The organism is Bradyrhizobium sp. MI1.4 (assembly GCF_055811315.1).
In genome coordinates, this window is sequence record NZ_JBVVPP010000001.1 from 207,771 (window position 1) to 258,876 (window position 51,106).

General features: G+C 63.4%; 71 protein-coding genes, 2 tRNA genes and 2 pseudogenes (2 of these 75 only partly in view). 33 read left to right on the forward strand and 42 right to left on the reverse strand.

Annotated features, from left to right (window positions below; translation table 11 throughout):
• Positions 1–709 carry the 3' portion of an AraC family transcriptional regulator gene (locus tag AC0L23_RS00935; protein ID WP_018457764.1) on the forward strand. It extends 320 nt beyond the left edge of the window, so 709 of the gene's 1,029 nt are visible here — the last part of the coding sequence; the start codon falls outside the window, past its left edge; it ends in the stop codon at positions 707–709.
• Positions 710–781: 72 nt separating this feature from the next.
• On the opposite strand, the gene AC0L23_RS00940 is transcribed toward AC0L23_RS00935, so the two are convergent.
• The 3 genes from AC0L23_RS00940 to AC0L23_RS00950 form a co-directional block, all read right to left on the reverse strand.
• Positions 782–1,081 carry a DUF3551 domain-containing protein gene (locus AC0L23_RS00940; RefSeq protein WP_018457763.1) on the reverse strand — a complete coding sequence of 100 codons (300 nt, stop codon included), beginning with the start codon at positions 1,079–1,081 and terminating at the stop codon, positions 782–784.
• 273 nt (positions 1,082–1,354) lie between these two features.
• The gene (locus tag AC0L23_RS00945) at positions 1,355–1,840 is read right to left on the reverse strand and encodes an Lrp/AsnC family transcriptional regulator (protein WP_007591345.1); all 486 of its coding nucleotides are present in this window, start codon (positions 1,838–1,840) and stop codon (positions 1,355–1,357) included.
• A gap of 193 nt (positions 1,841–2,033) precedes the next feature.
• A complete protein-coding gene (locus AC0L23_RS00950; RefSeq protein WP_007591346.1) occupies positions 2,034–2,339 on the reverse strand; it encodes an ETC complex I subunit in 306 nt (101 codons plus the stop codon).
• Between the two features lie 260 nt (positions 2,340–2,599).
• Between AC0L23_RS00950 and AC0L23_RS00955 the strand changes: the two genes are divergently transcribed.
• On the forward strand, positions 2,600–3,769 hold the full coding sequence (locus tag AC0L23_RS00955; protein WP_018457761.1) for an OpgC domain-containing protein: 1,170 nt from the start codon (positions 2,600–2,602) through the stop codon (positions 3,767–3,769).
• 40 nt (positions 3,770–3,809) lie between these two features.
• Here the strand turns inward: AC0L23_RS00955 and AC0L23_RS00960 are convergent, their stop codons facing one another.
• On the reverse strand, positions 3,810–4,004 hold the full coding sequence (locus AC0L23_RS00960) for a hypothetical protein (protein ID WP_018457760.1): 195 nt from the start codon (positions 4,002–4,004) through the stop codon (positions 3,810–3,812).
• A 308-nt stretch (positions 4,005–4,312) separates the two neighbouring features.
• Here AC0L23_RS00960 and AC0L23_RS00965 point away from each other — a divergent pair, with 308 nt between their 5' ends.
• On the forward strand, positions 4,313–4,471 hold the full coding sequence (locus AC0L23_RS00965) for a hypothetical protein (protein WP_018457759.1): 159 nt from the start codon (positions 4,313–4,315) through the stop codon (positions 4,469–4,471).
• Between the two features lie 336 nt (positions 4,472–4,807).
• Here AC0L23_RS00965 and AC0L23_RS00970 read toward each other — a convergent pair.
• The 4 genes from AC0L23_RS00970 to AC0L23_RS00985 all read right to left on the reverse strand — a co-directional run bounded on the left by AC0L23_RS00970 (position 4,808) and on the right by AC0L23_RS00985 (position 7,185).
• A tRNA-Pro gene (locus AC0L23_RS00970) sits at positions 4,808–4,884 on the reverse strand.
• Positions 4,885–4,995: 111 nt separating this feature from the next.
• Positions 4,996–5,481, reverse strand: a complete 486-nt coding sequence (locus AC0L23_RS00975) for a DUF192 domain-containing protein (RefSeq protein ID WP_018457758.1) — start codon at positions 5,479–5,481, stop codon at positions 4,996–4,998.
• 111 nt (positions 5,482–5,592) lie between these two features.
• Complete coding sequence (locus tag AC0L23_RS00980; RefSeq protein WP_018457757.1) at positions 5,593–6,225, reverse strand: cold-shock protein; 633 nt, start codon at positions 6,223–6,225, stop codon at positions 5,593–5,595.
• Between the two features lie 198 nt (positions 6,226–6,423).
• The gene (locus AC0L23_RS00985; protein ID WP_085385269.1) at positions 6,424–7,185 is read right to left on the reverse strand and encodes an SIR2 family NAD-dependent protein deacylase; all 762 of its coding nucleotides are present in this window, start codon (positions 7,183–7,185) and stop codon (positions 6,424–6,426) included.
• Between the two features lie 274 nt (positions 7,186–7,459).
• On the opposite strand from AC0L23_RS00985, the gene AC0L23_RS00990 reads away from it, so the two are divergent.
• Positions 7,460–7,624, forward strand: coding sequence for a hypothetical protein (locus AC0L23_RS00990; RefSeq protein WP_018457755.1), 165 nt, complete (start codon positions 7,460–7,462; stop codon positions 7,622–7,624).
• Between the two features lie 67 nt (positions 7,625–7,691).
• Here AC0L23_RS00990 and AC0L23_RS00995 read toward each other — a convergent pair whose 3' ends face one another.
• Complete coding sequence (locus AC0L23_RS00995) at positions 7,692–7,985, reverse strand: hypothetical protein (protein WP_473356764.1); 294 nt, start codon at positions 7,983–7,985, stop codon at positions 7,692–7,694.
• Between the two features lie 278 nt (positions 7,986–8,263).
• Between AC0L23_RS00995 and AC0L23_RS01000 the strand changes: the two genes are divergently transcribed.
• Positions 8,264–8,494, forward strand: coding sequence for a hypothetical protein (locus tag AC0L23_RS01000; RefSeq protein WP_026233438.1), 231 nt, complete (start codon positions 8,264–8,266; stop codon positions 8,492–8,494).
• A 77-nt stretch (positions 8,495–8,571) separates the two neighbouring features.
• On the forward strand, positions 8,572–8,697 hold the full coding sequence (locus AC0L23_RS01005) for a hypothetical protein (RefSeq protein ID WP_085353452.1): 126 nt from the start codon (positions 8,572–8,574) through the stop codon (positions 8,695–8,697).
• Here the strand turns inward: AC0L23_RS01005 and AC0L23_RS01010 are convergent.
• The 4 genes from AC0L23_RS01010 to AC0L23_RS01025 form a co-directional block, all read right to left on the reverse strand.
• A complete protein-coding gene (locus AC0L23_RS01010; RefSeq protein WP_085353591.1) occupies positions 8,694–8,891 on the reverse strand; it encodes a hypothetical protein in 198 nt (65 codons plus the stop codon). The two genes, AC0L23_RS01005 and AC0L23_RS01010, sit on opposite strands and share 4 nt — an antisense overlap.
• A 215-nt stretch (positions 8,892–9,106) precedes the next feature.
• Positions 9,107–9,466, reverse strand: coding sequence for a hypothetical protein (locus AC0L23_RS01015; protein ID WP_240543215.1), 360 nt, complete (start codon positions 9,464–9,466; stop codon positions 9,107–9,109).
• 207 nt (positions 9,467–9,673) lie between these two features.
• On the reverse strand, positions 9,674–9,796 hold the full coding sequence (locus AC0L23_RS01020; protein ID WP_256468045.1) for a hypothetical protein: 123 nt from the start codon (positions 9,794–9,796) through the stop codon (positions 9,674–9,676).
• Positions 9,797–10,053: 257 nt separating this feature from the next.
• Complete coding sequence (locus tag AC0L23_RS01025; protein WP_018454370.1) at positions 10,054–10,203, reverse strand: hypothetical protein; 150 nt, start codon at positions 10,201–10,203, stop codon at positions 10,054–10,056.
• 287 nt (positions 10,204–10,490) lie between these two features.
• Between AC0L23_RS01025 and AC0L23_RS01030 the strand changes: the two genes are divergently transcribed.
• Positions 10,491–10,718 carry a hypothetical protein gene (locus AC0L23_RS01030; protein WP_018454371.1) on the forward strand — a complete coding sequence of 76 codons (228 nt, stop codon included), beginning with the start codon at positions 10,491–10,493 and terminating at the stop codon, positions 10,716–10,718.
• Positions 10,719–10,970: 252 nt separating this feature from the next.
• Here AC0L23_RS01030 and AC0L23_RS01035 read toward each other — a convergent pair whose 3' ends face one another.
• Together AC0L23_RS01035 and AC0L23_RS01040 are read right to left on the reverse strand one after the other, a co-directional pair.
• Complete coding sequence (locus tag AC0L23_RS01035) at positions 10,971–11,147, reverse strand: DUF2934 domain-containing protein (protein ID WP_018454372.1); 177 nt, start codon at positions 11,145–11,147, stop codon at positions 10,971–10,973.
• 136 nt (positions 11,148–11,283) lie between these two features.
• The gene (locus AC0L23_RS01040; protein ID WP_007591377.1) at positions 11,284–11,580 is read right to left on the reverse strand and encodes an HU family DNA-binding protein; all 297 of its coding nucleotides are present in this window, start codon (positions 11,578–11,580) and stop codon (positions 11,284–11,286) included.
• 422 nt (positions 11,581–12,002) lie between these two features.
• On the opposite strand from AC0L23_RS01040, the gene AC0L23_RS01045 reads away from it, so the two are divergent.
• The 5 genes from AC0L23_RS01045 (at position 12,003) to AC0L23_RS01065 (ending at position 14,245) form a co-directional block, all read left to right on the forward strand.
• Positions 12,003–12,173, forward strand: a complete 171-nt coding sequence (locus tag AC0L23_RS01045) for a hypothetical protein (protein WP_231170940.1) — start codon at positions 12,003–12,005, stop codon at positions 12,171–12,173.
• Positions 12,174–12,418: 245 nt separating this feature from the next.
• The gene (locus tag AC0L23_RS01050) at positions 12,419–12,721 is read left to right on the forward strand and encodes a hypothetical protein (protein WP_085353453.1); all 303 of its coding nucleotides are present in this window, start codon (positions 12,419–12,421) and stop codon (positions 12,719–12,721) included.
• Positions 12,722–12,896: 175 nt separating this feature from the next.
• The gene (locus tag AC0L23_RS01055; protein ID WP_085353454.1) at positions 12,897–13,169 is read left to right on the forward strand and encodes a hypothetical protein; all 273 of its coding nucleotides are present in this window, start codon (positions 12,897–12,899) and stop codon (positions 13,167–13,169) included.
• Between the two features lie 169 nt (positions 13,170–13,338).
• Positions 13,339–13,515, forward strand: a complete 177-nt coding sequence (locus tag AC0L23_RS01060; protein ID WP_007610124.1) for a hypothetical protein — start codon at positions 13,339–13,341, stop codon at positions 13,513–13,515.
• A 220-nt stretch (positions 13,516–13,735) separates the two neighbouring features.
• Positions 13,736–14,245, forward strand: coding sequence for a hypothetical protein (locus AC0L23_RS01065; RefSeq protein WP_085353455.1), 510 nt, complete (start codon positions 13,736–13,738; stop codon positions 14,243–14,245).
• Positions 14,246–14,267: 22 nt separating this feature from the next.
• On the opposite strand, the gene AC0L23_RS01070 is transcribed toward AC0L23_RS01065, so the two are convergent.
• A complete protein-coding gene (locus tag AC0L23_RS01070; protein WP_018454376.1) occupies positions 14,268–14,648 on the reverse strand; it encodes a hypothetical protein in 381 nt (126 codons plus the stop codon).
• A gap of 168 nt (positions 14,649–14,816) precedes the next feature.
• The gene (locus tag AC0L23_RS01075) at positions 14,817–15,032 is read right to left on the reverse strand and encodes a hypothetical protein (protein WP_018454377.1); all 216 of its coding nucleotides are present in this window, start codon (positions 15,030–15,032) and stop codon (positions 14,817–14,819) included.
• Positions 15,033–15,192: 160 nt separating this feature from the next.
• Here AC0L23_RS01075 and AC0L23_RS01080 point away from each other — a divergent pair, with 160 nt between their 5' ends.
• Positions 15,193–15,408, forward strand: coding sequence for a DUF3072 domain-containing protein (locus tag AC0L23_RS01080; RefSeq protein ID WP_026232720.1), 216 nt, complete (start codon positions 15,193–15,195; stop codon positions 15,406–15,408).
• A 628-nt stretch (positions 15,409–16,036) separates the two neighbouring features.
• Here the strand turns inward: AC0L23_RS01080 and AC0L23_RS01085 are convergent.
• A complete protein-coding gene (locus AC0L23_RS01085; protein WP_018454380.1) occupies positions 16,037–16,306 on the reverse strand; it encodes a hypothetical protein in 270 nt (89 codons plus the stop codon).
• 5 nt (positions 16,307–16,311) lie between these two features.
• Positions 16,312–16,512, reverse strand: a complete 201-nt coding sequence (locus AC0L23_RS01090; RefSeq protein WP_018454381.1) for a hypothetical protein — start codon at positions 16,510–16,512, stop codon at positions 16,312–16,314.
• A gap of 288 nt (positions 16,513–16,800) precedes the next feature.
• On the opposite strand from AC0L23_RS01090, the gene AC0L23_RS01095 reads away from it, so the two are divergent.
• Both AC0L23_RS01095 and AC0L23_RS01100 read left to right on the forward strand, forming a co-directional pair.
• A complete protein-coding gene (locus tag AC0L23_RS01095; RefSeq protein ID WP_085353456.1) occupies positions 16,801–17,199 on the forward strand; it encodes a VOC family protein in 399 nt (132 codons plus the stop codon).
• 228 nt (positions 17,200–17,427) lie between these two features.
• On the forward strand, positions 17,428–17,880 hold the full coding sequence (locus AC0L23_RS01100; RefSeq protein ID WP_473356754.1) for a VOC family protein: 453 nt from the start codon (positions 17,428–17,430) through the stop codon (positions 17,878–17,880).
• On the opposite strand, the gene AC0L23_RS01105 is transcribed toward AC0L23_RS01100, so the two are convergent.
• A complete protein-coding gene (locus AC0L23_RS01105) occupies positions 17,871–18,119 on the reverse strand; it encodes a hypothetical protein (RefSeq protein WP_473356755.1) in 249 nt (82 codons plus the stop codon). The two genes, AC0L23_RS01100 and AC0L23_RS01105, sit on opposite strands and share 10 nt — an antisense overlap.
• Positions 18,120–18,203: 84 nt before the next feature.
• Between AC0L23_RS01105 and AC0L23_RS01110 the strand changes: the two are divergent.
• Together AC0L23_RS01110 and AC0L23_RS01115 are read left to right on the forward strand one after the other, a co-directional pair.
• Positions 18,204–18,599 (forward strand): annotated as a pseudogene (locus tag AC0L23_RS01110) (glutathione S-transferase N-terminal domain-containing protein); the annotation flags it as partial.
• 254 nt (positions 18,600–18,853) lie between these two features.
• Positions 18,854–19,492, forward strand: coding sequence for a glutathione S-transferase family protein (locus AC0L23_RS01115; RefSeq protein WP_085353458.1), 639 nt, complete (start codon positions 18,854–18,856; stop codon positions 19,490–19,492).
• A 109-nt stretch (positions 19,493–19,601) separates the two neighbouring features.
• Here the strand turns inward: AC0L23_RS01115 and AC0L23_RS01120 are convergent, their stop codons facing one another.
• The 3 genes from AC0L23_RS01120 to AC0L23_RS01130 are packed head-to-tail and all read right to left on the reverse strand — an operon-like array spanning position 19,602 to position 20,334.
• Positions 19,602–19,754, reverse strand: coding sequence for a hypothetical protein (locus AC0L23_RS01120; RefSeq protein WP_162496334.1), 153 nt, complete (start codon positions 19,752–19,754; stop codon positions 19,602–19,604).
• Between the two features lie 21 nt (positions 19,755–19,775).
• Positions 19,776–20,021: a hypothetical protein gene (locus AC0L23_RS01125; protein ID WP_085353459.1), complete on the reverse strand. Its 246-nt coding sequence runs from the start codon at positions 20,019–20,021 to the stop codon at positions 19,776–19,778.
• A gap of 58 nt (positions 20,022–20,079) precedes the next feature.
• Positions 20,080–20,334 carry a PilZ domain-containing protein gene (locus AC0L23_RS01130; protein ID WP_007591415.1) on the reverse strand — a complete coding sequence of 85 codons (255 nt, stop codon included), beginning with the start codon at positions 20,332–20,334 and terminating at the stop codon, positions 20,080–20,082.
• 224 nt (positions 20,335–20,558) lie between these two features.
• On the opposite strand from AC0L23_RS01130, the gene AC0L23_RS01135 reads away from it, so the two are divergent.
• From AC0L23_RS01135 to AC0L23_RS01165, 7 genes are all read left to right on the forward strand, one after another.
• A tRNA-Glu gene (locus AC0L23_RS01135) sits at positions 20,559–20,633 on the forward strand.
• Between the two features lie 98 nt (positions 20,634–20,731).
• Positions 20,732–21,379, forward strand: a complete 648-nt coding sequence (locus AC0L23_RS01140) for a hypothetical protein (RefSeq protein ID WP_085353460.1) — start codon at positions 20,732–20,734, stop codon at positions 21,377–21,379.
• 165 nt (positions 21,380–21,544) lie between these two features.
• On the forward strand, positions 21,545–22,171 hold the full coding sequence (locus AC0L23_RS01145; RefSeq protein WP_018454388.1) for a pilus assembly protein PilZ: 627 nt from the start codon (positions 21,545–21,547) through the stop codon (positions 22,169–22,171).
• A gap of 104 nt (positions 22,172–22,275) precedes the next feature.
• Positions 22,276–22,548 (forward strand): hypothetical protein, encoded by a 273-nt coding sequence (locus tag AC0L23_RS01150; protein ID WP_018454389.1) that lies wholly within the window; start codon positions 22,276–22,278, stop codon positions 22,546–22,548.
• Positions 22,549–23,118: 570 nt separating this feature from the next.
• Positions 23,119–24,159 carry a PrsW family glutamic-type intramembrane protease gene (locus AC0L23_RS01155; protein ID WP_018454391.1) on the forward strand — a complete coding sequence of 347 codons (1,041 nt, stop codon included), beginning with the start codon at positions 23,119–23,121 and terminating at the stop codon, positions 24,157–24,159.
• A gap of 74 nt (positions 24,160–24,233) precedes the next feature.
• Positions 24,234–24,812 (forward strand): HdeD family acid-resistance protein, encoded by a 579-nt coding sequence (locus AC0L23_RS01160; protein ID WP_026232724.1) that lies wholly within the window; start codon positions 24,234–24,236, stop codon positions 24,810–24,812.
• 234 nt (positions 24,813–25,046) lie between these two features.
• Entirely contained in the window at positions 25,047–26,132 is a 1,086-nt protein-coding gene (locus AC0L23_RS01165; protein WP_085353462.1) for a 3-deoxy-7-phosphoheptulonate synthase, read from the forward strand.
• 54 nt (positions 26,133–26,186) lie between these two features.
• Here AC0L23_RS01165 and AC0L23_RS01170 read toward each other — a convergent pair whose 3' ends face one another.
• The 3 genes from AC0L23_RS01170 to epmA are packed head-to-tail and all read right to left on the reverse strand — an operon-like array spanning position 26,187 to position 28,637.
• Entirely contained in the window at positions 26,187–26,438 is a 252-nt protein-coding gene (locus AC0L23_RS01170; protein ID WP_018454394.1) for a hypothetical protein, read from the reverse strand.
• A gap of 43 nt (positions 26,439–26,481) precedes the next feature.
• Entirely contained in the window at positions 26,482–27,576 is a 1,095-nt protein-coding gene (locus AC0L23_RS01175) for a lysine-2,3-aminomutase-like protein (protein ID WP_085353463.1), read from the reverse strand.
• Positions 27,573–28,637, reverse strand: a complete 1,065-nt coding sequence (epmA, locus tag AC0L23_RS01180; RefSeq protein WP_085353464.1) for an EF-P lysine aminoacylase EpmA — start codon at positions 28,635–28,637, stop codon at positions 27,573–27,575. Before epmA ends, AC0L23_RS01175 begins: the two co-directional genes overlap by 4 nt.
• 162 nt (positions 28,638–28,799) lie before the next feature.
• Between epmA and efp the strand changes: the two genes are divergently transcribed.
• The 3 genes from efp to AC0L23_RS01195 all read left to right on the forward strand — a co-directional run bounded on the left by efp (position 28,800) and on the right by AC0L23_RS01195 (position 32,082).
• Positions 28,800–29,366 (forward strand): elongation factor P, encoded by a 567-nt coding sequence (efp, locus tag AC0L23_RS01185; RefSeq protein ID WP_026232726.1) that lies wholly within the window; start codon positions 28,800–28,802, stop codon positions 29,364–29,366.
• Between the two features lie 23 nt (positions 29,367–29,389).
• Complete coding sequence (locus AC0L23_RS01190; protein ID WP_085353465.1) at positions 29,390–31,012, forward strand: M23 family metallopeptidase; 1,623 nt, start codon at positions 29,390–29,392, stop codon at positions 31,010–31,012.
• 83 nt (positions 31,013–31,095) lie between these two features.
• Positions 31,096–32,082 (forward strand): DUF808 domain-containing protein, encoded by a 987-nt coding sequence (locus tag AC0L23_RS01195; protein WP_018454399.1) that lies wholly within the window; start codon positions 31,096–31,098, stop codon positions 32,080–32,082.
• Positions 32,083–32,112: 30 nt separating this feature from the next.
• Here the strand turns inward: AC0L23_RS01195 and AC0L23_RS01200 are convergent, their stop codons facing one another.
• On the reverse strand, positions 32,113–32,610 hold the full coding sequence (locus tag AC0L23_RS01200) for a cupin domain-containing protein (RefSeq protein WP_085353466.1): 498 nt from the start codon (positions 32,608–32,610) through the stop codon (positions 32,113–32,115).
• 21 nt (positions 32,611–32,631) lie between these two features.
• Complete coding sequence (locus tag AC0L23_RS01205; protein ID WP_018454401.1) at positions 32,632–33,111, reverse strand: carboxymuconolactone decarboxylase family protein; 480 nt, start codon at positions 33,109–33,111, stop codon at positions 32,632–32,634.
• Between the two features lie 54 nt (positions 33,112–33,165).
• Here AC0L23_RS01205 and AC0L23_RS01210 point away from each other — a divergent pair, with 54 nt between their 5' ends.
• Entirely contained in the window at positions 33,166–33,687 is a 522-nt protein-coding gene (locus AC0L23_RS01210) for a MarR family winged helix-turn-helix transcriptional regulator (protein ID WP_018454402.1), read from the forward strand.
• A 27-nt stretch (positions 33,688–33,714) separates the two neighbouring features.
• Here AC0L23_RS01210 and AC0L23_RS01215 read toward each other — a convergent pair whose 3' ends face one another.
• The 3 genes from AC0L23_RS01215 to AC0L23_RS01225 form a co-directional block, all read right to left on the reverse strand.
• A complete protein-coding gene (locus tag AC0L23_RS01215; protein WP_018454403.1) occupies positions 33,715–33,885 on the reverse strand; it encodes a hypothetical protein in 171 nt (56 codons plus the stop codon).
• Positions 33,886–33,970: 85 nt separating this feature from the next.
• Complete coding sequence (locus AC0L23_RS01220; RefSeq protein ID WP_018454404.1) at positions 33,971–34,222, reverse strand: hypothetical protein; 252 nt, start codon at positions 34,220–34,222, stop codon at positions 33,971–33,973.
• A gap of 58 nt (positions 34,223–34,280) precedes the next feature.
• Positions 34,281–34,541 carry a hypothetical protein gene (locus AC0L23_RS01225; protein ID WP_007591459.1) on the reverse strand — a complete coding sequence of 87 codons (261 nt, stop codon included), beginning with the start codon at positions 34,539–34,541 and terminating at the stop codon, positions 34,281–34,283.
• 135 nt (positions 34,542–34,676) lie between these two features.
• Between AC0L23_RS01225 and AC0L23_RS01230 the strand changes: the two genes are divergently transcribed.
• Positions 34,677–35,897, forward strand: a complete 1,221-nt coding sequence (locus AC0L23_RS01230) for a lytic murein transglycosylase (protein WP_018454406.1) — start codon at positions 34,677–34,679, stop codon at positions 35,895–35,897.
• A gap of 6 nt (positions 35,898–35,903) precedes the next feature.
• Here AC0L23_RS01230 and AC0L23_RS01235 read toward each other — a convergent pair whose 3' ends face one another.
• From AC0L23_RS01235 to recJ, 3 genes are all read right to left on the reverse strand, one after another.
• Positions 35,904–36,701 carry an aldolase gene (locus AC0L23_RS01235; protein WP_085385270.1) on the reverse strand — a complete coding sequence of 266 codons (798 nt, stop codon included), beginning with the start codon at positions 36,699–36,701 and terminating at the stop codon, positions 35,904–35,906.
• Positions 36,702–36,810: 109 nt separating this feature from the next.
• Positions 36,811–37,620, reverse strand: coding sequence for an SDR family NAD(P)-dependent oxidoreductase (locus tag AC0L23_RS01240; RefSeq protein WP_026232728.1), 810 nt, complete (start codon positions 37,618–37,620; stop codon positions 36,811–36,813).
• 45 nt (positions 37,621–37,665) lie between these two features.
• Positions 37,666–39,507 (reverse strand): single-stranded-DNA-specific exonuclease RecJ, encoded by a 1,842-nt coding sequence (recJ, locus tag AC0L23_RS01245; RefSeq protein WP_473356756.1) that lies wholly within the window; start codon positions 39,505–39,507, stop codon positions 37,666–37,668.
• 277 nt (positions 39,508–39,784) lie between these two features.
• On the opposite strand from recJ, the gene AC0L23_RS01250 reads away from it, so the two are divergent.
• Positions 39,785–40,861 (forward strand): methyl-accepting chemotaxis protein, encoded by a 1,077-nt coding sequence (locus AC0L23_RS01250; RefSeq protein ID WP_085385271.1) that lies wholly within the window; start codon positions 39,785–39,787, stop codon positions 40,859–40,861.
• A 126-nt stretch (positions 40,862–40,987) separates the two neighbouring features.
• Here the strand turns inward: AC0L23_RS01250 and AC0L23_RS01255 are convergent, their stop codons facing one another.
• Positions 40,988–42,007, reverse strand: a complete 1,020-nt coding sequence (locus AC0L23_RS01255) for a helix-turn-helix domain-containing protein (protein WP_085385272.1) — start codon at positions 42,005–42,007, stop codon at positions 40,988–40,990.
• Between the two features lie 367 nt (positions 42,008–42,374).
• Between AC0L23_RS01255 and AC0L23_RS01260 the strand changes: the two are divergent.
• From AC0L23_RS01260 to AC0L23_RS01270, 3 genes and pseudogenes are all read left to right on the forward strand, one after another.
• A pseudogene (locus AC0L23_RS01260) lies at positions 42,375–43,387 on the forward strand (formylglycine-generating enzyme family protein).
• A 234-nt stretch (positions 43,388–43,621) separates the two neighbouring features.
• Positions 43,622–44,365: an SDR family oxidoreductase gene (locus AC0L23_RS01265; RefSeq protein WP_085353473.1), complete on the forward strand. Its 744-nt coding sequence runs from the start codon at positions 43,622–43,624 to the stop codon at positions 44,363–44,365.
• A gap of 10 nt (positions 44,366–44,375) precedes the next feature.
• Positions 44,376–44,792 carry a cupin domain-containing protein gene (locus AC0L23_RS01270; RefSeq protein WP_085353474.1) on the forward strand — a complete coding sequence of 139 codons (417 nt, stop codon included), beginning with the start codon at positions 44,376–44,378 and terminating at the stop codon, positions 44,790–44,792.
• Positions 44,793–44,834: 42 nt separating this feature from the next.
• Here the strand turns inward: AC0L23_RS01270 and AC0L23_RS01275 are convergent, their stop codons facing one another.
• The 7 genes from AC0L23_RS01275 to AC0L23_RS01305 all read right to left on the reverse strand — a co-directional run.
• Entirely contained in the window at positions 44,835–45,833 is a 999-nt protein-coding gene (locus tag AC0L23_RS01275) for a L,D-transpeptidase family protein (RefSeq protein WP_085353475.1), read from the reverse strand.
• Positions 45,834–45,845: 12 nt separating this feature from the next.
• The gene (locus tag AC0L23_RS01280; RefSeq protein ID WP_085353476.1) at positions 45,846–46,907 is read right to left on the reverse strand and encodes a glycosyltransferase family 4 protein; all 1,062 of its coding nucleotides are present in this window, start codon (positions 46,905–46,907) and stop codon (positions 45,846–45,848) included.
• Between the two features lie 135 nt (positions 46,908–47,042).
• Positions 47,043–47,252: a hypothetical protein gene (locus tag AC0L23_RS01285; protein WP_083926364.1), complete on the reverse strand. Its 210-nt coding sequence runs from the start codon at positions 47,250–47,252 to the stop codon at positions 47,043–47,045.
• A gap of 129 nt (positions 47,253–47,381) precedes the next feature.
• On the reverse strand, positions 47,382–48,386 hold the full coding sequence (locus AC0L23_RS01290; RefSeq protein WP_085385275.1) for a 4-hydroxythreonine-4-phosphate dehydrogenase PdxA: 1,005 nt from the start codon (positions 48,384–48,386) through the stop codon (positions 47,382–47,384).
• The gene (locus AC0L23_RS01295) at positions 48,383–49,969 is read right to left on the reverse strand and encodes a tripartite tricarboxylate transporter permease (RefSeq protein ID WP_085385276.1); all 1,587 of its coding nucleotides are present in this window, start codon (positions 49,967–49,969) and stop codon (positions 48,383–48,385) included. The genes AC0L23_RS01290 and AC0L23_RS01295 overlap by 4 nt, the downstream gene beginning before the upstream one ends.
• Positions 49,970–49,980: 11 nt before the next feature.
• Positions 49,981–50,463: a tripartite tricarboxylate transporter TctB family protein gene (locus AC0L23_RS01300; RefSeq protein WP_085385277.1), complete on the reverse strand. Its 483-nt coding sequence runs from the start codon at positions 50,461–50,463 to the stop codon at positions 49,981–49,983.
• Positions 50,464–50,564: 101 nt separating this feature from the next.
• Positions 50,565–51,106, reverse strand: the 3' portion of a protein-coding gene (locus AC0L23_RS01305; protein WP_026232729.1) for a Bug family tripartite tricarboxylate transporter substrate binding protein. 451 nt of this gene lie beyond the right edge of the window; only the last 542 of its 993 coding nucleotides appear in the window; the start codon falls outside the window, past its right edge; the stop codon is at positions 50,565–50,567.

The following is a 51,106-nucleotide window of genomic DNA, read 5'->3' on the forward strand; positions in this document are numbered from 1 at the left end:
CTGGTGCCGGCACCATCGTCTGCTCACCGAGGACGTGCTGCTCGATCTCGCCGTCGGCGAGGAGACCGCGGTCGTGTCCATCCGCGAACTGGCCGACCTCGGACCTCTACGCGAATTCTGCCTGGTCACCCTGCTCCGCTATGTTCTCGGCTTCTCCTGCTGGGCCGTGGATTCGCAAATCGCGCTCCGCGCCGCGGAATTTCCGTACCCCGAGCCCGGCCACGTCTCGGTCTATCCGACCATCTTTTGCCGAAACATCCGCTTCGGTGCGGACCGCGCTTCCATCACCTTCGACAAGCATTACCTGTCGCTGCCGCTCACCCGGAGCGCGGCGGACCTCGACAACATGCTCAAGGGCGCGCTGCGGCTGACCGTACTGCCCTATCGGCGCGACCGGCTGCTGGTCGAGCGCGTTCGCCGCGTACTCCGCAATGCGCGCGGACGCAGTCTCGGCGCCGAGGATGTCGCAAGCGAGCTGGCACTCTCCACCCGCACCATGCATCGGCGCCTGCGCGATGAAGCGACCTCACTGCGGGATCTCAAGGAAGAGGCAAAATTCGAGCTCGCCAAGCAGGAGTTGATGCGCGGGCGCAGCCCGATCAAGCGGATCGCGGAGATCGCCGGCTTCCGCAACGAGAAGAGCTTTTCTCGCGCCTTCCGCACCTGGGCCGGCGCCTCCCCGCGCGAGTTTCGCGGCAGGTATCGCTGAAGCGCGGGTTGTCATGCTGTTGCGGCCTCCGAGATCCAACTTGGAGGCCGCAACATTTCCAAACGGTCTCGCTCAGTTCGAGTTGGTCTGCCCGCCCGGGCGCAGCTTGGTGCGCGAGTGCGTCTGCTTCGGCTGGAAGGCCAGCGCGTCGGCCGACGTCTTCGCGCCGCCGCTCTGTGAGCACGAGCCGCCGATGCCGCCGGCCGCGGCCCGGCAGGCCTCCATCGTCGGATAGCCGCAGCCATGCGCGGCCTGGGCACCATTGGTGATGCAGTAGTCTTCTGCCTGGGCAGCCGGCGCGGTCATCATGAGAAACGCAGATGCAAACAGCGTCGCAGCGGATGCGACGAACGTCTTCGAGATCGAGGTCATGTTGTCTTTTCCTGCTTCAGGGTCCCACAAAAGAGGCCTCGGCATGCGACGCAGGCTGAGGTTCACACCTCGCATGTAGGCCAGCACCAGGAACCGGCAATCACGCTTCGGCGCATTGCAGAACTTCGCAAATCACATGTCACAGTTAGGTGAGTTACTTATGTTTATATCCGCCTTATCCGAACCTGTATCCCGGTAAGGGAGTCACTCCCGCGCCTTCGGATGTTTGGACGTCGTTACGCGAGCTACGTTTTGGGACCCGTCGCCGCCGAACTATCCTGCCGCCGCGATCTCCTGCAATGGCAGCGGCACGTCCTTCGCCACGCCCAGCACCGGAAAGCTGCGGACGTTCTTCACGTTCGGCATCGCGGCGAAATGCAGGAGCTGCTGGCGCATGCTCTCGACGCTCGGCGCCACGCATTTGAGAAGATAGTCGGTGTCTCCCGAAATCCGCCAGCACTGCTGGATGCGCGGGATCGCGGCGATCGAGCTCTCGAATGCCGCCAGCACCGGCTGGGCTTGGCTGCCGAGCTGGATCGAGACGAACGACACCACCTCGTAGCCGAGCAGCCGCTCGTCGATAACGGCGCGCACCGCCCGGATCACGCCGCGGCTGAACAGCGATTTCAGCCGCCTCACGCAGTTGGGCCCGGACACCCCGACGCGCAGCGCCAGCTCGTTATTGCGAACCCGCCCGTCCTGCTGCAACTCGGAGAGTATTTTCAGATCGACGCCGTCGAGCTGGTCACGCCCCGCCATAGCCCACCTCGTCATGGTCGCATCATGCGAGACAGCGAAGCACGGGGCGGAATGGCTGCCAAGGGCAGGACGATGGGAAGAACCGGCGTGGTTGGCCGAGCTTGTCCCGGCCAACCGCGGGCTTTTTACGTGGACGCTAAAACGTGGATGCCCGGGACAAGCCCGGGCATGACGAGAGTTTCGTTGCCCGCCCTCAATGCGTCCACGGCTCGCCGCGGCGGAACGAGAAATTGTCCGCATAGGCGACCGGACGGCGCACCGATTCCTTTGGCTCGATCACCTGGTAGGCGATGCCCTTGCGCTCGCAATAGGCGACCGCCTCTTCCTTGCTGTGGAAGTGCAGCGTGATCTGCTGCTTCATGTCGCCGGACGAGGTCCAGCCCATCAGCGGCTCGACCGCGCGCGGCTGCTCGGGCTCGTAGTCGAGCTGCCATTCCTTGGTCTTCGACCGGCCGGATTGCATCGCGTTCTTGGCGGGCTTGAAAATGCGTGCGGTCATGGACGGTCCGGGCCTCTTGTTCGTCTTTTCGTTCGATTTCGATGCGTCACGGTAGCAGTTGGTGGAAACCGCGGGCATAGTATAGAGACACCTTTAGGGAACTGATCGGTGATTCCGGCCCCCCGGGATGGCTCGCCGATGGGTATAATCATTATGCTGCATCGTGACAATTGCGTACCCGCCTTCCGCGCCGGGGTCTCGCCCGGTGGCCCTGCTTCGTTGACATCTACCTGTCCGTCCCCTCCGAAAGCTCCCGTCGCATGTCCTTCCTGAACATCAACGCCACGCTCCCCGAGAAGGGCCGTGACCTCAGGCTCGACCTGTTTCGCGGCATTGCGAACTGGGCGATCTTCCTCGACCATATCCCCGACAACGTGGTGAACTGGATCACCACCCGCAACTACGGCTTTTCCGACGCCGCGGATTTGTTCGTCTTCATCTCCGGCTACACCGCCTCCTTCGTCTATGCGCGGATGATGCTCGAGCGCGGCTTCCTGGTCGGTGCTACGAGGCTGACCAAGCGGGTCTGGCAGCTCTACGTCGCCCACATCATCCTGTTCGTGATCTACATCGCCTCGATCAGCTATCTGGCGCTGCGCTTCGGCGATTCCGAGATGATCAACGAGTTCAACGTCGCCGGCCTGGTGGACAACGCCACCGAGACGCTGCGCCAGGGCCTGTTCCTGCGCTTCAAGCCGCTCAATCTCGACGTGCTGCCGCTCTACATCGTGCTGATGGGGCTGTTTCCGCCCGTGCTCTGGTTCATGCTGCGCAAGCCGGACCTGACGATGGCATTGTCCATCGTGCTGTGGCTGACCGCGCGCCATTTCGGCCTGAACCTGAACGCCTATCCGGCCGGACAGTGGTACTTCAACCCGTATTGCTGGCAGGTGCTGTTCGTGTTCGGCGCCTGGTGCGCCATGGGCGGCGCGCGGCGCTCGATGACGCTGATCAACGCACCGGTCACGCTGTGGCTCTGTCTTGGTTACATGCTGTTTGCGCTGGTCATGACCATGGCCGGCCGCTTCCCGACCCTCGGCGGCATGTTCCCGGAATGGCTGTTCTCGGCGTTCAACCCGAACGACAAGACCAACCTCGCGCCCTACCGCTTTATCCACTTCGTCGTGATCGTGATCCTGGTGATCCGCTTCGTTCCCAAGGACTGGCCGGGCCTGGAATGGAAAGGGTTCGACCCCATCATCGTGTGCGGCCAGCAGTCGCTCGCCGTGTTCTGCGTCGGCGTGTTCCTGTCCTTCGTCGGTCATTTCGAGCTGTCGATGAGCTCGGGCTCGCTGTTCGCGCAGATCTTCGTCAGCGTCGCCGGGATCGCGATCATGACGACGGTGGCCTATTACATCTCCTGGTCGAAGAAGCAGGACAAGCCGCTGAAGCCGCCGCCGCCCAAGACTGCGGCCGCAAAGGCGGCTTGAACGGGCAGCTCCGATCCCGCCGGACGACAGCGCCGCCGCTTCAGGCCGCCGCTTCGCTGTCGTACTCGGTAAACTTCTTGTAGATCCAGTCACGGCCGTCGTGGCGGCGCCAGACCTTGCCGTAAACGAGCTGCCCGTTGATCGAGCGGCGCGGCACGAACACGGTCCAGAGGTGCCAGATCTCGGTCCAGCTCGCCTGCGGACCGACGGTTCGGACGTTGCGATCGAGAGACATGATACAGAACTCACAGGATACGAGCGCTGCGACGAACTGTGATGTCGTGTGAGCACGAATTTCAGGCAGACCGTCGCAAGCCGAACCGATCTGATAACAGTCGCGAAGGCGCCCGCAACAACCGCTCGCTCTTAACCTAACCGATCAACCTTACCTCCTGTGAGCGCGTGGCGAGACCGGTTGAAAGCGGCCGCCGATTTTCCTAGACTGTGTGCGATTTGAGAATGAGCGCGTCGTTTTGAGGACGCGCGTTGATTTCCAGGCTGACGCGAATTTTTGAAAACGATTGATGGGCGGGGGCCACCACGATGAATTTGCAATGTGCATGTCTGCGCTTGGCGCTGCATTCGACGCCGCCTGCTCTGCCCGCGAAGACGCCGGAGCAGGAGCCGCGGAAGGTCGCCAACGACAATCAGCTGGCCTGGCCATTCCTGCCGTTTCCGTTCGGCTGGTACGCGACGAACTGATGGTTGGAAAAGCGTAACGCCGCGCAAGCGGAATATCATCGCTTGGCGGCGTCCGCTAGGCATTGGGCGCTGAAATCCCCAACACCAATATGTCTAGGACGACGCCTAAAGGTTCGACAAAGTTTTACGCATTCCGCGCCGCCCGACCCGCCCCAATGCCTTGAAATGTCGCGCGGAAAGTCGCGTTGCGCAGGGAATGAGCGCCGAGGGTTAGGAAGGCTTTGGCGGCTGCGGGCATCGGCATCGAACGCGCGCCATGCACGGCTGGAGCTGCGCTCGCCTGGCGCCTCGCCGATTGGCTATTGTTCTGAGGCGCGGGTCTGGCCCACCTCGGACTGGTCGGGGCAGCTGGATTCGAACCAACGACCTGCAGTACCCAAAACTGCCGCGCTACCAGGCTGCGCTATACCCCGAATGTCCGGCGAGCCCCGTCGATACACGCTTCCCAAAGCGCCAGCAAGCCTTCCAAAGGCGCGAGCAAGCTTCCCAAAAGACCGCCAGGACGGGGCAATAAGCCCTCCCGCCTACTTGCTGCCGAACAGCGGGTGGCCCACGCGGTCGCCGGCGCGGATGCCATATTTCTGCGCCGTGCCTGCCACCACCTCCAGAACAGCCCGCGCGGGCCCCCTGGATGAGATGATCTTTGTCGACATCGGCTCGGTATTTTCGGCGATGCGCAGAATTCGGCCGTCGGCGCGAATGAAGATCATGTCGAGCGAGACGTAGGTGTTCTTCATCCACATCGACACCTCCTGCTCGGGATTAAAGTCGAACAGCATGCCTTTGCCGTCCGCCAGTTCCTTACGGTACATCAGGCCAGTCTGCTTCTCTTCCTCCGTCGTCGCGACCTCGACCGAGAACACCTGCACGCCGTTCCTGGTGACGATCTCGAGGGGCTGGAAGCTGGCGGCGCGCACGGGTGCGCTCGCGACGGCACAGCCGGCGATGACAAGGATGGCGGCAAGCCAGCCCTTCGCAAGGGCGAAGACGGCCTTTCGATCGAAATTCATGGATGGCTCTCGAGGCGTGGGACTGGACCAGTCCTTACGTGGCGGTCACCGGAAAAGCCAGAGGCGCGCCGGCCAGCCAGCGCGCCTCTGCTCACGATCGCGGGAATGGAATTAGTGGGACGAAACCGGCGATCCCGTCTCGGGATGGATCTCGGCCGCCATCATGCCCTTGGAGCCGGGCCCGAACCGGACCAGGACATACTGGCCGGGCCGCAACTCGGTCATGCCGAAGCGGCGCAGCGTCTCCATGTGCACGAAGATGTCGGGGGTGCCCTCGCCGCAGGTCAGGAAACCGAAACCGCGCAGCCGGTTGAACCATTTGACCTGAGCCCGCTCCAGCCCGCTGGTCGCCGTCACCGTGACATGGGTGCGCGGCGGCAGCATCTGCGCCGGATGGATCGCAGTCGACTCGTCCATCGAGACCACGCGGAACGCCTGGTAGCCCTTGGCGCGCTGGATGCACTCGACGACGATGCGGGCGCCCTCGTAGGCGGTCTGGAAGCCGTCGCGCCTAAGCACGGTGACGTGCAGGAGCACGTCGGGCCAGCCATTGTCGGGAACGATGAAGCCGTAGCCTTTTGAGGCGTCGAACCATTTGATGACGCCGTGAACCTCGACGAGGTTGGCGCTGCTCTCACCAAGTCCGGTGAACGGACTGAGTGCACTGTCGCGACCGCCACCGCCGTGTTCGCCCACCGCGGGAACTCCGACCTTCTTGGACTCAAATCCGTCCGACGACCCCATAACCCCGGACCCCACACATGCCATGCAACCCGCCTGAATGGCGGCGCCGAATCACGCGTCTTTAGAGAATCTTCTCAACTCGACGCGACGCGAATCTTTCGACTCAAAAGATAACACTCCCGGTTGCGACGCATAGACAAAAAAGAGATTCGGCGGAACCTATGAACAGCTTGCACAGCCGCGAATCAAATTGCTGCCTCAATTACCCACAAAGGGCCCCAGCGTTTCGCCGATGTCGTGGCGGATCACGAGGTCGGCGATGTCGTCCTGCTCCGTCGGCTCGCGATTGACGATCACCAGGCGTGCACCCGATTCCTTCGCCATCATCGGAAAGCCCGCGGCCGGCCATACCACCAGCGAGGAACCGATCGCGATGAAGAGATCGCAGGCTTGCGACAGCGCCGTCGCGCGCTGCATCTCGTCCTCGGGCATTGTCTGGCCGAAGGAGATCGTGGCGGTCTTCACCGGCTCGTCGCACACGGTACAGTTCGGCGCGGCGCCCTCCTCGTCGAAGCGGCGCTTCACCCAATCAAGCGGATAGGCCTGCCCGCATCCAATGCAGCGCGCATACGTGGTGTTGCCGTGAAGTTCGATCACGTGATCGCTTGCGACGCCGGAGGCCTGATGCAGATTGTCGATGTTCTGGGTGATGATCGCGGGAACCTTGCCGGCGCGGTAGAGTGAGGCGAGCGCGCGATGGCCGCGGCCGGGCTTGGCCGCCGCAAAGACCTCCTCCATGGCGAAGCGCCGGCGCCAGGATTCGTCGCGCGCCTCCGGGCTGGCGACGAACTCGTCGAACGGGATCGGGCGGTTGCGCGTCCAAATTCCGCCCGGCGAGCGAAAGTCGGGGATGCCGCATTCGGTCGAGATGCCGGCGCCGGTGAACGGCACGATCCGTTTGGCTTCGGCGATCATGTCGCCAAGACGCTCGACGCCGCTGCGAAGATCCGATGCAATCAACGCCGCCTCCCGTTTTGCTTTTGTTTTACTGATTTGTTTTTGCGCTAGCTGCAACATGCGCAAGCGACAAGATTATTGACGCTGTTCTCCACCGCCACGCAAGACATGGTCGGCAATTTTTTCCGACCCTCGCTTATCACAATCCTGCAATGCCTCCTCCCCATTGACGCCCCAATCAGAAGCGCCAATGCATGTGTTGACGCGACTCAACGTGATTGCGGCGGCAGTGCTTGGGTTCAGTAGGACACATACTCACGTGCAGAGGGGATTTAACATGACCGAGGACGAACAACGCAAAATCCGCGAACGCGAAGAGATCGCCGCCCGTGTCGCCGCCTTCCGTGCCACCCAGGAAAAATTCAAGCGCGAACGTGAAGAGTATTTCGTGTCGACGCTCGACAACGCGCGCAAGGCGGAACGACCCTCGCTCTGGCCGTAACGACACCGGATCACCGAGCATGAAAAAAGCCCGGAGCATTGCTCCGGGCTTTTCGTTTGTTCAGCCGTTACCAGTGACGGTAATAATGGTGGCGGCGGTAGTATGGTGCATCACCGTAATAAGCGTAGGGACCAGGGCCGTAGGCATAAGCGGGGCCGCCATAGTAGCCATACCGCGGGCCGTAGCCATAGCCGTAAGGATGCGACGCGGCGACGGCGCCCGCGGTGATGGCGCCGGCGGCAAGACCGAACGCGAGGCCCGGACCGATGCCGCGGCCGCGCGCCTCGGCAGGCGAAGGCGCCGCGACCGCGGTCACGCCAACGGCCGCGACGGTAGCCAGAACTGCCAGTGTCTTCCTCATCATGAATCTCCTCCTTCGTATCTCGCACAGACAACGCCGGCGCGTTGCTATGGTTGCGCGCAAGCCTGTGGAACCGAGTTCGGAATAAATCCGGCCACGCATGGAACGGGCACGCGTTCCGCGAATTGTTTGCTCAAGTGCGGAAGCCTCCGCCGTCCGGTTGAGGCAACAGCACGAAGACCCCGTCAGCATCACCGATGCTGGCGGGGTTTTCAGTTCCACGCACAGCATTCGCAATGCGCCACAATTGCTGCCAGCGGGGAGCCGAGGAGGATAAAGTGCCGATATCCACGTTGCTGGCCCGTATCCGCAGGCTCGTTCCCAGATCCGGAGATCAGCATTACGACGAGATCGTCCGCAGTTTCGGTGTCGGCACGCTGCGCCCGCCGCCGACCCCGATGAGCGACGGCGAACTGGCGCGGGCGATTGCCGAGTTCCTTAAGGAACAGCCGTCGAGCGAGTCCGTAGGCGCCCTCGGCCGGCGGCTCGACCCCACCACCCCACTTTGAGGCGCCGGTCCGCCTTGTCCGGGAACATGCGCTTCGCGCGCACGTTGGCGTAGCCTTCAAGGAGAAAGGAGGCCGACATGCCCGTTTGGCTCGAAATCCTGCTCAACCTGTCCGGCTATGCCGGCTTCGTGGCGCTCGCCTCACACGGCACCGCGTGCCCGAGCAATTCCGCCGACCATCAGACCTCCACCGACGACCGTTAATTCGTGTGCGGTGGCTGGCCCGCCGTGCGCATCAGCCTGTCGGCTTTGACCGCGACACGCGTGTCCTCGAGCTGTGGCCGCAGCGAGACGCTGATCACCACGAAAGCCAGACAAAAGAGCGTGCCGACGATGGCGACGCGCCGGTAGGTGTGGCGGTCGCCCTGATAAAAGGACGGTTCTGAAAAAGGTGTCATGAATTCGTTCTTGGCAAAATTGCTTGTTGGCCAAAGTCGCTTGTTGGCCAAAGTCGGATCGCGTCTTCGCCAGACACCTATCGCAAGTGGCGGCAAGTGCAACGCGATTGCGCTTTTAACCTAACCGAATAGGGTTATCGGCTTCGCGGCAAGCTTCCGTTAGGAGTTCGCCAAGCCTCTTCAGAACAAGCGTCTTCAGAACTCGGCGAGCCGCTTCAGGCTCGCGCGAAAACCGAGGCTGCGATGGCCTGCGACCAGCACGGTGCCGAACACCTCGGCCGTGTCGTCGCTGAACGTCCCGGAGAAGCCGCTCGTTGCCTCCACTCCGCCGAACAGTGGCCGGGCGAAGCCATCCGCAAACGGCGTATGCTGGTGGTGACAAGCTCACCCTTCCAGGTCCCGTGCTCCGAAGGGCCGTTGTCCGAATTGCCGTTCCGGATCGTGTAGGCGCCGCGCGACCAGAAATACGGCCCGCCGCCGAGCAGAACGCCGTCACGCAGGATCAGCACGCCGCTGTCGCGGCCCTTCACGCCGTCGAGCATGTGGATGTGGATGGAATAAAGCCCGTTCTTCATGTTGCGTCCGCCGGGGCAACGATAGCGCCGGAGACGGAGAGCGTCGAGACGGTGAAGCGAAGGTGTGGTGATCCGTCGTCGGGCTTTGTTCCAGCTTCGCCTGCCTTTCGTTCTCGGAGAACGAATCGGAATCGCAGAAATCGGCACGAAGCAAGCCTTAATATATCGTTCGCACGCAAACGACCGCAGTCGCCAACGATCGCGCGCTCACATCGCGTCTTCGGACTTCGACCGCGGTGGCACCGGCGGCACCGAGGGCCTGTCGTTGCGCAAGCGCGGGTGCCGGTCGTACCAAAACACTTTTGCGATCTCGGCGAACATCTCGAGCAACAGCACGCATCCATGTCGCGTCTCCCTCGCCTCACTCGTAGCGAGGACAGGCGAACGGGACTGTGCGAAGCATCACGCCGGCTTGGTCAGGAAAGGCGTGTCCCGGATCGACACAGAAGCCACGACTTGTTCTGCATCCGACTCCATTTCGTTCGCAAGGAACGAATCGGAGTCGAGAAATCCAGCGCAAAACGATCCCTAACGATCGGTGAAGGCGCGCGCGATTGCCTGTTGTCATCGAGATAGTGCGATGCTCATCACGCCGCTCGCTTCGCCGTATCCTTCGATAGAGCCTTCTCCGAAAAGCATTCGAGGATCTGGATGCGGAGTTCTTCCGCGGCCGGACCATCAAGCTTCCTGAGCTGATTCCAGAGCCTGATCACTTCGCGTTGTTTCTCGACAGTCATGGGCACCTCCAAAGAATGTCGCTGCCAAAAGAGATGCCTCACTAGAACAAAATGGGAACAACAAGTCCAGCCCCTCCCGTGAAATTCGCCGGGCACATCGCCTTGAGCCTTCCGCGCGCCGACGGTTGCTTTTTAGGTTTTCAACCTTAAGTTCGAGCCACGGCGCGGCGGCTAGGCGCTGAAATCCCTTCCCCGCCAGCCAAGAAGGCCCCGTGCGAAAGCGCGGGGTTTTTCTTTTGGGGAACGCGCCACCGCCCTCCCCGTTAGTCATTCCGGAGCTAGGGATCGTGACCAGAAAATACTACGCCGTCGAAGTGGTGCGTCAGATCGAAGAGACCGTGGAGATCATGGTCGAAGCGCCGGATCAGACCGCCGCACATGATGCAGCGCTCGCGCACCTGAAGGCGCGCGGCTCCGAATATCAGTGGCTCAATCCCAAATGCGATCTCATCGTCTGGCGCGAGCGCCAGGTCGATACGCCGGCGATCATCGACGTGTCCGTATCGCCGGACTAGCGGCCGGAACGAGTTTTCCCGCCCCGCGTTGTCAGGTCGAATTCGGTGGTGCTGGCGGCATGTCGCAACGCGGCCGACCAGCTTGAAGAGCCCCGGTCCCCAAGACCGGGGTTTTTCTTTGAGGCGGCCGCACGGAGGCGACTCGATTCGAACGAGGGCCCGAACAGCAAAGCAGCCACCCGGGTGTTATGCCGGGTGGCTGCTTTGAGAACTGTCGACGCTCGCCCCTGTCCGCCTGTTAAACCAGCAAAGTCAGACCGACAAATTGTCGGTCATGCCGGGTGGGACTTCGCCTTGCTTGGTCCGCTCGGCGAGAAGCTCCTTTTCGGCCTCATACCAGAAGGTGTCCATCGTGCCTGCGGGCTCGCCAGCCTCCTTCCAGAGGTGATAGGCCCGATTTCGAATCTCTTCTTCGCTGAGACCAGTCATGTGATTTCTCCCTTTCGGAAGCAAAGCCTGACGACGCCCTAGAGTTCCTTAAGAGAGTTCCTTATTGGTTCAGCACAAGCAAGCAATCATTGCAGCGCTCCGCGAAAAGAAGCCTCCGCAACGAAAACGCGAGCCCTTAGACGGAGTCTTTGGCCACCTTCAGCGGCGAGGCCTTCACCGACTTGCTCGCCGGCTTCGCGGCGAACTGCATCGGCTCCTTGGTGAAGGGATTGACGCCCATGCGGGCTTCGGTCGCCGGCTTGTTCACCACCGACATCTTCACGAAGCCGGGAATGACGAACTCGCCGGACTCGTTGAGCTCCTTGTAGCCGACCGTCGCCATGTACTCGATGACCGACTTCACGTCGTTCTTCGACAGCTGCGTGCCCTCGGCAATTGCATCGATCAACTGAGTCTTCGTCATCTTCGCCATGTCTGAATTTCCTTCTGTGCGCGCGAGCAGGCTTTGCTCAGGACGCGGTCCGACCGCGCAACGCGCTTCTGTTTCATGCCAACTTTCATGAAGTGACGGGGCTTAGAACCCATCGACGCCCAAAACGCAAGCAGGGGTTCTGCGGAGGGCCGGACGCCCCGGCAAAGATGCCGCAGCTTCCGCCGTTTTCGCGTTGAACCATTTTCTCCCCGAGGCGTCTAACTCTTTGAAGTCCCCAAGCTTCACCCCCCATCAGAGAGCCCCGCTTCCCCAGGCGGGGCTTTCGTCTTTGCCTGGACCCGGCCCCGCACTGCCGATCAGGCTGACCCCCGAGGTCTGCGCCCGGCCACCCCGGTGACCGTCACAAGGCAGGTTCTCTTTTCCGGCCATCTCCTGCATAATGCGGCATGGCAAAAACAAAAGTGACCTTCAAAACCGTCCGCATTGCAGACAACGACTGGAAAATCCTGGCGGATTACCCGGACAGCGAACAGCGCGAAATCAAGGGCTTCACCAGCAAGGCAGACGCCGACGACTGGATCAATGGCGACCGCAAGATCGCGTGGCTCCGCTCCCAGGGATACGCCAAGTAAACCGCGCATGAGTCACGCGCGTATCGCGTGACGCCCGTATGGGTATGAGGCGCGCTTCGTCCCTCCCGCTCCATAGGTTCTTTCCGTGCCGGCGCCTTGCCGAGCAAGCGGCAACGCCCGCGCGTCCTATCGGCTGGACGGGAGCGCCTGGTCGATAAACCTTTGGCTGGGCATGCGCCGTTGAGACTTCGGTAACCTAACGCCTCCAAGCTCCTCTTAGTATCGTTGTGTTGGAGTACCCCACAGTGCTGAATTTTAACGAGCTGCGTGAACTCGCGGCCGATGTTCGCGTGTTCGTCGACATTGCCGAAGACAAGGCCGAAGCGCTTCGCGCCGTCATCACAGCCTATGACGTGGTGCTCGCGATCTTCCCGTCGGGAGAGGGCATGGGTCTCCACGTCATCAAGGGCGGCGAGATCCTGGACAGGATTGCAAACTCACGAACCAATACGAGCTACAGCCACACGGCCATTGCGGTTCCCGACCTGGAGCACGCGGAAGTGCTCAAGCACCTGACGGGCCCGGCCGATCAGCGGCTTGCGGCTTAGAGCGTTTTCAAGTTCGCGGGACGAAAACGCGTCACAACAATCTGGAGCAGTTCTGATTCAAGCAGAACCGACAACGCCTCGTTGCAGACGAGAATTTTTGCACTCCAGAACGCCTTGTTTTAGGAACACGGTTTCTGCGCTCCCGTTGGCCCACACAACCAACCAGGAGTTTGAGATGAAGAAGCTCGTCATTGCGACCGCCGCCCTCGGCATCATGTGCGGCTCTGCCTTGGCCCAGACCCAGACCGGCCCCGCCGCGCAGTCCGACAACATGCAGAAGCCCGGCATGACCAACACGGACAAGGGCACGATGAGCAGCGGCACGACCGGCGTGAGCCATGACGGCATGAGCAAGGGCGGAATGGTGAGGCCCGACGCTTCCGGCCAGGGCGGCTCCGGCCCGGGCAGCGACCAGGGCGGTACCAAGACCCGCAGCAACAAGAAGTAAGCCGGTTTCCTGTACGGCTCGCTTCCCGGCCGCGTCGCTTCCACAAGCGGCGCGGCCATTTCATGAGAAGGGTCTTTGGAACCTGTCGAATGCACTCCTCACAATCGTGCGCGCACCGGAACGGTCAGGTCTTGCCGCGAGTTGCCCCATCTCCAGCAAGGAGATCGTCATGAGCGTTGAAGGTAAAGTGAAGGAAGGCGCCGGATTCATCAAAGAAGAGATGAACGAACACGGCAAGTCCCCCGAGAGCCAGAAGAAGGCCCAGGAAGGTCGCGACTTGCGCAACGAAGGCCGGATCGAAGACGGCAAGCCGCCGAAGACGACGAAGCCGGGCACCGGTCACTAGATCGCGTTCGAAACCCCGTTTGGTGAAAGCCGCCCCTGGTCATGTCAGGGGCGGTTTTTCACGTTCATGACCAGCCGATACGTGCCCATGCGATCTTCCGAAGCTGTGATCCTCCGAAGGTGCAGTCCTACAAAAATAGCCGGAGGCTCGAAGCATGCAGGGCGATGGCTGGTAGAACGCTCCGGCTGTTGTATGGTCGAACGTTTCTTGTGAGGGGCTGATGAAGATTGCCATTGTTGTCGCCGGCTTGATCGTTGTTGTTGCCGCCGTTCTCGTGGCGGTACAGCCCGGCTTTCTAAAGCCTGCGTCTATGGCACTCGTGAAGAAGTCCGACATCCTCGGCTTTTCGCCAGGGATGACATTCGACGAAACCAACAAGCTCGTCACGCAACGTCGCTACCGCTGCCGTCAGATTCGCGATTCCTACGTCCTGGAGTGCGCAGTCGACGGCGCCAAGGTCACGATCTTTGCCGACGACGTTGACCCTGGGAATCCTGATCCCAAACATCCCATCTGGCGCGTCATTGCGGAGTTGAACAATCCGGGTCCCCAAGACGCTGCCGTCAAATCGATCTCCGACCAGTTCAACGCCCAGCCAACCAGGGACGCCGGGGACGGATGGATATGGACTGTCGGCCGTGGGCTCAAGCTGAGCTACGACGGCGCCGCCTTGAAGCTGGTGGACGAGGCTGAGGAAATCAGGCGTGGCAAGCAGGAAGCAAAGCGCTAGGGAGCGCGACGCCGGGTGCCCTTCAGTGACGAAACCGGTTGACGGCCAACAGCGGCAGCCATGATCCCAGCACCATGCAGATCGCAATGGCTGCGACTAGGACGTATTTCAGGGGATGTTGCGAGGACGCGAGCGAACCTTCGAGGTGAAGGTATGGCAGCATCGCCTCCACGGCCATCCCGATCAGGGCAACCGCAACCAGCCCGCCAACCGCCGAAGCGAACAGGTTGACGATCCATCCGATCGCGCCGCGCTCGTTCGACCAAGCCTCGTAGATCGCGACAGCCAGCATCACGAGCACAAAGACCAGCATGAAGCTCATCGAGCCGCCGACGCTCGCCTTCGACCCGAAGATTTCCACCAGCAGCATGGCCGCCACCGCGAGCAGTGTGATCGCCTTCACGACTTTCCTCTTTGGTGTCTCAGCACATAGGCCGCGAAGCCAATTCCGATGCCGAGCAGGCTTTGCAGCATGGCGGTTGGTCGCGCCGGGCTTCGCCGGGGTTCAACAAATTGCACTCGGAGAACTGCAGGACCGCCGCGCAGTGACGACCGAAGGCCGGGGACCGATCTATGCAGCTTGCCTATTGGAAAGCCGCTCGAACGCCGTGATGGCCCGGTTGGCCAGCATGAGGCGTCTGTGCTCGCCCTTGCGGACCATCTCTTCGACGGCGGCCGAGAGAAAGCGGCTGGTGAACGGCGCGTCGCTGACTTGTCCGGTGCGCTCCAGATAATCCCAGGCGATCTGCACGGAATGTTCGATGAGATGGGACAGGTTCTCGCTCATGCAGAACCTACGCTTGGCGGGAGCGCTTGTTCCGCGCTGGCCAGTAGGTCGGTTCTTCATGGCAGATCTCGAGACGTTCAATTTCCGCACGTTTTCGACTGACGAACAAATGAGGAACGACAAGCGCGCGCCGACGTTAGGTGGAAAAGGAGAGATCGCGATGGCTGACAAGACAGCTGACAACACCGGGGACAACACACAAAAGGATCCGAAGGATTGGGTTTCCGGCGACGACCCGATGACCGGCGCCCAGGAATCCTACCTCAAGACCCTCGCCGAGCAGGCGCACAAGCCCCTCCCCAAGAAGGATCTGACCAAGGCAGAGGCGTCAGAGCTGATCGACACGATGCGGCAAAAGGCCGGGCTCGAGAAGTAGACAGCGGGCATGTACGCCCCGCCCCTGCGAGACGGAAGAACATGACTCACCGATGATCAGAAGTGACGCGGGAAGGTTGCAGGCGTTCGGCCAACGCTGCATTCACAAACGTTGAGCGCGCTGCATTTCGTCGGGCACAGACAGCGTCGATTGAGCGCACGATCCCGCAATGTCGATTCCACAACTTCAATGCCGGGATCGGGGCCTGTCGCTTTGCGAGCCGGGCACTCATCCTGCTTTGCCTTGCTTCACGTCATGTACGATGTCACCGATGGTGCTTCCCACGACAATCGCGGCAACAACAGGCCAACCGGCGGCTACCATAAGGATGGCCCCGTAGCGCATGTCTTCGCCGGGCCGTTTGTAACTGTCTCGGCCCGAGAACAGGAGCACCGCGATCAGGCAGCCAACTGCGTATCGTCTAAACCATTTCACGACGAGAGACCTTCGTTTACGGGCATTCGTCGCCTCGAACTCCGTCGTGGTTCATGATGCCGGCCGTCCGGCCGCTCGCCGGCAGGCGAAATTTCAGACGATCACGCAAGGCGCGTCAGGCGCCTTGCATGACCTGCTGCCGCTCATTTTCTTGAGCGCGCTGAGCATCGGCTCCGCGCCGAGCTCAGTTCTGTCACTTCGGCAGATCGCGGATTGCCAGCTTGATGACTGTAAGGACAACGAAAGCGGGCGCCCCGTAAACGATGGCGTTCACGGCCCAAGTGATGGCGACGCCCAAGAAAACGGAACTGCCGACAGCTCCCCAGAAAAGGTAAGCTGCGGATATACCCGGCATCTCCCATGCCATCACAGGGGTGGAGTAGTCGGTTAGCTGCTCCATGACGAGCAGCACCGTCGAGACGAGGGCCCCGATTGCCAGTGCGACGGTGAGAACGGATTTCATTGTCTTCAAAGGCCCAACAGCGCCATCACGATCGGAATCATAAAAAAGGCTGCCAGGCCGAGGAGGCCTCCTACGGCAATCTTCACCCAACGCCGTTGAATTTTCGGCTCGAGCCATGTCGCCAGTTTGACCCAGAGCGCATACGCCCATCCGGCAACAATCGAGCGGATAAGTGCAAACAGAAGCTCGCCTAGAATATTGGCCATAGCGGTTAGTCGCGTCAGTTCCGCGGGGAGTTCATCTGCCAACGGCTAAACAACCCCGTGTCCCCCGTGAGTGAGGTGGCCCAGTTCTGCGATTTGCGTCACGTTCTGAGGACCCGGTTAGCGCTGTGGGGCTTCGTGAAGGGCTCGTTTTCTAGCGCTTGAGCAATGCCATCGCCATTCACGGCGCGCTCGGCGCGGCATCGTGACTGCTGACATCAGGGTGGCAGCAGCGGTGTGCGACGAGCCCCGCGATGCCGCTCAAATCTGCGGTCAACCAAAGGACATGCCATGAAGTTCGCCTCCACTCGCCTGATCGCTACTGACATCAAAATCATGGTTTCGTTCTACGAAATGGTGACCGGATGTTCCGCCGAATGGCTCGCGCCGGTGTTCGCCAAGATCGTGACGCCGGGCGCCAACCTCGCAATCGGCGCAGCCGAGACGGTCACGCTCTGGAAAGAAAACAGTGCCGAGCCCGGCGCGAACCGCACCGCCGGGATCGAGTTTCAGGTTGAAGACATCGATGCGGATTATCAGCGCCTGAAAGACAAGGTTACGCTGGTGCACGAGTTGAAAACGATGCCATGGGGCAACAGGACGTTCCAGTTTCGCGACCCCGAAGGCACCGCGGTATCGCGCTTCATGCCGCCGATCGAGCAGGCCGGACACCGCCTCGCGGCGCAATAGGTCGCGAAAGCAGACCGCCCCGCACACACAGCCAATGGCGCATGTGCGGCACTGGATTTTCGGTGAGAGTGCATTGAAATTTCGCCGGCTGATTTACTTCATCAGCCGGCTTCACCCTCATGCACATGTGCACCCGCCCCCTGCCCCTCCCCGGATTTTCCTGCTATCTCCTACTCCCTTCGGCTCGGCCGAACCAAAAACCCTCCATCCACCCAGGGAGCAACAACCATGCGATACCTCCACACCATGCTGCGCGTGCGCAATCTCGATGTCGCGCTGAAGTTTTACCAGGATGCGCTGGGGCTGAAGGAGGTTCGGCGGATCGAGAACGACAAGGGGCGTTTCACGCTGGTGTTCCTGTGCTCGTCGGACGATCTCGAGGCGCTGAAGAAGCAGCCGCAGACGCGCGGCGCGCCGCTGGTCGAGCTCACCTGGAATTGGGACGAGGAAAAATACGGCGAGGATCGCTTCTTCGGCCATCTCGCCTATGAAGTCGACGACATCTACGCGACCTGCGAGAAGCTGATGAAGGCCGGCGTCACCATCAACCGTCCGCCGCGCGACGGCAACATGGCCTTCGTCCGCTCGCCGGATTTGCACTCGATCGAGCTGTTGCAGAAGGGCGATCCGAAGCCGCCGCAGGAGCCGTGGTCGTCGATGCCCAACATCGGCTATTGGTAGGCCTTTTTGCCGGAACCAGCCCCTCTCCTAAGCGTTCTCTCTTCGATAATGCAATTGGAGGAGGACGCGATGGGACGCGGAATTTTGTTGTGGATGCTGGGCGTGCCGATCCCGGTGATCATCTTGCTGTGGCTGTTCTTCGGCCGCTGATCGCCTGACCAGGCTTTGCCTTGCAATGAAAGCTCCGCCTCGGGCGGAGCTTTTTGCATGCGGACCTTTTGCATGCGGACCTTTTGCATGAGAGGATCGGCGCAATCGCCCGTCGCTCGCCGCAGTGAATTCCGCTATTACCCGCGCCGAAAGAAGCGCCGCGGGAGGATGATGTGCCGGACCAAAAACTGACGATCTGGGGCCGCGCCAATTCGGTCAACGTGCAAAAGGTGCTGTGGTGCCTCACCGAGCTCGGCTTGGCTTACGAGCGCATCGACGCCGGCATGGCGTTCGGCAAGACCCGCGACGCCGACTATCTCGCGATGAATCCCAATGCGCGGATCCCGACGCTGGTTGAGGGCGACTTCACGCTGTGGGAATCCAATTCGATCATGCGCTATCTCTGCCTCGCGCATGGGCGCGGCACGCCGATCTATCCCGAGGCGCCGAGGCTGCGCGCCAGCGTCGACCGCTGGCTCGACTGGACGCTGTCGATGGTGCAGCCGGTCGACCGCCCGGTGTTCTGGGGCATCGTTCTCTCTTCGATAATGCAATTGGAGGAGGACGCGATGGGACGCGGAATTTTGTTGTGGATGCTGGGCGTGCCGATCCCGGTGATCATCTTGCTGTGGCTGTTCTTCGGCCGCTGATCGCCTGACCAGGCTTTGCCTTGCAATGAAAGCTCCGCCTCGGGCGGAGCTTTTTGCATGCGGACCTTTTGCATGCGGACCTTTTGCATGAGAGGATCGGCGCAATCGCCCGTCGCTCGCCGCAGTGAATTCCGCTATTACCCGCGCCGAAAGAAGCGCCGCGGGAGGATGATGTGCCGGACCAAAAACTGACGATCTGGGGCCGCGCCAATTCGGTCAACGTGCAAAAGGTGCTGTGGTGCCTCACCGAGCTCGGCTTGGCTTACGAGCGCATCGACGCCGGCATGGCGTTCGGCAAGACCCGCGACGCCGACTATCTCGCGATGAATCCCAATGCGCGGATCCCGACGCTGGTTGAGGGCGACTTCACGCTGTGGGAATCCAATTCGATCATGCGCTATCTCTGCCTCGCGCATGGGCGCGGCACGCCGATCTATCCCGAGGCGCCGAGGCTGCGCGCCAGCGTCGACCGCTGGCTCGACTGGACGCTGTCGATGGTGCAGCCGGTCGACCGCCCGGTGTTCTGGGGCATCGTGCGCACGCCGCCCGCCGAGCGCGAGATGATCCAGGTGCAAAAGGATGCCGATGCCGCCGCCGAGGTCTGGGCCATCGCGGACCGCCTGCTCTCCACGCGTCCGTTCATGGACGGCGATGCGTTCACGCTCGCCGACATCGCGGTTGGCGCCTATGCGCGGCGCTGGCTCGGCGTCGAGGGCATCACCCGGCCCGCGCAGCCGCATCTGACGCGCTGGCTCGCCGAACTCGGCAAACGGCCCGGTTTTGCGCAATTTGTGGCACCGCCGATGTCGTGAGCGGTGGCGCGGCTTAAGTCCGTTACGAGCACGATGAATCGGCATTTTGCCGCGCGGCGCCGGGAGATGGCGGCTACTGTGCATCGGGTTGTTTTCGCGTTTTTTTGTTTTAGGGCCAGCCGCGCTCGAACAGCAGCACGCAGAAAATCAGCACGAGCGTGACCGCCGCGGTGCCCAGCCGCGCAGTCCAGCTCAGGCCGCGGCCGACCCACCACAGCAGCGCGCAATACATCACGAACGGGACGATGATCTCGGGCCGCATGATGTCCGGCGGTATGGGGGCTCAGCGCCTGACCGTGGTCTCGACGCTGATCGAGCCGCCGATCTTGACGCAGGTGCCGGTGCTCTCGACCAGATGGAAGCCGCGGCCATAGGCGGCGCAGGAGCCCGCTTTCGCGCTCCCGCCGGCACCGTTCAGCGGCAAGGCCTTGCCGGCCTGTGGGCGCTCCGGAGGCGGCAGACGCAAGGCTTCCGCCGCGGCCGCGGACGTCGTCAGCAACGAGATCAGGATGAGGAGCGGCGCACGCATGCAGGCCGTACTAGCCCGGACCGGCGTCGCGCGCCATCGGGGTCGCTTTGCCCGGGGATCAGATGAACTTGATGCCGGCCGATTTGCCGCGGCGCCACACCACCTGGCAGCTCCGCCCGGTCCGCGCATCGCGCGCGAACGCCATCCGGATCACGCCCGGGAGCTGGCTCGCATCCTCGTCCAGCGTGATCTTGGCGCCCGTGGCGGAGATGTCCTGGACCAGGCATTGCCGCGCTGCGAATCCGCCGTCGAGCGTGATCCAGGCATGCTGCGACAGCGACTTGCGGGCTGCGCGCTTCTTGGGCGGTGGCATCGGCTTAAATTCTCCCAGTCCAGCGCTAGCTCAGGGAACCTAAGAAACCGTTGAATTCGGCCGACCGATCCTTGGGTGGGATGCTATCCACCGGTGCCAAAAGACCGTTCCCGAACGGCTTGCCCAGGGCGCCAAAGGCCATTATAGGTTCGCCCGCTGCAGCCGCCGGGCATGACTCGGGCGGCCAGCGGCCGTGCCGCGAAAAGCGGCGGGGCCCTGGGTTTGCTCCCTTCGTCTATCGGTTAGGACGCCACCCTTTCACGGTGGAGAGAGCGGTTCGATTCCGCTAGGGAGCGCCATCATCCGGCGTTAGATGACAGGGCGAATCTGCCGCCCCGCATGAACCTCCCTGCCCCTCGCCTCCGACCAATGTCCAGACTGAACCGGATGCAGGCCGATGGCGCAGCACAAATCTCCCTCGGACGACCAGGCCGGGATTGCCTCGCCGGCGCTGCCGCCATGGATCCACCGCACGGCAGCCTACGTGCCGGAGCGGCGCGCCAGAATGCTGGAGCACATGGCGCGCGCCAGGTCGCTGCCTCGGGCAACGCCTGCGTTGGAGCCGTCGCATACGGCCGGCACGAACATTCTCGGGGACGCCTGCGGCTACGCCGTCCTGTTCGGCATCATCGCGCTGCTGTTTCAGTCGCGCGTTCCTCTCTACCTCGGCGCTTTTCTCTTCTTCACCGATGGCGAGCGCATCGAACTCGCTCTTGCAAAGATCGGCATCCGTCTCGAGCTTGGTACGATCGGGCCCGACATCATCAAGGGCTTCGTATCCCTGTTCGGATGGTTCGCGCTGCTGGCATCGCTGAAAGCGTCCGTCCCCGCCTGGCTCGCGACATGGATGCTTCCAGACACATCGTGGTCCTTGCTCGCCGGAATCGCTCTTTTGTTCGCCATCGTCGAAGCATTCGCAACGCGCGCGATGCAGCATGCATTGCCGTGGTTCGGATTTGAGAGGCGACCGAGCGGCCTGGCCTGCGCGACGATCAAGCTCGCTATGGCCCTTGGCGTGCTGGCTCTGCTGGTGCTGCTCGGATGACGCGATCGTGAGGTCACGGGCCTGACAATCGCGGCGCTATGCCGCCCGCCCCGATCTGCGCATTTACCGGAAATTTACCCCTGCTCGTGAGCGCCGGTATCATTTGCTTAGAATTTGATTGCTACCGTGGAATTACGGAAAACCTCCGAAACACGATTGGCGCCCATGTCCGTCGCAGAGTTCCTCAGACAGCGTGCCGTGCATGTCACCGTGAGTGGCAGCTACTCGCTGCCGCGTTGGTACGATTGCGAGGGCAAGCTCCGTACCTTCGCCTGCCGCACCAGCCGCGTTTCACCGTTCCGCATGATGGTCGACGTTCCCGTAGTCGGAAAGGTCGGCGAGCGCGTGACCTCCTACTTCCAGGATTTTGGCGAATTCCAATGCACCATCAGCGCGACGCTGAAATCGGGCTTCCTGATGGAGCTCGACATGACGCGGGCCCGGCGCGCCTGGATGTCGGAAAAGCTGACCTGGCTCGAGAAGAAGCAAAAGGACGCCAGCGTCCAGGAGCTGCGGAATGACGCGCGCTTCGTTCCGCAGGTCGCGCACACCTTCCTGACGCTCGCCGACGGCAGCACCCATGCCTGCTTCATCATCGACGTCTCCACGGCCGGTGTCGCGATATCCTGCGAATACGATCCGCCAGTGGGAACCCCGCTTGCGGTCGGCGCTTGCGTCGGGCGCGTGATCCGCAAATTCGAAAACGGCTTTGCTGTCAAATTCGCCGAAAAGCAGTCGCGGGACGACGTCGTCCGGCTGATCGTCCGCACGGCCATGCTGCAATCGGCCTGATCCTCCGGCCGCGCTGCCCTATCGCAGCCCTATTTCGAGATAAGCTTTTGAAGGTCCGCGCCTCGTTCCGGACGTCATTTGCAGACTTGCGATCGGGGGACCGAATGGCAGTCGAGAAAATTACAGTCGATAAGGTCAGAGTCGACAAGATCACCTGGGACAGGGTCGGCCGGGTCACCGAGCCCGGACGCTACATGTACACGTTCGGCTGGCTCACCATCACCGCCGACGATCTCGATATCTGGAAGCAATACCCGCAGGCCGCGTTCACGCTGATGGCGCAGCATTCCGAGCCGGACGCGTCCACCGGCGAGGAGTTCCATCTCGGCGCCTTCGACGTCGCGCCCGACGCGCCGCCGCCGCTCACCACGCATTGAGACAGTCAAAGCGGGCTACGATCGGCAGCCAGCCGCCGCGGCAGGGCGCGTGGCGGGAACGCGTGGCACGCCCGTTGCTTTATCATTGCCATGACTCACATCCCCGCCTTCGATCAGGCCTTTCTGCTGTTGCTCATCGTGCTCTGCCTTGGTACGTGCCTTATCCGCGCCTTCTGGGAGGTGGAGCAACTCCGGGGCCGCCGCACCGCGTCCCCATCCCGCGCGATCAAGCGTGACTAGACCGGCTCGGCCGGCCGTGCGTAGCCCGGACGGGGCAATCCCGGCTCTGGACTTGCCGCGGCGACACGTGCATCGTCAATCGAAGAAACCTGCACATTGCCTTGATCTGACTTACCAATCGCGATCCGATGACGGGCGCGCGACCGTTGTCATGGGATGACGAGGTGGTTCTGTCATGCAATTGATTGCGCTCGTTATTCTGCACCTCGGCGACTGTCCTGATGAACGCAGGCTGTCACGCTTGTTAAGAGGCGCGACAGCAAGCGCATGACACAAGGTCGCATCAGGGAATGTAGATAAGCGGATCAAGGGAACCTATTTTCGGCGCCGATGTACCTGATTGAAGCGTTACCCACCGTCATCGGAACGGCCGCCATTGCCCCGGCGCTGCTGATGCTGTGGCTCGTCATTGCCGCCGAGGAACGCCCCGGACCGCCGGCCCAGGTCTGGACCGCTTTCCTGCTCGGCGCGGCCAGCATTTCGCTGCTGGGCCTGGCCCGCGCCCCTTTCGCCAAGATGGTTGCGGCCCCGGACAACCCGTGGGCGGCACTGGCCATGCATTCGATCTTCGGCGTCGCGCTGCCGGAGGAAGCGGTCAAGGTGATCGCGATCGTGCTGGTCGCCTCGACCAAGCGGCGGACCTTCGCCAATCCGATGGACACCGTGGTCTATGGCGCCGCGGTTGGCCTGGGCTTCGCCGCCTACGAGAACCTCGCCTATCTCGTCCAGCACGCCGAGATGTGGCGCTCGCTGGCCGCCTTGCGCAGCGTGCTGACCGTGCCGTTCCACGGCGCGCTCGGCATCATCGCCGGCGCCTATCTGACCATCGCGCGCGCCGGCACGGCGCTGGGTGCCAACCGCCATCATCGCGACTGGGCTCGTCTCTCCAGCCGGCTGCTGATCTTCGCAGGTCCGCTCGCCCTGCATTCGGCCTTCGACTTCCCCCTGCTCACGCTTCAGCGCATGCCGGATCTCGATCCGGCGCTGCGGATGTGGTTGGGCGGCGCGAGCCTGCTGATCGGCTTCAGCTCGATCGCCTTCGCTATCCGCCTGGTACGGCGCGTCGCGCGCCATCACGCGCCCCGAACCGACGTCGCGCGCGAGCGCCTCAGCCAGCTCCGCCGGATGTGGGCGCTGCTGCTTGCCGGTGGCGGCGTCGGCTTTCTCGGGCTCGCCTTCGTGCTGACCTCGATCCATCACTGGCTCATCAATCCCGAGCGCAATCTGACGCTGGCCCTGATCCCGATCGGCCTGGTCTCGATCCTGCTCGGCCTCGCACTTCTGATCGTCACGACCGCGATCTATGTTCTCGGCCGCAACCGCATCCGCACCAGCGGCGAAGGTTTTTCGTCGGCGCACGGCGGCGGCTGAGCCGCGGGATGGCAAGCGCGGTGTGCACGTACTAGACTAGATTGAGGACACACCTCTCGATCCGGAGCCTGCCCATGACATCGCCTGAGGATTTTTCCCGGCTGCAATCCGCCATGAGCGGGACGGTCAAGGCACATTGGAAGGCCTTTCTGTTCGAAGGCATCCTGCTTGCGGTGCTTGGCGTCGCCGCGCTGATCCTGCCGCCGCTCGCAAGCCTTGCGATTGCGATCTTCCTCGGCTGGATGTTCCTGATCAGCGGCATCGGCGGATTGATCGCCACCTATTGGGCGCGCAGCACGCCGGGCTTCTGGTGGTCGCTGATCTCGGCCGCGCTGGCCGTGCTTGCAGGCATGCTGCTGCTGGCGCGGCCGATCCAGGCCGTGCTGACGCTGACCATCGTGCTCGGCGCCTATTTCCTCGCCGAGGGCGTCGCCACCATCATGTACGCGCTGGAGCATCGCCGCGAGCCGGGCGGCCGCTGGTCGTGGCTCCTGATCTCGGGCCTCGTCGACATCGCGATCTCGTTCATGGTGATCACGGGACTGCCGAGCTCGGCGGAATGGGCGATCGGTATCCTCGTCGGCATCAACCTGCTGTTCGGCGGCGCCACCCTGATCGGCATGGCGCTGGCGGCACGCAAAAGCAACAGTTGAGGCGCCGCGTGGCCGTCACGTCTATTGGGGGGTGACAAGCCGCCGATCGCACGCTATATGACGGGCGATGATCACCCTCGTCACCAGCTATTTTTGGTACTTTAGCTACGACAGCTCGCTGGCGGCAGGAGGATCGCGCTCAATCTGAAACATTGCAGCAAACGTCCGAACAAGCCGCCAGACCTGGCGGCTTTTTTATTGGCCGGCAGGGTCTCAAAATGACAGGAGCCCGCCGTGCTGAGCACGACCGACGATCTTCGTATCCGCGAACTGAAAGAGCTGAGCACGCCCGAAGAGGTGATGCGGGAAGTCCCGCGCACGCTCACCGCGACGCGCGTGGTGATGGCCGCACGCAACGCCATCCATGCGATTCTCAATGGCCAGGACGACCGGCTTCTGGTCGTGGTCGGCCCCTGCTCGGTGCATGATCCCAGGGCCGCGCTCGAATACGCCGAGCGCCTCGCGAGCTTGCGCGAAGAGCTTGCCGACCAACTCGAGATCGTGATGCGGGTCTATTTCGAGAAGCCGCGCACCACGGTCGGCTGGAAGGGCCTGATCAACGATCCTGATCTGGACGGCAGCTTCGACATCAACAAGGGCCTGCGGCTGGCGCGCAACGTGCTCTCGGCGGTAAATAATCTCGGCCTGCCCGCCGGCACCGAATTCCTCGACATGACGACGCCGCAATACATTGCGGACCTCGTGTCCTGGGCCGCGATCGGCGCGCGCACGACCGAAAGCCAGATCCATCGCGAGCTGGCTTCGGGGCTGTCCTGCCCGGTCGGCTTCAAGAACGGCACCGACGGCAATGTGCGGATTGCGGCGGACGCGGTGAAGTCGGCCTCGAATCCGCATCATTTCATGGCGGTGACCAAGCTCGGCCGCTCGGCGATCGCCTCAACCGCGGGCAACGAGGATTGTCACATCATCCTGCGCGGCGGCAGCACGCCGAACTACGATGCGGCAAGCGTCGCGGCGGCCTGCAACGATCTGGCGAAAGCAAGCGTCGCACCGCTCGTGATGGTCGATGCGAGCCACGCTAATTCGAGCAAGAAGCCGGAAAACCAGCCGCTCGTAACGGCCGACATCGCCCGGCAGATTTCCGGCGGCGAGAACCGCATCATGGGGGTGATGGTCGAGAGCAATCTCGTCGCCGGACGCCAGGACGTGGTGCCGGGCAAGCCGCTCACCTATGGCCAGAGCATCACGGACGGCTGCATCGACTGGGCGACCACGGCAACCGTGCTCAAGCAGCTCGCTGACGCGGTCGAGATCCGGCGCAACATCAAGCGCGCAGGGCTGCACGAGCGCTCCGCCTGACCAAACGATTGCGGGCGGGGTGAGGCTGTCGCACCCTGCCCGCTTTCCCGGCGCCTAGCAGCCGCGGCAGATGCTCTTGATCTTCTTGTCGAGCGCCTGATTTTCCTTGCTGAGGGGATCGTTCGGGTCGCTCAGGTTCTTCTCACTTGGCACGTCGCCAGCGCGCGGCTGCCGATGACCGACGGGCGCAGGCGGCAAAGAACCCGCCGATTGTCCCGAGGTCGTCGATCCCTTGCTTCCCGTTTGCGCGAAGCCGGCGCTGCCGAACACCGTCAGAAGCGACAGTGCTAGGATGATGCTTCTCATTTTGCTTCTCCATTCCTCGAGCCAGCATCTCCATCACGACCAATCAGGTCTCGGGCGGATAGAGGTGAACGTCGCCGCAATAATCCACGATACGATAGCGCGTTTCCGATGCCGCATCACCCGCATCAGGTGCGGTATTTTGCATCGGCAACACGTAATTCGGTCCCACCGGCGACTTGCCGGCGCCGCCGGGAATGTCGATGACATAGTCGGGCTGACACAGTCCTGACAGCCGTCCGCGCAGCTGCCGCATCAAACTCTGCCCCTCGGCGAGTGTCGTTCGCAGATGCGCAGTGCCCGGCGCGAGATCACCGTGATGCAGATAATAGGGCTTGATCCGGCATTCGACGAAAGCTCGCATCAAATCCGACAGAGCGGTCGCGTTGTCATTGACCCCGCGCAAAAGCACGGACTGGCTTACCATGGGAATTCCGGCATCGATCAGCCGCGCGCAGGCGGCACGCGCCGGTCCCGTCAGTTCGCGCGCATGGTTGGCATGCAGCGCCACCCAGGTGGTGGCGCCTTCGGCCTTGAGCGCAGCCACCATCTCGTCGCTGATGCGCGCGGGATCGGCCGCCGGCACGCGGGTGTGAAGGCGGATGATCTTGACGTGATCGATTCCGGCCAGATCGGCCATGATCTCGCCCATCCGCCGCGGCGACAACATCAGGGGATCCCCCCCGGTCAGGATCACCTCCCAGATCTCGCTGTGCGCGCGGATGTAGTCGATCGCCGCGCGATAGGCGGCGTCCGAGAGCGCGTTCTCCTTGCCGGGTCCGACCATCTCGCGGCGGAAGCAGAAGCGGCAATAGACCGCGCAGACGTGAACGAGCTTGAACAGCACACGGTCGGGATAGCGATGCACGATCCCGGGAACCGGCGAGTGCGCATGATCGCCGATCGGATCTGCGTTCTCGCCCGGCTGCATTTCCAACTCTGCGGCAGTCGGAACGAATTGGCGCGCAATGGGATCGTCGGGATCGGACCTGTCGATCAGATCGACCAGCGCCGGCGTGATCGCAACCGCATAGCGTGCGGCAATGCGATCGAGCACCGGCAGCGCTGTGGCTGACACCAGCTGCTCGGCCACAAGTTCGGCCGGCTCGCGCAATGTGCGCGCAAGATTGCTCTTCATCATGTCTCGCTCAACGTTTCATCTGCAGGCGGCGTCCACACCACCTGATCAATTCGCGACGCGCCGCTCGCCAGCATCACCAGCCTGTCGTATCCGAGCGCGACGCCGCTTGCCTCCGGCATCGCCGCGACCGCGACCAGAAAGTCCTCGTCCAGCGGATAGGCTTCGCCGTAGCGGCGTTGCTTCTCCGCCATGGATTGCGTGAAGCGCTTGCGCTGCTCCTCGGCGTCGGTCAGTTCGCCAAAACCGTTGGCGAGCTCGACACCGCAGGCATAGACCTCGAACCGCTCGGCGACTCGGGGATCGCCCGCCTTCGCGCGCGCCAGTGCCGCCTCTGGAGATGGGTATTCGAACAGGATGGTCAAACGGCCCTGCCCCAGATGCGGCTCGACATGCTCGACCAGAACCTTGCTGAAGATGTCGGACCAGGTGTCGTCCTCGGCCACGCGGACCTTGCCGGCAGCTGACCGCGCGAGCGCGGCGCGGTCGCCCTCGCCGCCGGAAATGGTCGCAAGCAGGTCGATTCCCGCAAGCTGCTCGAAGGCGCCGGCCACCGTTACAAGTTCCGGCTCGGCGAAGGGATCGGCGGTCCGGCCGCGGAAGGCGAACGTGCCGATACCGGTCGCCTGGGCCGCGCGGGCGATGAGGACGACGCAATCGGCCATGATGGCGTCATAGGGGGCGCCTGCCCGGTACCATTCCAGCATGGTGAATTCGGGCAAATGCAGGTCGCCGCGCTCACGGTCCCGGAACACCCGGGCGAACTCGAAAATCCGGGTCTCCCCGGCCGCCAGCAGCTTCTTGCAGGCGAATTCCGGCGAGGTCCGCAAATATCGGCTCACACGGCTGCCGTCGGGCCGCATGATCTCGGTCCGGGGGGCGTGCAGGTGGGTCTCGTTGCCCGGGGAGACCTGGAGAACGGAGGTTTCGACCTCGACGAAGCCCTGCTCGACGAAAAATCCCCGTAGAGCCCCAGTGATGGCTCCCCTGGCCTGCAAGAAGGGCCGGCGGTCGAGATGCCGCGAGGGGGACCAGAACGGCGACATCGGCTTGTCCCCAGCCATTAACCGGCTGTCCCGCAAGCCAGCAAAATGCTGGCATCCAACGGCAAAACCAGTATGTTGCGGCCCGAAACGGGTGCCGCGGTCTGATTTGGGGCCCCAGGTCCCCCATCAATTTGACCACGTCCTGGCCCGAGCCGGGCCAAGCAAGCAGGAAATACAGCTTTGAGAGTCATCGCCAGTTCTATTCGCAAGGGCAACGTGATCGAGCAAGACGGCAAGCTATATGTCGTCGTGACCGCCGAGAACATCCATCCCGGCAAGGGCACCCCGGTCAGCCAGATCGAAATGCGCCGAATCTCGGACGGGGTAAAGATCTCCGAGCGCTACAAGACCACCGATCAGGTCGAGAAGGCCACAATCGAAGAGCGCAACTACACCTTCCTGTATGAAGATGGTGACGGCTATCACTTCATGAACCCGGAGACCTATGACCAGGTCCAGGTGTCCAAGGATGTGATCGGCGATGCGGCGGCCTATCTTCAGGAGAGCATGACGGTCAAGCTATCGCTGCACGGTTCCAACCCGGTATCGATCGCCCTGCCGCAGCGCGTGACGCTGGAAGTGATCGAGACCGAGCCCGTGACCAAGGGGCAGACCGCCTCCTCGTCCTACAAGCCCGCCGTGCTCTCGAATGGCGTTCGCACCACGGTGCCGCCGCACATCGCCGTCGGCACCCGAATCGTCGTGATGACCGAAGACGGCTCCTACTCCGAGCGTGCCAAGGACTGACGGGACCAAAGCGAGCGCAACAGGTGCCGCCGGGGGGCGAGACAGTGGTTGGGAAAAGTTTCCGCTTCGTCTCGCAACTTCTGGCGTCGCTTTCGCTCCTCATTGCCTCTCCACTTGCTGCGGATGAGTTCCGCAGCCCCTCACTCACGGCGCTGCGCGTCGATTGGCGCGCGGCGCTTGACCAGCTCCGCACCGAAATCAACGTCCATCCCCGGGCCGCGGAAGACTTCATCTTCGCACCCCGTCGTTCGGTGCCGCGCTACGATCCGCGCGCGATGCCGGCGCTGGTGCAGCTCAACGCGATCTCCTCGCAATTCTTCACCGGCATCGCCCGCAGCTCCGTGCCCGTGCTGCTGCCGTTCGACGCTGCCGCGTATCTCGAAGCTCGGCGCAATGGCGCGCCGGCGACCGTCGCGCTGTCGCGCTACCAGGCTGACTTCAATTCCGTCGACCTGTTCGATGCAGGTCCCGCCGGCTACAGCGCGACCTTTTCGTTCGAGCCTGGTACCGGAGACGGCATGCCGAGCCGGGTCTTCGCAAGGCCGGTCGAGGTGCAGATCACGGGCTCGGCGCTGGTCTATGACATTGCCGATCCCTCGGGCGGCAAGGGCGAGCCGGTCAAACCGCTCGCGGCGCTCTACCCGGACCTGCGCAAGTTCATCCGGGAAGGCTATATGCGCTACGCTTTCACCCGTTTCGGCGTCGCCTATGTGGTGTCGATCCAATGCCTCGACAGCGTTGCCAAGCCGCGGCGGCTTGCCTGCAAGGAGGCCTATCCGATCGCCGAGCGCTTCCTGAAGGCGCTGCGCGTGGCGGGCGGCCAGCGCATGCGGCCGCTCACGGACATCGCTTCCAACATTCTCGATCGTCCCACGGTACGCTCCCCGGACTTCACCTACAGGCCGAGCGGCGACATCATCCCGAACACCGGCTATCGCAAGCAGGGCGGCCATCCCGACGTGATGGCCTACGCACAAATCCGGTTTCCTCTCGAGAAGGCGCCCGCGTTCGTGCACTCGCAATCCTATGCCAAGCGCGACAAGATCGAGAGCACGACCGCCTATCCCTGGCGCGACAATTTCTGCGAATCCCGGAGTTTCGAGGTCTGGCAATGCGGCGGCGGCTATGGCCATCAGGGCGAGGACATCCGCGCGGCCGAGTGCCCACCGCCTGGTGAAGGCCGCCAAGCCTGTGATCCCAAGCAGCGCGCCGTCGTCGCCGTGCGGGATGCGAGGGTTATACGCGCTTCCAAGGACCAGGCTGTGACGCTGCAAATCAACAGCCGGAGCGAGCACATTCGCTTCCGCTACATGCATATGAACCCGCAGGCGCTGAACGCGGATGGCCTGCTCAATGGCCGCATCGTATCGGAGGGCGAGAAGATCGGCGTGGTCTCGAACTATCTCGACCATCCCGCCGGCACCTCGATGCACCTGCATTTCGACGTGCAAGTGTTCACCCGCGACGGCTGGATCTGGGTCAGTCCTTACGTCACGCTGGTCTCCGCCTATGAGCGCCTGATCCACGCCCGCGGCCGCGAGGTCGGCCCGGAGATCGCCGGCACGCCACAGCCTGTGGCGCATGCGCTGCCGGAGGACGTGCTCAAGCCGGACCTGCGCGAGGGATCGGGCGGCGACGAGAACTGACGGCTTGCTCCTTCCATTGCCAGGCAGTGCAAAAGCGTGTTGTCGCACACACCGCCCGATGGAAGGCCGAAGGAACTGGGTTGATGAGTGTCGGACTGATTGGTCTTCTCGACGATATCGCAGCGATCGCAAAGGTGGCGGCAGCCTCGCTCGACGATGTCGCGGGCCAAACGGCCAAGGCGGGAGCAAAGGCGGCTGGCGTGGTCATCGATGACGCAGCCGTCACGCCGAACTACGTGATCGGCTTTGCCTCGAAACGCGAACTGCCGATCGTAGGCAAGATTGCGGTTGGGTCGCTGCGCAATAAATTGCTGATCCTGCTGCCCATTGCCCTGTTGCTTGGTTATTTCCTTCCCGCCGCGGTCACGCCGCTGCTCATGCTGGGCGGCGCCTTTCTGTGCTATGAGGGCACCGAGAAGGTGCTCGAAGCCGCGATGCCGCATGATGCGCGCCACCACGAAGCCCAGCCCCAGCCAATTGCATTGAACGCGCGGTCGGTCGAGGACAAGAAAGTCGCAAGCGCCATCAAAACGGATTTCATCCTGTCGGCGGAGATCATGGCGATCACGCTGGCGGCCGTCCCGGCGGGCAGCATCTGGACCCAGGCGCTCGTGCTCGCACTCGTCGCCATTTTCATCACTGTTGGAGTCTACGGCGTGGTCGCCTTGATCGTGAAGGCGGACGATGTCGGCCTGGCCCTTGCGCGGTATGACGGCGCCTCGCTTGTTGGCGGCGCAATCCGATTGCTTGGACGTGCGCTGGTCCGCGGCATGCCTGTCTTCCTGGCGGTGCTGAGCACCATCGGCACCGCCGCGATGATCTGGGTCGGTGGCGGCATCATCCTGCACGGCATCGAACAATACGGCCCACCGGTAGTCGGCCATACGGTTCATGCCGCGACCGAGGCTGCCGCGCACCGCCTTCCCTCCATTGCCGGCACCGTCGGATGGGCGGTCGAGGCAGCCATTTCAGGCGTTATTGGGCTCCTTGTCGGCGCAGTTGCGATACCGGCCGTCACATACGGTCTTTCACCGCTATGGAAACGTCTGAAGCGATCGCAGCCGACCTGAACAAAAGCGGCTGCAGATTGCGGGTGCCGGCTACTCCAGCAACGTCGTGAGTTGCGCGCCCTCGTCCGCCACGAACACGGCAATCAATTCCGCCGGCTCCGTGGTGCTGGCATTGGCCGAGACCAGATGCGTCGAGCCGGGCGGCTCGAAGAAGGACTGGCCGACGCCGAACGTCTCGACCGGGCCGCCGCCGAGCTGGGAGCGGATCTCGCCCTTGGTTATGTAGGCGGTGACGGATCCTGCGTGACGATGCGGCCGCGAGAACCCGCCAGGGCCGTAGAACACGCGCACGATGGTGACGCGCTTGCCCGGCACGTTCGGCAGCGCGTAGGAGTCGATCGGCTCGACCTTGTCCAGCGGCGAGCTTTCGGCGGCGGTGGCGCAGAGCGGCGCGAGTGCGCCGGAAATGGTGTCCATCGTCACCGGCAACGCCTTGCCGATCGCAAGCGCGCACGCAAGCCCGCCGACGACGGCGATCGCCATCGAACGCGATGGCGCCAATGTGGTGGGCAAACTTACTACCGTCATCACGATCTCCCTTCGTTGCAATCAGGATGCCGCCGCATTCGCTGCGACCGGTCGCTTCGCCGGTGTCCAGCGAAACGCCGCACCGAAACGATTCCAGACGTTGATCGAGGCAACCGCAGAGGTCAGGTACGTCAGTTCGGTCTCGGAGAATTCACGGCTCGCCTCGGCATACACGCCCTCGCCGACTCCGTCGGGCAGGCAGGTCAGCGCCTCGGTCCAGGCCAGCGCGGCACGTTCGCGCGCGGAAAAGATCGGCGCCTCGCGCCAGACCACGACCAAATTGAGCTTGTCGACGGGCACGCCGATCCGCTCCGAAAGCAGGATGTGATGCTGCACGCAGAAGGCGCAGCCGTTGATCTGCGATGCCCGGAGCTTGACCAGTTCGAGAAGCTGCTTGTCGAGACCGGCCTTGGCCGCCACCTGGCCGAGCGCCAGCACCAGCTCATACGCATCCGGCGCGATCTTCTTGAAATCCTCGTATTCGCTGCGGGCGTGTGACATTGCCGTTCACCTCGTGGTATTGTAAGACCGCTTACATCTTATAAGAGCACTTACATGTTGCGCAAGTCGCCCAGTATCACGAGATCGAAATCCCGGCGCAAGACTGCCAAGCCTGACGCCGTGCGCGTGCCAGCCCCAGGGGAAGGCAAGCGCGGCGAGCAAGGCTATCTCGGCTATCTCTTGCGCCAGGCCCACGCCGCAGTCCGTCTGACGATGGAGCGGTCGCTCGCCGATCTCGGTGTCACCTCACCGCAATTCGCGGTGCTGACCATGCTCAACGCCTATCCGGGCCTCTCGGGCGCCGACGTTGCCCGCCTCACCTTTCTGACGCCCCAGACCGTCGGCGTCATCATCCGCAATCTCGAGCGTGACGGCGCGATTGTGATGACGCCGCATCCCGTCCACGGCCGCATCCAGCAATGGACGCTGACGCCGCGCGGCACGGCGCTTTTGAAAGCGTGCCGGGAAAGGGTGATTGCGTTGGAGAAGCGGCTGGCCGCCGGGCTCGATGTCAAGGCCGAGGCAAGCATTCGCCGCTGGCTCGCAGGCATCGCGGCCGATTTGCAGGAGGACTAGGCGAAGCGCGCTTGCCGCTGGCGGGACCTAGTCGCCGCCTCCGCCGTCGCCACCGTCCGAATCCGGGAAGTCACTGACGGCGCCGTGGCCTTGAATACCGCGCCCAAAGTTCTCCGCGAGGATCATCAGGACGACGACGAACAACCCGGCGCCGAACGGCCAGGGATTGGCGCGGATGATGTCGAACAGCTCCTGCATTCACGCATTGTGCGCAGACGGAAGCGAATCGACCGTAAAGTGACAGGCTCAAAATTGGGGATATCCGACCCGTTGCAGGCGCGCCCTACCCGCCCTTCAACACTTTCTTAACCTCGCCATCGGGCCAGGTCTCGCCCGCTGCGATCACCCGCACGCGGCTTTGATCGGCGTCGTTCACCAGCTCATGCGAACTCACCCGCTCGCCGCTTCGCTCCAGGTGCAGATCGGTTTCGGGCTTCCAGCTCAGTGTGGTGGCGAGATCGCCAGGGAAAATCTGCCATTGTGATCCGTCGTCGAGCTCGACGACGTGGCTCTCTGCATGCGCGCGTATCTTCATTCGACCCCGAATTCTCGACGGAAGGCGGGCCCCGACCATCGGCCGGGGCCCCGCTCCGTTAGTCGTTGTCGTGATGAATCACGGTCTTTTCGCGGTTACCGAATTCATCTTCCTTCTTGATGACGGTGGTGCGGTCGGCAGGCTCGCGCTCCTTGATCACGGTGGTGCGATCACGATCGCGGTCACGCTCTCGATATTCCGGGGACTGTCCGACGGTCACGCCGGCGCCGACCGGACCAACATGAACACCGACTTCGTCGGCGAATGCGGGGGCTGCGATAGCGGTGACCATGGCGGCCGCAAACAGATATTTCCTCATCTCGTCCTCCTCGATTGCATGCGGAGGGAATGCGTGAGTGCGACAATTTGTTCCGGAAGGAACAGGACGGACGTCCCGTTCCCGACCCTCCAGGAACCGACTCACAGGAGCCGCATTTCCCGCTACAATAAGTCGATGAAACACGCTGATTCCTCGATCCATCATACCCGCCGCGCCTTCACGATCGGCGCCGCCACCCTGCTCGCTTTCCCGACGCATGTCTTCGCCGCACCTCCAGGCTTCGACGAATGGCGTGAGGGTTTTCGCGCTCGTGCCATGGCCAAGGGCATCTCGGCTGCGACATGGCAGCGTGCGATGGCGCGGGTCGAGCCCGACATGAGCGTGTTCAAGCAGATGCGGAACCAGCCCGAATTTCATGAGCAGGTCTGGCAATACATCAACCGTCGCGTCTCCGACTGGCGCATCATCAACGGCAAGATCGCGCTGAAGAACAACGAGGCGCTGCTCGCGCGCATCGAGCGCGATTTCGGCGTCGAGCGCGGCACGCTGCTGGCGCTGTGGGGCGTCGAGTCCGCCTATGGCGATCCGCTGGTGCAGCAGAACCACATGACGCCGGTGTTTCCCTCGCTCGCCGCCCTCGCCTGGAACGAACCGCGACGCAAGGCCTATTGGGAAACCGAGCTGATCAACGCGCTACGCATCGTCGACAAGGGCTGGAGCACGCCGGAGCAGATGCAGGGATCCTGGGCCGGCGCGATGGGGCATTCGCAATGGATGCCGGAAGTCTGGCTCAATGTCGGCATCGACTATGATGGCGACGGCAAGGTGTCGCCGTTCGGCAAGCCCGACGACGCGCTGGGCTCGACGGCAAAATATCTCGTCAATCGCGGCAAGTGGCACCGCGGCGAGCATTGGGGCTACGAGGTGCGCACGCCCGGTGAGATGAGCGGCAGCCGGACCTATGCGGCTTGGCAGGCGGCCGGCGTCACCCGCGCCGACGGCCAGCCGTTTCCGCAAGCCTCCGCATCCGCGCAGATGTGGACGCCGGTTGCGGGCGGGCCGACGTTTCTGCTGGGACCGAATTTCAACGCGGTGAAGAGCTACAATCCCTCGATGAACTATGCCCTGGCGATCTGCCATCTCGGCGACCGCTGCCTCGGCGCCCCGCCTTTCATCCAGCCGTTCCCCGGCTCCGAGCGCGCGCTGACACTCGCCGAGGTGCAGGAGATGCAGACGCGCCTGACCAAGGCGGGCTTCGACACCGGCGGCACCGACGGCCGCGTCGGCAACGACACGATGAAGGCAATCAAGGATTTTCAGCAGAGGGCCGGTATCGTGCCTGCGGACGGCTATGGCGGGCTGAAGGTGCTGGCGAAGCTACGCCAGGGGTCTTAGGCCGGCTCAATGCCGGTATTGCGGCTCCTCCGCATCGAGCTGCCGCCGGATCGCCGCAAGATGCAGCCGTGCAGATTCGGAATCGCCCTCGCGCATCTGCCTGTAGGTCTCGGCTGCAATCGCGGGATCGACCGGCAGCACCTGTCGCCCGGTCGACATCGCCAGCACCTGCACCTCGGCGGCGCGTTCGAGATAGTAGAGATCGTCCCAGGCCTCCGCGATGGTCGGTGCCAGCACCATCACGCCGTGATGCTTCATGAAGATGATATCGGCATCCCCAACGGCGGATGCGATGCGCGCACCTTCGCGGTTGTCGAGCGCAAGGCCATTGTAGTCGCGGTCCACGGCCGTGCGACCATAGAACTTCAGCGCGGTCTGGCCGGCCCAGATCAGCGGATCGCCTTCGGTCATCGACAGCGCCGTGGCGTAGGGCATGTGGGTGTGGAAGGCGACCTTGGCGCGCGGCAGGCGCTTGTGCATCTCGGCATGGATGTAGAACGCGGTCGCCTCGGGTACGCCCTCGCCGTCGAGCACGCTGCCGTGGAAATCGCAGATCAGCAGCTTTGACGCGGTCAGCTCGCGGAAGGCGTAGCCGTAAGGGTTGACCAGGAAGAGATCGTCATGGCCCGGCACCACGGCCGAGAAGTGGTTGCAGATGCCCTCCTCAAAGCCGTTGCGCGCAGCCATCCGAAAGCAGGCGGCAAGATCCTCGCGCGCGCTGCGGATCGCGTCGGTGACGAGGTCCGGACGGTTCGAGCGGAACGTTGCTGGCGTGGAGGACGAAGAGTGAAGGCTGTGCGCCATGGCGGAAGGACACCTCTGTCGTTCGGAAGACGCCCGCGTTGTACAGGTCCGACGCCTGCGCGTCAGCCCCCGCGGGCGCCACCCTGCCCTTCGCAGCCCGCGCGACGGCCTATTGCCGCCGCGGCACGCCGCCGGCATTCATGCCGCCGTCGATGACGAGCTCGCTGCCGGTGACGTAGCACGAGGCATCGGAGGCCAGATACAGCACGCCGGAGGCAATCTCAGAAGCATGGCCGGCGCGGCCGAGCGGCGTGACGAGGCGCGCACGCTCCTCGGGATCGATCGGTGCATTGCCCTGGTTGCCGGTCGCGCCGGTCGGGATCTTGCCCCAGATCGGGGTGTCGATGATGCCGGGATGGACGGAGTTGACGCGGATGCCGTCGCCGGCGGCCGCGCACTCCATCGCGATCGACTTCGCGAACAGCCGCACGCCGCCCTTGGTCGCCGAATAGGCCGACAGCCCAGGCGCGCCGCGCAGGCCCGCGAGCGAGGACATCATGACGATCGAGCCGCCGCCGGTCTTGCGCATCAAGGGCAGGCAATGCTTGACCGAGAGGAAGACGCCGTCGAGGTTGATCGCGTTCTGCTTGCGCCAGTCGCTAAGCGTCATGTCGACGATCGAGGGCACGGCGATGCCGATGCCGGCGTTGGAGACGAGAATATCAAGCCGGCCAAAGCGCTTCGCGATCTCGGCTGTGATCTCGATCCAGCGCTCTTCACTGGTGACGTCCTGCTCCAGGAAAATCGCCTTGCCGTCGGCCTTGGTGATGCGATTGGCGAGCTCGGGGCCGCGCAGCTCGTCGATGTCGGTGGCAATGACGGTGGCGCCCTCGCGCGCGAATAGCTCGACGACGGCTTCGCCGATGCCGGAGGCGCCGCCCGTCACCAGCGCCACTTTACCCTCAACCTGCCCTGCCATGTTCACTCCCAGTTTTGCTGTTAGCTTTTTTGTTGTTTGCCGGGCCTATCTAATCATGGATGGTCCCTGATCGGGTAGCGCGACGTCGATGACGCGGAATTGCACACGCTCGGCGCCCTGATAGCGATCGACCGACAATGATCCCGCGACATGCAATTGCTGGCCGCGATTGGCAACGAGCGCGTTGCCGAGCTTCTGTCCGATCGAACGGAACGCGATGCCGTTGACGATGGCGCCGTCGCCCGACTTGAAGCGTAGCCTCAAATGTGCCTGTCCCACCTCGTCGGCATAGACGAGCTGGTGCGCCGGCAGCGCCAACACGGCTTCCGGATTGCCGCTGCCGAAGGGACCCGCGCGGTTGAGCGTCGCTGCAAGCTCGGTCGTCACCGCGCGCGCGGAGACCGCGCCGTCGATGTAGAGCTCGTTGACGTGGCGCGCCTCGGCAACGTCGCGCCCCAACGCATTCTCGAGGTAGGCGCGAAACTCGGCGAGTTTTTCCTTCCGTAGCGTGACCCCCGCAGCCATCGCGTGGCCGCCCCCCTTCAGCAGAATGCCATCGGCGACCGCCTGCCGCACGGCCTTGCCGATATCGACGCCGGCAATCGAACGGCCGGAGCCGGTGCCGATGCCGCCGGGCTCCAGCGCGATCGCAAAGGCGGGCCGCGAGAACTTCTCCTTCAACCGGGACGCAACGAGACCGACCACGCCGGGATGCCAGCCTTCGGAGGCCGTGACGATCACGCCGATCTTGTCCTCGAGCCCGATCGAGGCGAGCGCCTCGGCTTCGGCCTGCGCTTCGGCCGCCTGCTCGATGACCCGGCGCTCGCTGTTGAGGCGGTCGAGTTCGGCGGCGATCCGCGCGGCCTCGACGCTGTCACCCTCCAAAAGCAGGCGCACGCCGAGATCGGCGCGGCCGATGCGACCGCCGGCATTGATGCGCGGCCCCAGCATGAAGCCGAGATGCCAGGCCTCCGGCGGGCCGTTGAGCCGCGCCACGTCCATCAGCGCTGTGTGGCCGACATGGTCGCGCCGCCGCATCGCGATCAGGCCCTTGGCGACGAACGCGCGGTTGAGACCGATCAGCGGCGCGACATCAGCAACCGTGCCGAGCGCGACGTGATGCAGCATGCCGAGCAGATCCGGCTCGGGCATCTCCGCATTCCAGAAGCCGCGCTGGCGTAATTCACGATTGACCGCGACCAGCGTCACCAGCACGAGGCCGACGGCGGCGAGATGGCCGAGGCCGGAGAGATCGTCGAGCCGGTTCGGATTGACCAGCGCGTCGACCTCCGGCAGCTCCGTGCCGGCCTGATGATGGTCGATCACGACGACGGACATGCCGATACGTTTTGCTTCGGCGAGCGGCTCGATGCTGGTGGTGCCGCAATCGACGGTGACGAGCAGCGTGGCGCCCTTTTCGGCCAGCGCGCGCACGGCTTCCGTGTTGGGCCCGTAGCCCTCGAAGATGCGGTCGGGAATGTGGATCAGCGGATCGAGCCCGCAATGCCGCAGATGCCAGGTCAGCAGCGCCGCCGAGGTCGCGCCGTCGACATCGTAGTCGCCGAAGATCGCGACCTTCTCGCCGTTCGCTGCGGCATCCGCGATCCGCTTCGCGGCGGCCTCCATCTCCGTCACCGTGAACGGGTCCGGCAGAAGCTTGCGGATGGTGGGATCGAGGAAATCTGCGACGGCGTCGCTGTCGACGCCGCGGCCTGCCAGCGCCCGCGCCAGGAGCTCGGGCAGTTGGTGGCGCTGCACGATGGCAAGCGCTTTCGCCGCCCCGCGGGCATCCAGCCGGTCGCGCCAAAGCTTGTCGGTGAGCGAGCGCGCCACTCCCAGGAACGCCTGGGGCGCTTCGACGGGCAAGGCGGTAGCGGGCGGCGTCATGAACAGCTGTCGGTTTGAGGAACCTGGGAGCCGGAGGGATTGCATCGTCCGGCCGACGGACGATTGGCCCGCAATCCCTCGGGATTTGCAACGTCTGCGCGGCACAAAGCGGTGGATTGCCGCTTTGCTACCCGGACTGACTATCATTTGAGCATTCCGCAAAACAGCAAATTAAGCAGGCGTTAGGCGGAATCTTCGAAAAAGAATCGTATTCGATCTGTCAGTGATTGTTCCGGGTTCGTTGCAGATCAGACCTCATTGCCAAGGGAAGCCCCCGATGTCTGCTGCGCTGGGTCTCAAAGCCAAGCCGATCGCAAATGAACCCGCTAATGATGATTCCGACATCTCCGCGCTGATCAACCGCCTCACGGCGGAGGTCAACCAGATCGCGGTCGACAAGACCAAGGCGATCCAGCAGATCACCAACCAGATGAAGATGCTGGCGCTGAACGCGTTGATCGAAAGCTCGCGCGCCGGCGCGCAGGGCGCGGGCTTCGCGGTGGTGGCGCAGGAGGTCCGCGGCGTCGGCCAGCAGGTCGAGACTATCGCCCGCGAACTCGAAAGCCAGCTGACCAAGCGCACCGGCGACCTCGTCGCCTCGATCGACCGCATGAGCCAGCGCTCGCGCGGCGAGCGCATGGTCGACCTCTCGCTCAACGCCATCGAGCTGATCGACCGCAACCTCTATGAACGGACCTGCGACGTGCGCTGGTGGGCGACCGATTCCGCGCTGGTCGATTGCGCGGCCTCGCCCGACGCCGCGGCCGTGTCCCATGCCTCGCAGCGTCTCGGTGTGATCCTAGGAGCCTACACCGTCTATCTCGACCTCTGGCTCTGCGATCTCGACGGCAACGTCATCGCCAACGGCCGCGCCGACCGCTTTCGCGCTGTCGGCCAGAACGTCGCCCACACCAAATGGTTTCGCGAGGCCAAGACCCTGCGCTCCGGCGACGACTATGTCGCCGGCGACGTCGAGAACCAGCCGCTGCTCGGCAATGCCCAGGTCGCGACCTATTGCGCCAGCGTCCGCGCCGGCGGCCAGGCCAACGGCGCGCCGATCGGGGTGCTCGCCATCCATTTCGACTGGGAGGCGCAGGCCCGCGCCATCGTGCAAGGCGTGCGCGTTGGCGACAGCGACAAGGCGCGCGTGCTGCTGGTCGACTCCAATCTTCGCGTGATCGCCGCTTCCGACGGACAAGGCATTCTCAGCGAACGCATCTCGCTGTCGCTCAACGGCCAGCGTTCCGGCTTCTACCAGGACGGCTCGGGCACGCTGGTCGCGTTCCATGCGACGCCCGGCTACGAGACCTATCGCGGCCTGGGCTGGTACGGCGTGATCGTCTGCGGGGCCTGAAGCTGGAGGCGGCTCGCCTATCCAACTCAAAACCGTGAAAACAACCCCATACACGGTAGCCATCCGGTTGTTTTCATGACAGTTTTTTCGCCGTTTGACGCCTGCAAAACACTGGCATGCATGCCATCATGGCGTCGTTCGCGGTCCAGGCTCAAAGCGCGAGGCTCTGGCGATCTCGTCTTCGGCGGCCTGCACCGCCGCGATTCCGAGCGTTTGCGACGGACGCTCTCCGAACATTGCCAGGTAGTATTGCGAGAACCGGCCGAGTTCGTAAAAGCCCTGCTGCATGGCGACCGCTGTCACGGTGGTCGAGCCGGGTGCGCTCTGGTGCAGGATCGAATGAACAGCGCAAAGACGCTTGTGCCTGAGGAAGCTGACCGGGCCGAGACCGAATACCTCCTGAAACGCGCGGTGAAGGGTGCGCCGCGATACGCCGAGCGCCGCGCAGATTTCCGACACGTGCACCGGACGGGTGCCGGCGTCGTCGAGAAACTCCTCGACCTTGCGGATCAGCCGTCGCGCGGAAGGGAGCCAGCCATTGCCGTCGGGTGGCAGCGACGACGCGACGTTGGTAGCCATGCATTCGGCGATCGATCGTTTCCAGAAATCGGCTGTTGATGGCGTCAGTCCGTATTTGTTGTCGCGCAGGTGCGACATGATCCGGACCAGGCGGCGCGAGGCGATTGCGCCGCTCTCGATGTCCGCGCGGAAATGACCGCGGCTGCGCCAGGTGTCAGGATCACTCAGCCGTGCTTTTCCGGCGAACAGCGTCGCGACCTCGTTGAGGTCGAACCGCATGGCGGCGTAAGCGGAGCCGCCGTGAAAAACCCCGTCATGTTCGAGCAGCGGCGGAATGACGAGCACATCGTTGAGCTGCATGTCGAACGACCAGTGGGCGACGCGCTCTTCAGCCGCGAGCAGCATGCCGATGATCAGTCTGTCGTCGCTGGAAACCCGCTGCGTGCGCATGCCGACGTTGAATGCACCGATGCTGAGCGAGAAGTCGCCGATGCCGACATGGGACAACGTTCCGCGCAACCGACCGCGGCCGAGTTGCATCACATCGACATGCGAGCCATGGACGGCCTGCTGAAGTCCTTCGAAACCGTCCAGCTTGCGCGAATCAACCAGGAGGACTTGCCCCATGGCTGTACCCTGTTACTGAAGCGCGACAATTCTGCGGCAGGCGAGGCCTCACCAACTCCCCCGCAGACTGGCACAAACTGCACATCACAGCCGTCCAGTCTTCGGGTACCGTTTGCAACCTTAGCGATATTGAGCGGACGCGCTTTGCGGAAGGCAGAGCGCACGCGGCATGGATTTGCCGCGTGCTCGAAGACGTGCGTGCAAAGGAAGGAGATCTGGACGCAATGCAGCGCCCTCCTCTCCCCGGAGCGCCAAAAAAGTGGGGACTAGACAATGCGTCTAATGGGCCGGGCAAAGAGCCATCGTCGAAGTCTGCCAAAGTTGGCGCAGTAGCATCAGGTGGAATGCGCGTATCGGAGCTTCCACCATGTTGCGAGCGGATCTGGATCACTGCGAGTGGGTGCCGGATGATTTGAAGACCGGCGAGATGGTCTTCATTCCCGGCGGAACCTTTCGCATGGGATCCGACCATCATTATCCCGAGGAAGCGCCGAGCCATCGAGTCGCTGTCGACGGCTTCTGCATTGACCGCACGCCCGTGACCAACCGGCAGTTCAAGCAGTTCGTCACCGCAACCGGCCATGTCACCGAGGCGCAGATCGTTCCCGATCCGAAGGACTATCCGGGCGCGCTGGCAGAGATGCTCTACGCGGGATCGCGGGTGTTCTCACCGCTGCCGCGCATCACCGATCTCACCGACTGGAGCCAGTGGTGGACATTCCTGCGCGGCGCCAACTGGCGTCATCCCTATGGTCCTGGCAGCAACATCGAGGATCTCGACGATCATCCCGTCGTCCACGTCTCCTTTAGCGATGCGGCAGCCTATGCCCACTGGGCCGGCAAGGGCCTGCCGACGGAGGCGGAATGGGAATTTGCGGCGCGTGGCGGCCTCGAGGCGGAGGAATACGCCTGGGGCGATGCGCTGATGCCGGGCGGCAAACACATGGCCAATATCTGGCAGGGCAACTTCCCCGTCCAGAATCTCGGCGAGGATGGGTACGAGCGTACCTCGCCGGTCATGGCCTTCCCGCCGAACGGCTACGGCCTCTACGACATGATCGGCAATGTCTGGGAGTGGACCTCCGACTGGTGGTCGTCAAACACGCCGCCGACGCCGCAAAACCCTGCTGCATCCCCAAAAATCCCCGCGGCGGCGGTGAGCACACAAGCTACGACCCTCGCCTCCCCGACATCCAGATTCCGCTCAAGGTCCTCAAGGGCGGCTCGCACCTCTGCGCGCCGAACTATTGCCGCCGATACCGCCCGGCCGCGCGGCACGCCGAGCCCGTCGATACCTCGACCAGCCATGTCGGGTTCCGCTGCGTAGTGCGATTGCCGTCTGTAACCGAACGCCGACACGAAGGACGTGCTGCAATCTAGCGCGCGCCGCTGGTGGTGGCTGGCGCCAGCGGTGCGCTCCGCGCGTCGGGCTATTTCGATATGCAACTTATCTATCGGCGATCGATAAACATCTTCATCATTTTTGGACAAGGCGGGCCGGTTACAGGCAAGAGCCTGCCCCATTTCCCCGGTAAGAGTCGCCTCATCGCATCGCGACGCGCGCGCCGTCGACCCTGAAACGCTCGCGCCCGCAACGTGCCGAGGAGATAGGCCATGAAGATCGTCGTGATCGGCGGGACCGGATTGATCGGATCCAAGCTGGTGGCGAAGCTCAAGCAGCAAGGCCACGACGCGGTCGCGGCTTCGCCGAAGTCGGGCGTGAACGCGGTGACCGGGGAAGGTCTCGCAGCAGTGCTGGCGGGCACCGATGTCGTCGTCGACGTTGCCAACGCGCCGTCCTGGGAGCCCGCGGCCGTGCTGGAATTCTTCGAGCGTTCGAGCAAAAACCTCGCTGCGACTGAGGCCGCAGCGGCCGTGAAGCATCATGTGGCGCTCTCGATCGTCGGAACCGAGCGCTCGCCCGATAACTCCTATTTTCGCGCCAAGCTGGCGCAGGAGACTATCATCAAGTCTTCGCCGGTCCCCTACTCGATCGTCCGCGCCACCCAGTTCTTCGAATTCCTCAGCGCCATTGCCGAGATGGGTGCGGCCGAGGGTGGGATCGTTGTTCCCTCGGCATTGTTTCAGCCCATCGCGGCCGAGGACGTGGCCGATCGCCTCGCAGAAGTCGCGATTAGCCCGCCGCTTAACGGCACGATCGATATCGCAGGACCTGAGAAGGCGCCCTTTAATGAATTCATCGCACGCCGCCTGAAGGCGTCCGGCGACCCCCGACCGGTGGTGGGAGACCCAAAGGCGCCGTACTACGGCGCTCCCATCGACGACACATCGCTGAACCCTCTTGGCGAGGCGCGGCTTGGCACGACGCCGCTCGCAACATGGCTCGCGAGACTTTGAGGAGACCCCCATGCGCAGATTGCTGATCGCAACCGCTGTTTATGCCGCATCATTCCTGACAGCCCATGCCGCCGAGACGGCGACGCCCACGGCCAAGGTGACGGTCGTGTTCGACCAGGCGCTGCCCAATGTCCCGGGCAAGAGCATGAAGGGCGTGCTGGTCGAGTATGGTCCCGGAGGCTCCTCGCCGGCCCACATCCACGCGCCCTCGGCTTTCATCTACGCCACCGTCCTGGAAGGAGCGATCCGCAGTCAGGTCAATGACGGCCCGGTCAAGGTCTTTCACAAGGGCGAGAACTTCTCCGAAAAGCCCGGCGACCGCCATGCCGTCAGCGCCAATGCCAGCGAGACCGAACCCGCAAAATTGCTGGCCGTCTTCGTGGTGGATACGGCCGACAAGGAGCTGACTATGCCGATCCCGAAATAGCGCACAATCGGCGAGCGGCATTGCCACCTCGAGGCGTTGATTTCATCCGGGGCTGCCTACGAATGCCACCGGCGTGCCTTTCGAGACACGCCCGGCGACGCGCTCGGCATCCCAATTGGTCAGACGCACGCAGCCGTGAGATTCCGCCTTGGAAATCTTCTCCGGCGAGGGCGTGCCGTGAATGCCGTAGCCCTCGGCAGACAGGTTGATCCAGACCGTGCCGACCGGATTGTTCGGGCCGGGCTTGATGGTGAAGGGCTTGCGGGAATGGACGCCCTTGAAGCGATAAGCGGGATTGTAGCGATAGTACGGATTTCGGCTGACTTCCGTGACCTTGAGCGTGCCTGAGGGCGACGGCTTCTCCTCGCTGCCGACCGTCGCGGGATAAAATCCGATCAGCGCATTCGTTTTGTCGAACAGTTTTACGGTCTGCCTGACCTTGTCGACCTCGATCCTCTCGGCCTTGGTGGGGATGCCCTCGCCTGCGCCTGATGTGTCCACCACGACGATGGTGTCGCCGGCGCGATCGAAATGGCGCCCGGAGTTGAGCGCGGCCAGGAGCTGCTCGCTCATGTGAAATTTCTCGGCCAGGGCCTCGCGCGCACTGGTGAAGCCGAGCTTTGTAAGCTCCTTCATGTCCTCCATCTTCGACGGCAGCTTTTTCAGGAAAGGACCCGCCACGTCCTGCTCGGTGATGGCATAGGTCATCGTCACCGGCCGGTCGTCCGCCCGTAACGCGGTCCAGACATCGTCCGTCACGGCGTCCGAAACCGGCAGCTGCCGTGCTTCGGCATAGGCCCGCAACGCCTTTTTGGCGTTCTCGCCGAATCTGCCGTCGATCGCGCCGGGCGAGAAGTGCGCGCGGTCCAGCAGGACCTGCAACCGGACCCCGGCCGCGGTCGGCTTATCGTTCGACAGGGTTTTCTTCGACGGCTCGGCGACGTTGATGGCAGCGGCGTTGATCTCCGCGGCGAACGCCGGCGGCGCAGCCAGAGCGAAGACCAGAAAGATGCAAATCTGCCCCGCTTTTCCGAGCGACATCGCCGGGTCCTTTCACGTTTCCGACGGTTCAGTGATCAACTCCCGAGCCGCGGCGCTAGCGAGCTTGCGGTATTGGTGTTCGTACTGCCTCGCCATTCGGCTCGCAGAGAAGCGCTCCTCGAAGCGGGCGCGCACCTTCCTTCGATCCAGTTTTCCCAGTTCGCCGATCGCCTTGACGGCCTGCTCCTCGTTCTCGACGATGAAGCCGGTCAATCCATGCTCGACGACTTCGGGGACGGAGCCGGAGCGATAGGCGATCACGGGCGTTCCGCATGCCATCGCTTCGATCATGACCAGCCCAAACGGCTCCGGCCAATCGATCGGAAACAGCAGAGCAGCGGCTTCGGCAAGGAAGGGCTGTTTCTTTGCGTCATCGACTTCACCAACAAGCCGGATATCCTTGCCGTCGACGTTCGGCTCGATGTGGTTCCTGAAGTAGGCCGTCTCGGCGCGCGGGACCTTCGCGGCGATATGGAGGGGCATCTGGACTGCGCGCGCGATACGGATCGCGTCCTGCGGACCCTTGTCTGCGGTGAGCCGCCCGAGAAACGCCAAATAGGACCCCTGTTCGTAGGACGGCCGAAACAGATCGGGCGGCAGCCCGTGCTGGATGGTTCCGATCCATTTCGCATCCGGAAGCGGCAGCCGCTGATGATCGGAAATCGACACGAAACATGCTTCAGGGAAGTGCCTGACGACGTCGGGTAGTCCGGGCAAGTCGAGGCGGCCGTGCATGGTCGTGAGGAACGGCACGCCGAGACGACTGAGCAACGGCAGGGACAGCCAGTCGACATGCGCGTGGATTACGTCGAATTCTTTCGCACGCCTTGCGATTGCCTCCATCAGCATCGCGCTTGCGGCGGTCGGGTCCGCCCCCTTTTGTCCGAGCCGCAGCGCGCGGGGCCAGACAGGATGAAGCGCACCATTCGTCCTGGAATCGCCGCTCGCAAACAGCGTGACTTCGTGGCCGAGCTCGACCAGCCCATCCACCAGCCAGGCCACCACCCGCTCGGTGCCCCCGTAGAGCTTCGGAGGGACGCTTTCGGCCAGGGGAGCAAGCTGAGCGATGCGCATGGCAGGCTACCCGTCAAGCCCCCGCACGCACGATCAGCACGATCGCGGCGGACAGAAGGTTCGAAATCGCGAGCAGCGTCCAATTCGGCCTGGCACTTGCGGCCGCGACCCGGCAGACGAGCCCTTCCACGAGCCTTAACATTCGTCCTCGGGAAGCCGATCGAGGTAGGCAATCCCGAATCCCGTGAGTTCTTCGGCATCGCTCCCGCGCGCTTCCCATCTCCCTTGCAGATGACGCTCGAGCAGGCAGCGACGGCAATCTGCGGCATCGACGTGGCGATGCCGGGCGCGGTAAACGGACCAAGCAATATCCACCGCCGTTCGCAGCGGGTCGTCGTCTACCATGTTCCAACTCCGAGATGGAGACGTTCATGGGACAGCAACTCCTTACGACGGCGGAAGTTTCCACTTTTTCCCGGAGGGCCCGAAGCTGCGCACGGCGACCGCGGGCACAAGCAGGCGCCCTCGGAGAAATCAGGCGACGCGACGAGCCGCCATCTCTCCGGCTAGCAGCAGCGCGGCGCGGCTGGCCCCGATTGATGCAATGCCCTGCCCGGCAATGTCGTACGCGGTGCCGTGCGCGGGCGTGCAGATCGGGAACGGAAAGCCGCCAAGCAAAGTCACGCCACGATCAAAACCCATCAGCTTCATCGCGATCTGGCCCTGGTCGTGATACATCGTCAGCACCGCATCGAAGGCGCCGCCCTTGGCGCGCAGGAATACGGTGTCAGCGGGAAACGGCCCTTCCGCGGCAATACCATCGCGCCGGCCGGCGGCGACCACGGGCGCAATGATGTCGATCTCCTCGCGGCCGAAATTGCCGCCGTCACCGGCGTGCGGATTGAGCCCGGCCACCGCGATGCGCGGCCGCGCAAAGCCGGCGTTGCGCATGCAGGCATCGGTCAGCTTCAGCGCGCGATGGATGCGTTCGCCGGACAGTCGCGCGGCGACGTCCTTGAGCGGGATGTGGGACGTCACGCGGGCGTTCCACAGCCGGTCCAGCACATTGAACTCGCTTGCGGGGGTTTTGAGTCCGACCACTTCGGCGGAGAATGCGATCTCGTCGTCATACTCTGCGCGGGCCAGCCGCATCGCCTGCTTGTTGAACGGCGTAAAGCAGACGGCATCGACCCGGCCGTCGCGGCCGAGCTCGAGCGCATGCTTGTAGTTGGCAAGCGCGAACCTGCCGCCGGCAAGGCTCGCGATCCCCTGCTGGATGTCGCCGGGATCGGGATGGCCGAGATCGACGAACAGAGTCTCGCCCTCCGCCGCGCGCAGATCGGCTCCCTGCTCCACTGTTGTCAGCTCCGGCTCGACGCCGGCAACGCGCGCGCCCGCGTCGAAGATGCGGCGGTCGCCGATCACGACAATCTGGCTGCTGGCGCGGATATCGTCCTGCACCACGAGCTTTGCGGTCAATTCCGGGCTGATGCCGGCGGGATCTCCCATTGCCAATGCAATGAGCGGCTTTGCGGTCATATGATCACTTTCTCCCGAGCGGTCTCTTGAGCTCTCTCTTGAGCTCTCTCTTGCGTTCTCTCTTGGGCTGTCGTCTCGTCGGTGGACGGCGCAGGCTTGCGCAGCAGGCGCGCAAGCTGCAGCACGAGCGGAAGCAGCAAAAGTGCGATGCCGGCCACGATCAGGCATGTCACCAGCTTGTTGGCGAAGAAGATCCCGAGCGATCCCTTGGACATCAGCATCGACTGCCGGAACGCGTCCTCGGCCTTATCCCCGATGACGATCGCGAGCACGAGCGGCGCCAGCGGATAGAACAGCTTCTTGAAGAGATAGCCGACGATGCCGAAGCCGAGCATCATGAGAACATCGAGATAGGAGTTCGATACCGAATAGGCGCCGACGACGCAGATGATCACGATCAGCGGCGCGATGATCACGAAGGGAATCCGCATCAGGGCCGCGAAGACCGGGACGGTCAGCAGCACCAGCACAACGGCGACGATGTTGCCGACATACATCGAGGCGATCAGGCCCCAGACAAAGTCCTTCTGGTCGACGAACAGCATCGGCCCGGGATTGAGGCCCCAGATCATCAGCCCGCCCATCATGACGGCCGCAGTGGCCGAGCCGGGAATGCCGAGCGAGAGCATGGGCAGAAGCGCGCTGGTGCCGGCCGCATGATCGGCCGTCTCCGGCGAGATGATGCCTTCAACCTCTCCGGTGCCGAAATATCGGCCACGGCGCGAGAAGCGCCGGGCGATGCCGTAGCTCATGAACGACGCCGCAGTCGGGCCACCCGGCGTGATCCCCATCCAGCATCCGATGGCCGCGCTGCGCAGCAGCGCAACACTATGCCGCGGCAGGCGGCCGATCGCGCGAAACACCTCGCGCCACTCTATCTTCGACGAGACCGCGCGGGCATGAAACTCCTCTTCGACGGCCACGAGCAGCTCGCCGATGCCGAACAGGCCCATCACCGCGACGACGAAGTTGACGCCCTTGACCAGCTCGTCGACGCCCATGGTGAGGCGCACGCTGCCGGAGACGGTGTCGATGCCGATGGCGGCGATGGCAAAGCCGATCGCCAGCGCGACGACAGTCTTGATCGGAGCAGCCCCGCCCATGCCGACGAAGCTGGCGAAGGCAAGAAAATAGACCGCAAAATATTCCGCCGGCCCGAAGGCGAGTGCGACTTGCGCCACCCATGATGCGAGGAAGGTGATCAGGATGACGCCGATCAGCGCGCCGAATGCCGCCGAGCCGAAGGCGGTGGCGAGCGCCGTCGTCGGCCGTCCATCGCGCGCCATCGGGTAGCCGTCGAAGGTGGTGGCGACAGACGACGGCTCGCCCGGGATGTTGAACAGGATCGAGGTCACGGATCCCCCGAACAACGCGCCCCAATACATGCTGGAGAGCAGGATGATGGCAGAGACCGGCTGCATGCCGAAGGTCAGCGGCAGCAGCAGCGACACCCCGTTCGGAGCACCCAGCCCAGGCAGCACGCCGACGAGAATGCCGAGCAGCACGCCGATCACCATCAGCGCCAGATGCGGCAGCGTGATCGCGATGCTGAAGCCGTGAAGGAGTTCTCCGAGATTGTCCATCGGCCTCTCCCTCAGAAGCCGAACGCCGCGGCGAGCGCGCCGTGCGGCAAGCTCACCTGGAACATGCGCTCGAACAGGACGTAGAGCGCAAGCGCTGTCGCCGCCGCCATGCCAAGCGCGCGCGGCACGGATTGTTGTCGGGGGATCGCCAGCACCGCGAAGATGTACAGGGCCGAGGCGACGTACATCCCGGCCAACGGGATCGCAGCCACGAAAATCGCGGCCGGCACGAACAGGCCGGCAAGCCGGCGCAGCTCGATCGATGTGATGGCAATTGGGACGCTGGCGAGCGTCGCGGCCGGCATGACACCTCGAAACAGGTTGTAGAGGCTCCCGAGCACGATGATGATCCCGGTCAGGAACGGAAACGTCCCGGCGTCCACGCCCGCGCTCGACCAGCCGATGCCGTTATCGAGGCTGGAAATGACGACCGCCACACCGAAGCTTCCGGTGAGAACGGCTGTCGCAAGTTCGAGAGCGCGGCGCGATATCATCGAGGGCTCCGGTCAGGCCACGTACAGTGTCCGATTATGGCGCACGTGTTTTCCCAGCGTTCGCTGTCGTTCCGGCGGAGGGGTTTGAGGCGTGCGCCGCCTCACTTGACCAACCAACCCTGCTCGCTCGCAACCAGCCTGACGCGCTCGAGATCCTCCTTGATGAACTTGTCGAACTCGGCACCGGTCAGGAACGTGTCGACCTGGGAGGTTTTCTCGATGTAGTCCTTCCAGTCCGGCGTCGCCTGCACCTTCTTCATCAGGTCAACATAGAACGCGGCCTGGTCCGGCGTGACCTTGCCGGGGAGCCACACTGTGCGCGGCTGCTCATACTGCTTGATGTCGAGGCCCTGCTCGACGCAGGTCGGAACATCGCCCCAGCCTTCGGTCGCGGTGACCTTGGCGCCCTGCGGCAGCCGCTTCGGGCTGAAGACGCAAAGCGGGCGCTGGGTGGCGCCACGCCATTGCCCGAGACTCTCGCTGGGATTGTTGACGTGAGAGTCCAGGTGTCCGCCGGCGAGTTGCACGGCCGTCTCGGCGCCGCTCTTGAAGGGAATATAGGTCAGCTTGATGTGGCCGGCCTTCTCGATCATGCGGGTCAGCACCTCGTCGGTATCCTTTGACTGCGCGCCGCCCATCTTGA

Bases quoted from the DNA above. Each gene is read 5' to 3' on its own strand.
- AC0L23_RS00945 (WP_007591345.1), bottom strand. From the start codon at position 1,840: ATGGCGGGGCGTGACCAGCTCGACGGCGTCGATCTGAAAATACTCTCC.
- AC0L23_RS01295 (WP_085385276.1), bottom strand. From the start codon at position 49,969: ATGGACAATCTCGGAGAACTCCTTCACGGCTTCAGCATCGCGATCACG.
- AC0L23_RS01170 (WP_018454394.1), bottom strand. From the start codon at position 26,438: ATGAGAAGCATCATCCTAGCACTGTCGCTTCTGACGGTGTTCGGCAGC.
- AC0L23_RS01285 (WP_083926364.1), bottom strand. From the start codon at position 47,252: ATGGTAGACGACGACCCGCTGCGAACGGCGGTGGATATTGCTTGGTCC.
- AC0L23_RS01080 (WP_026232720.1), top strand. From the start codon at position 15,193: ATGGCTGACAAGACAGCTGACAACACCGGGGACAACACACAAAAGGAT.
- AC0L23_RS01145 (WP_018454388.1), top strand. From the start codon at position 21,545: ATGTCCGTCGCAGAGTTCCTCAGACAGCGTGCCGTGCATGTCACCGTG.
- AC0L23_RS01040 (WP_007591377.1), bottom strand. From the start codon at position 11,580: ATGGCGAAGATGACGAAGACTCAGTTGATCGATGCAATTGCCGAGGGC.
- AC0L23_RS01280 (WP_085353476.1), bottom strand. From the start codon at position 46,907: ATGCGCATCGCTCAGCTTGCTCCCCTGGCCGAAAGCGTCCCTCCGAAG.
- AC0L23_RS01220 (WP_018454404.1), bottom strand. From the start codon at position 34,222: ATGAAGATACGCGCGCATGCAGAGAGCCACGTCGTCGAGCTCGACGAC.
- AC0L23_RS01265 (WP_085353473.1), top strand. From the start codon at position 43,622: ATGAAGATCGTCGTGATCGGCGGGACCGGATTGATCGGATCCAAGCTG.
- AC0L23_RS01090 (WP_018454381.1), bottom strand. From the start codon at position 16,512: ATGGCCAATATTCTAGGCGAGCTTCTGTTTGCACTTATCCGCTCGATT.
- AC0L23_RS01140 (WP_085353460.1), top strand. From the start codon at position 20,732: ATGGCGCAGCACAAATCTCCCTCGGACGACCAGGCCGGGATTGCCTCG.
- AC0L23_RS01095 (WP_085353456.1), top strand. From the start codon at position 16,801: ATGAAGTTCGCCTCCACTCGCCTGATCGCTACTGACATCAAAATCATG.
- recJ (WP_473356756.1), bottom strand. From the start codon at position 39,507: ATGACGCCGCCCGCTACCGCCTTGCCCGTCGAAGCGCCCCAGGCGTTC.
- AC0L23_RS01255 (WP_085385272.1), bottom strand. From the start codon at position 42,007: ATGGGGCAAGTCCTCCTGGTTGATTCGCGCAAGCTGGACGGTTTCGAA.
- AC0L23_RS00995 (WP_473356764.1), bottom strand. From the start codon at position 7,985: ATGAGGAAGACACTGGCAGTTCTGGCTACCGTCGCGGCCGTTGGCGTG.
- AC0L23_RS01240 (WP_026232728.1), bottom strand. From the start codon at position 37,620: ATGGCAGGGCAGGTTGAGGGTAAAGTGGCGCTGGTGACGGGCGGCGCC.
- AC0L23_RS01235 (WP_085385270.1), bottom strand. From the start codon at position 36,701: ATGGCGCACAGCCTTCACTCTTCGTCCTCCACGCCAGCAACGTTCCGC.
- AC0L23_RS01015 (WP_240543215.1), bottom strand. From the start codon at position 9,466: ATGAAGAACGGGCTTTATTCCATCCACATCCACATGCTCGACGGCGTG.
- AC0L23_RS00940 (WP_018457763.1), bottom strand. From the start codon at position 1,081: ATGACCTCGATCTCGAAGACGTTCGTCGCATCCGCTGCGACGCTGTTT.
- AC0L23_RS01025 (WP_018454370.1), bottom strand. From the start codon at position 10,203: ATGACTGTCGAGAAACAACGCGAAGTGATCAGGCTCTGGAATCAGCTC.
- AC0L23_RS01155 (WP_018454391.1), top strand. From the start codon at position 23,119: ATGTACCTGATTGAAGCGTTACCCACCGTCATCGGAACGGCCGCCATT.
- AC0L23_RS01225 (WP_007591459.1), bottom strand. From the start codon at position 34,541: ATGAGGAAATATCTGTTTGCGGCCGCCATGGTCACCGCTATCGCAGCC.
- AC0L23_RS00965 (WP_018457759.1), top strand. From the start codon at position 4,313: ATGAATTTGCAATGTGCATGTCTGCGCTTGGCGCTGCATTCGACGCCG.
- AC0L23_RS01105 (WP_473356755.1), bottom strand. From the start codon at position 18,119: ATGCAAAAGGTCCGCATGCAAAAGGTCCGCATGCAAAAAGCTCCGCCC.
- AC0L23_RS01010 (WP_085353591.1), bottom strand. From the start codon at position 8,891: ATGACACCTTTTTCAGAACCGTCCTTTTATCAGGGCGACCGCCACACC.
- AC0L23_RS00950 (WP_007591346.1), bottom strand. From the start codon at position 2,339: ATGACCGCACGCATTTTCAAGCCCGCCAAGAACGCGATGCAATCCGGC.
- AC0L23_RS01270 (WP_085353474.1), top strand. From the start codon at position 44,376: ATGCGCAGATTGCTGATCGCAACCGCTGTTTATGCCGCATCATTCCTG.
- AC0L23_RS01160 (WP_026232724.1), top strand. From the start codon at position 24,234: ATGACATCGCCTGAGGATTTTTCCCGGCTGCAATCCGCCATGAGCGGG.
- epmA (WP_085353464.1), bottom strand. From the start codon at position 28,637: ATGGCTGGGGACAAGCCGATGTCGCCGTTCTGGTCCCCCTCGCGGCAT.
- AC0L23_RS01175 (WP_085353463.1), bottom strand. From the start codon at position 27,576: ATGATGAAGAGCAATCTTGCGCGCACATTGCGCGAGCCGGCCGAACTT.
- AC0L23_RS01205 (WP_018454401.1), bottom strand. From the start codon at position 33,111: ATGTCACACGCCCGCAGCGAATACGAGGATTTCAAGAAGATCGCGCCG.
- AC0L23_RS01195 (WP_018454399.1), top strand. From the start codon at position 31,096: ATGAGTGTCGGACTGATTGGTCTTCTCGACGATATCGCAGCGATCGCA.
- AC0L23_RS01250 (WP_085385271.1), top strand. From the start codon at position 39,785: ATGTCTGCTGCGCTGGGTCTCAAAGCCAAGCCGATCGCAAATGAACCC.
- AC0L23_RS01055 (WP_085353454.1), top strand. From the start codon at position 12,897: ATGAAGAAGCTCGTCATTGCGACCGCCGCCCTCGGCATCATGTGCGGC.
- AC0L23_RS01065 (WP_085353455.1), top strand. From the start codon at position 13,736: ATGAAGATTGCCATTGTTGTCGCCGGCTTGATCGTTGTTGTTGCCGCC.
- AC0L23_RS01060 (WP_007610124.1), top strand. From the start codon at position 13,339: ATGAGCGTTGAAGGTAAAGTGAAGGAAGGCGCCGGATTCATCAAAGAA.
- AC0L23_RS01215 (WP_018454403.1), bottom strand. From the start codon at position 33,885: ATGCAGGAGCTGTTCGACATCATCCGCGCCAATCCCTGGCCGTTCGGC.
- AC0L23_RS01275 (WP_085353475.1), bottom strand. From the start codon at position 45,833: ATGTCGCTCGGAAAAGCGGGGCAGATTTGCATCTTTCTGGTCTTCGCT.
- AC0L23_RS01200 (WP_085353466.1), bottom strand. From the start codon at position 32,610: ATGACGGTAGTAAGTTTGCCCACCACATTGGCGCCATCGCGTTCGATG.
- AC0L23_RS01085 (WP_018454380.1), bottom strand. From the start codon at position 16,306: ATGAAATCCGTTCTCACCGTCGCACTGGCAATCGGGGCCCTCGTCTCG.
- AC0L23_RS01100 (WP_473356754.1), top strand. From the start codon at position 17,428: ATGCGATACCTCCACACCATGCTGCGCGTGCGCAATCTCGATGTCGCG.
- AC0L23_RS01150 (WP_018454389.1), top strand. From the start codon at position 22,276: ATGGCAGTCGAGAAAATTACAGTCGATAAGGTCAGAGTCGACAAGATC.
- AC0L23_RS01290 (WP_085385275.1), bottom strand. From the start codon at position 48,386: ATGACCGCAAAGCCGCTCATTGCATTGGCAATGGGAGATCCCGCCGGC.
- AC0L23_RS01120 (WP_162496334.1), bottom strand. From the start codon at position 19,754: ATGCGGCCCGAGATCATCGTCCCGTTCGTGATGTATTGCGCGCTGCTG.
- AC0L23_RS00955 (WP_018457761.1), top strand. From the start codon at position 2,600: ATGTCCTTCCTGAACATCAACGCCACGCTCCCCGAGAAGGGCCGTGAC.
- AC0L23_RS01125 (WP_085353459.1), bottom strand. From the start codon at position 20,021: ATGCGTGCGCCGCTCCTCATCCTGATCTCGTTGCTGACGACGTCCGCG.
- AC0L23_RS00975 (WP_018457758.1), bottom strand. From the start codon at position 5,481: ATGAATTTCGATCGAAAGGCCGTCTTCGCCCTTGCGAAGGGCTGGCTT.
- AC0L23_RS01075 (WP_018454377.1), bottom strand. From the start codon at position 15,032: ATGAGCGAGAACCTGTCCCATCTCATCGAACATTCCGTGCAGATCGCC.
- AC0L23_RS00960 (WP_018457760.1), bottom strand. From the start codon at position 4,004: ATGTCTCTCGATCGCAACGTCCGAACCGTCGGTCCGCAGGCGAGCTGG.
- AC0L23_RS01210 (WP_018454402.1), top strand. From the start codon at position 33,166: ATGTTGCGCAAGTCGCCCAGTATCACGAGATCGAAATCCCGGCGCAAG.
- AC0L23_RS01035 (WP_018454372.1), bottom strand. From the start codon at position 11,147: ATGACTGGTCTCAGCGAAGAAGAGATTCGAAATCGGGCCTATCACCTC.
- AC0L23_RS01230 (WP_018454406.1), top strand. From the start codon at position 34,677: ATGAAACACGCTGATTCCTCGATCCATCATACCCGCCGCGCCTTCACG.
- AC0L23_RS01005 (WP_085353452.1), top strand. From the start codon at position 8,572: ATGCCCGTTTGGCTCGAAATCCTGCTCAACCTGTCCGGCTATGCCGGC.
- AC0L23_RS00980 (WP_018457757.1), bottom strand. From the start codon at position 6,225: ATGGGGTCGTCGGACGGATTTGAGTCCAAGAAGGTCGGAGTTCCCGCG.
- AC0L23_RS01300 (WP_085385277.1), bottom strand. From the start codon at position 50,463: ATGATATCGCGCCGCGCTCTCGAACTTGCGACAGCCGTTCTCACCGGA.
- AC0L23_RS01130 (WP_007591415.1), bottom strand. From the start codon at position 20,334: ATGCCACCGCCCAAGAAGCGCGCAGCCCGCAAGTCGCTGTCGCAGCAT.
- AC0L23_RS00990 (WP_018457755.1), top strand. From the start codon at position 7,460: ATGACCGAGGACGAACAACGCAAAATCCGCGAACGCGAAGAGATCGCC.